The sequence below is a fragment of the Nocardia sp. PLKS1-43 genome (genome assembly GCF_059510335.1).
This window is the reverse complement of sequence record NZ_JCAJZQ010000015.1, coordinates 57268-114938: the sequence shown is the minus strand read 5'-3', so window position 1 is coordinate 114938 and position 57671 is coordinate 57268. Positions and strand designations below refer to the sequence as shown.

Genomic DNA, 57671 nt, shown 5'->3' with positions numbered 1-57671 from the left:
GCGTCATCCGGCACTTCCCGGCCAGGCGCTGAGCCGCGCGGCTCAGATCAGTTCGCGGTTCTCCTCGAGGTCGAAACTCTCCCGGTGCAGGGTGTGGATCTCGTAGGGGGCCGCGTCCTCGGCCGCGATGCACAGCATCAGGCGGGTCTCCAGCTGGGCCAGATTGGCCTCGGTGAGCAGTTTCGCGTCGCCGACGAGGCTCAGCGCGATCTCGTAGGTGCGGCGATCGCCGGGGTCGGCGCCCGGATGATCAAGGCGCCATTGGGTTTCCAGCACCGCGTGGGTGGGCTGGTCGGGGTCGACCGGCAGCGTGAACCGCCAGGCGAACAGATCGCGGTCGGCCACGTGTTCGTCGACCACCCGGCGGACGGTGGCCACGACACGATCGAGAGTTTCGGGTGTCACGTAAACATGGAGCGAAACATCCGAAATGCGTTTCGGCATGTCTGAGTCCTGTTCTTGTGTCGAACCTTCGGCGGGCCATTCGCCCGGCAGTGTAGTCGCTCTCCGCCGCAAATGGGGAGGACGCCTCCGTACTGGAGCGTCGGCGCGAATTGCTCAGGCCTGACGGCCGATTCGAGTGATGTCGGTGACCGGCGGCTCGTCCTGCCGCCCACCGGGCAGAACCACCAGACGCGGGCGGCCGCGGTCGTCGGTGGTGCGGGCGGCCGGCATGCACAGCGCCAGCAGCAGCGGCGCGAGGGTTTCGGCGATCTGGTCGCCGACCTCGCAGTACTTCTCCGGGGACAAGCCCACCGGATCGGCGATGTTCTCCCGGCCCACCAGCGCCAGATCGTTGCGGGCGCGATCCATTTCCGGGACGGTGCGCGCCCCGCTGACCTTGGCGATGCGGTACGCCTGCAGCAGGGTGAAGGTGCGCGGCCGCGCGCCGGGGACGTGCGCGACGATGTCGTCGCGGATCTGCTCGGTCATGGCCAGGACCAGATCGGCGCGATCGACCATCTCCGGCTTCAGGCGGCGGGCGCGGAATCCGCTCGCGTTCGCGCCGAGTCCGGTGATCGTCTGTGCCGCAAGCGGTTCCACGCCGAATCCGACCAGTGCCCGGGTGCCGGCGCTCTCGGCGGTCAGCTCGTCGTACAGTCCGTGTTCGTCCGCCAGCGCGCGGGTGAGGCGTTCGGCGATCACCGAGCGGCACACATTGCCGGTGCAGACGAACAGGACATGCATGGCAGGTACGGTATGCGTCCGCGGGCGCGGCGAGAAGATGCCAATGGCGGAAATCCGCCATTGTCGCCAGATGTTCATTTCCGTGTAGCGAGTCGCGCGAGAAACGTTTGCTTGTGAGTCGCTGAACGGCCCCGAACTCGGCCATTTATTTGCCGCTGGAATCTTCGCGATAATAAGTCTTTTCACCGACCACGGGCGCGGTCTTCGGATCCGCGTCCTCGACCCGCCCGCGCGTGGAGAACAGCCGTCCGCGCGTCGGCACCGTGGGCGCGACCCGGGCGAGCCCGGCCGGGGTGGTCATATCGTCGTACATGGTGTCGATGCCGCCGCGCCGGAAGTACGCCTCGTGCCAGAACCCGGTACCCCCGGAATCCCGCAGAAAGCGCTGCCACCAGTCGCGATGCGGTGACGATCGGGTCCACCGCTCCAGACTGTCCAGGTCGCGCCAGTACTGCCGCGCACCCCAGTGCGGCGGGAACAGCGACCAGATCAGATCTTCGTGCAGCAGCAGTCCGTCGGGCCGATCGCGGTGCGAGCGATAGAGTTTCGGCCCCAATCCGAGCAGTCGCAGCATGCCTCGCGGCCGGCGCACGCGCATACCCAGATAAACGACGACGAGATCCGGATATTCGGACAGATCCGCGGTGAGTCGATTCACGCGCATTCGCGACCTCCCATCGAGCCGGGGTGCGGATTGCCCCTGTCCCGTTTGCACGTAATACGCCGGTGATCGGTTCGATCGGTGCGGTCACCGAGGGCTCGGGAGTCGATTCCGGTCCGATAACATTCCCGGCGATCGATCGTCCGTCGATGTGCGGATCGGCGAAAGCGCCGACCGGGGCCGAAGTGGCCGCGAAGCTGGTGCCGAGTGTGGGACTCGAACCCACACGTCCTTTCGGACAACGGTTTTTGAGACCGTCGCGTCTGCCTGTTCCGCCAACTCGGCGCACCGGGTGCAAATCATAGCCGGTGACCCTCCCGAGAACCGAATCGGTGTGATACTGCCCCGGTTCCTGCTGGGTAGGTGGGTTCTCGGCGGCGTCGAACGGTACGCTTTAGGGCACTCGGATGCGTAGCGGTCCGTCGAGGGCGGCGTCGGACTGTATCGGAGCATCGGGTATCGGCATCGGAACACGAGGGGTCTTTCTATGGGAACGTCAACAGGGGGCGCGAAGAAGGATGGGGCGACCGCCGCCAAGCGTGTGGTCGTGGCCGAGGACGAGGCACTCATCCGGATGGACCTGGTGGAGATGCTCACCGAGGAGGGGTACCAGGTCGTCGGCGAGGCGGGCGACGGCCAGCAGGCGGTCGATCTGGCCGCCGAGCTACGACCCGATCTGGTCATCATGGATGTGAAGATGCCACGCCGCGACGGCATCGATGCCGCGGCGGAGATCGCGACCAATCGTGTTGCTCCCGTTGTGATTCTGACCGCATTCAGCCAGCGCGATCTGGTCGAGCGGGCCCGGGACGCGGGTGCGATGGCCTATCTGGTCAAACCGTTCACCAAATCCGATCTGGTACCGGCGATCGAGCTGGCAGCCAGCCGTTTCCACGAGATCACCGCGCTCGAGAGCGAGGTCGCGAGCCTGTCCGAGCGGCTCGAGACGCGCAAGCTGGTCGAGCGCGCCAAGGGTGTGCTGATGCAGACGCAGGGGTTGTCGGAGCCGCAGGCGTTCAAGTGGATACAGCGGACCGCGATGGACCGCCGCACGACGATGAAGGCGGTGGCCGAGGTCGTGTTGGAGAACCTCGCCCCCAAGTCGTAGTAGCGACCTATTTGCCGTCGATTTACACGGCGGCAACATGATCTTGACGAATATTCGGGATCCAAGTAGCACTTATGGCTCGAATGTGATGCGGACCTAACGTCACAACGCTATGTTCTGAGCTTGGCCGACATGGTCGGCCCTCTCGGCAACCCCGGGGGATCGGTGAACATAGAGGTGAATCGTGCTTGGTTCAATAACGCGGAGCACCACGCGCACTCGCGTGGTTCGCGGAGCGTTGGTGATCGGAGCGGCGGCCGTTCTGGCCGTGGCCGGTTGCAGTAGCAAATCGACGTCGAACAGCGCCGGTGGCGGCAGTGGAACCGGTCTGTCGATCAAGTCGCTGGTGCAGATCGATAGCCAGGGCAAGGCGGTGACCCAGTCGGGTACGGCCCAGGCCGCCGATCCCGCGGGCGACGGCAAGGCCAAGTGCGCGCCCACCACGGCGATCGCGATGGCCGGCGCGCTCACGGGGGCGAACTCCGCGCTCGGCATCAACATCGTCGACGGCGTGAAACTCGCTGTCCAGCAGCACAACAAGGCGAACCCGGGTTGCCAGGTAGTGGTGAAGCCCTTCGATACCGAGGGTGATCCGCAGAAGGCCAGCCAGGTCGTCCCGACGGTCATCAGCGATCAGTCGGTGACCGCGCTGATCGGTCCCGCGTTCTCGGGCGAGACGAAGGCCACCGGCCAGATCATCAGTGACGCCGGACTTCCCGCGCTGACCTCCTCGGCCACCAACGCCTCGCTGACCAAGAACGGGTGGAAGACCTTCTTCCGCGGTCTGGCCAACGACGATCTGCAGGGTCCCTCGGTCGCGCACTACCTGACCGGCTCGGGCGGTTTCAAGAAGATCTGTGTGGTGCAGGACGACTCCGATTACGGTGTGGGCCTTGCCAAGTCGGTCATCGCGGCGCTCGGCTCCGCCTCCGACGAATCCTGCGCGGCTCAGGTGAAGACCGGTGACAAGGACTTCTCCGCGACGGTCTCCAAGCTCTCGGCCGCGAAGCCGGACGCGATCTTCTACGCCGGCTACTACGCCGAGGCGGCCCCGCTGGTGGAGCAGCTGCATTCGGCCGGTGTGACCGCGACCTTCGTCTCCGACGACGGCACCAACGACCCGCAGTTCGTCAAGCAGGCCGGTGATTCCTCCAAGGGCGCCCTGCTGTCCTGCCCCTGCGGCCCCGCGCCGGACTCCTTCGCCGCCGCCTACAAGGATCTGAACAAGCAGGATCCGGGCGTGTACTCGGTCGAGGCGTACGACCTGACCACGATCGTGCTGAAGGCAATCGACTCGGGCAAGGTCACCCGTCCCGACGTGCTCGATTTCGTGCGCAACTACGACGGCCAGGGCCTGGCCCGGCACTACAAGTGGGATGGCACGGGCGAACTGTCGAACGCCCTGATCTGGATGTACCAGGTCAAGTAGGGACCAACCCCGTATCGGCAACAGCGTGCACCGGTAGGCGAACCCATCGTCCCGGTGCACGCCCCTTCCATCACCTCGGCGGGGGCACCCGTGATTTCCGCTCCGGCGGCGCGCATCGGGACTCGGGCACGCTGTTGCCCACGATGACGAGAGTGTCGAATGTCTGTAACCGTATTGGCGGATCCCGCGCTGTATGCCGGGACCATTGATTTCAACATTTCCGGGGTGGCCGACCAGTTCTGGCAGCTCACCGTCGACGGGTTGAGCTACGGCGCGATCTACGCGTTGGTCGCCGTCGGCTACACCCTGGTCTACGGCGTATTGAGGCTCATCAACTTCGCCCATTCGGAAGTCTTCATGTTCGGCATGTTCGGACAGTATGTCGGATTGGAGCTGCTGGGGTTCTCCGCCAGTGGGAACACCTATTCCGAGGGCCTGCTGATGACGATCGTCTACCTGCTGGTGGCGATGCTGATCGGCATGGCGGTGTCCGGTGCGACCGCCGTCGGCCTGGAACGGGTGGCCTACCGGCCGTTGCGCAAGCGCGGCGCCAAACCGCTGATCTTCCTGATCACCGCGATCGGCATGTCCTTCGTGCTGCAGGAGTTCGTGCACTACGTGCTGCCGAAGATCGTGCCCGGGCTGGGCGGCACCAATCCGCAGCAGCCGATCAAACTCGTCGAGCCCAAACAGGAGTTCTCCCTGTTCGGTGCCTCGGTGACGAATGTGGCGATCGTGATCGTCCTGGCCGCCGTCGCGCTGGCCGCGCTCACCGAGATCCTGATCAACCAGACCAAATTCGGCCGCGCCATCCGCGCGGTCGCCCAGGACCCGGACACCGCGACGCTGATGGGCGTATCGCGCGAACGGGTCATCATGCTGACCTTCCTGATCGGCGGTCTGCTGGCCGGCGCCGCCGCGACGCTCTACACCTTGAAGGTGCCGCAGGGCATCGTCTTCAACGGCGGATTCATCCTCGGCGTCAAGGCGTTCAGCGCCGCGGTGCTCGGCGGCATCGGCAACCTGCGCGGCGCACTGCTGGGCGGTCTGCTGCTGGGCCTGGCCGAGGACTACGGCCAGATCCTGTTCGGCACCCAGTGGCGTGACGTGGTCGCGTTCGTGGTGCTGGTGGCGGTGCTGATGTTCCGCCCGACCGGCATCCTGGGAGAGAGTCTCGGAAAGGCCCGGGTATGAGCGTCAGGCCCGGAGGAGGCAGCTTGCGTAACCACGGAGGGCCCGTGAATGCCCGGAATGGACACAGAGTATGAGCGAGGCGACGAAGGTGCCGGTGACTCCCACCGCGCCGCAGCAGCCGCGCGGTGTCGGTGATGCGATCCGCGGCTGGTGGGGCGGGTTGTCCCGGCCGGCGCAATGGGCGTTCGGCGTGCCCGCGGTCATCGTGCTCGGGCTGATCGCCCTGTTCCCGCCACCGCTGATCAACACCCCGGGCACCAGTTTCGGCGGGGTGATGGCGCAGTTCGCGATGTACGCGCTCATCGCCATCGGCCTGAACGTCGTGGTCGGGCAGACCGGTCTGCTGGATCTGGGGTATGTCGGCTTCTACGCGGTCGGTGCCTACACGGTCGGAATCCTGACCAGCCCGAACAGCCCGTTCCACTCGAATTCCGGTGTCTTCGACTCGAAATGGGCGTGGCTGCTGTGCGTACCGCTGGCGATCCTGGCGACCGCCGCATCGGGCCTGATCCTGGGTACCCCGACGCTGCGGTTGCGCGGTGACTATCTGGCGATCGTGACCCTCGGATTCGGTGAGATCGTGCGACTGCTCGCCGACAACCTGGGCGGGGTCACCAACGGCAGCCTCGGGCTGTCGGCCATCGCCTATCCGCACCTGGGCGAGTCGAAAACCCATACCGGCGGCTACTTCTCGGCCGGAAACCTGGGTGACCGCCACTCCGGGAACCTGCTGGACCGGGCGAATTCCGGGGTCTGGTGGTTCTGGCTCGGCATGCTGCTGGTGATCGTCGTGCTGATCCTGGTCGGCAATCTGGAGCGCAGCCGGGTCGGCCGCGCCTGGGTCGCGATCCGCGAGGACGAGGACGCCGCGGAGATCATGGGCGTGCCCACCTTCAAATTCAAGTTGTGGGCGTTCACGATCGGCGCGGCGGTGGGCGGACTGTCCGGCGCGCTGTACGCCGGTCAGGTGCAGTTCATCAACCCCACCGGGTTCAACGTCATCAACTCGATGCTGTTCCTGTGCGCGGTGGTGCTGGGCGGTCAGGGCAACAAGCTCGGCGTGATCGTCGGCGCGTTCCTGATCGTGTACCTGCCGAACCGGTTCATGTCGGTGAACGTGGCGGGTCAGTCGCTGGGTGACTTCAAATATCTGTTCTTCGGTCTCACGCTGGTGGTGGTGATGATCTTCCGTCCGCAGGGGCTGTTCCCGGCGCGGCAGAAATTGCTCGCCTACTCCAGGCAGGTGTACCGAGCGGTACGGCGGCCGGCACCGGCCGCCGAGGCGACGGGAGTGGGCGCATGACGGGGCCGGGCGCGGGTGGCGCGTTGTTCGACAACGAGGACATGTCGGCGGGATACGTCAGTGAACCGGAGGCGGGCACGGCCGGCGTCGTCGATGTCGGCGCCGTCGTGCCGGAACTGGCCGATACCCAGGTCGTCGCGGAAGTCGTTGCGCCACACCGGGAAATCGAGACCGCGGTCGGCGAGCCGCTGCTGCGCACCGAGGGGCTGACGATGCGGTTCGGCGGCCTCACGGCGCTGGATTCGGTGAGTTTCGAGATCCGCCGCGGCGAGATCCTCGGGCTCATCGGGCCCAACGGCGCGGGCAAGACGACCTGCTTCAACGCCATCACCGGTGTGTACCGGCCGTCGGCGGGCACGGTGTACTTCGACGGCAAACCGCTCACCAAGACCAAGCGCAACCAGATCACCCGGTTGGGCATCGCCCGGACCTTCCAGAACATCCGGTTGTTCGGGGAGATGACGGCGCTGGAGAACGTGGTCGTGGGCACCGACGCCCGGCACCACACCTCGGTGCCCGGCGCGGTGTTGCGTTCCTCCCGGCACCGGCGCGAGGAACGTGACGCCATCGAACGAGGTATGGCGCTGCTGGAGTTCGTCGGCATCGCGCCGCGGGCGGTGGAGAAGGCGCGCAATCTGTCCTACGGCGATCAGCGCCGGTTGGAGATCGCCCGCGCGCTGGCGACCGAGCCGAAGTTGCTCTGCCTGGACGAACCCGCCGCCGGCTTCAATCCGAGCGAGAAGTCCGCGCTGATGGATCTGATCCGCAAGATCCGCGACGACGGGTTCACGGTGCTGTTGATCGAGCACGATATGCGGCTGGTCATGGGCGTCACCGACCGGATCGTGGTGCTGGAGTTCGGGCGCAAGATCGCCGATGCGCTGCCCGAGCAGATCCGGGACGATCCGGCGGTCATCGCGGCCTATCTGGGTGTGCCGGACGAGGAGGCCGCGGCGGCCGCGCAGGAGCCTGATTCTTCCGGCGAAGCGCCGGGCGAGGTCGCTGCCGAGGTCCCCGCGCCCGATCGGTCCGGCACCCCCGACGTCGCGTTCATCCGGCCCGAACCGGTGGCGCAGTCGCCCAGTGCGCTCACCACCGGCGGTCCGGGGCAGGGCGGCGCCGAACCGCTGCTCGTGGTCGAGGACATGGTCGTCGGCTACGGCAGAATCCAAGCGCTGCATGGCATTTCGCTGCAGGTCGCGGAGGGTGAGCTGGTCACGCTGCTGGGCGCGAACGGCGCGGGCAAGACGACTACCATGCGCGCGCTGTCCGGGCTGTTGCCGCTCGGACGCGGGCGAATCACGTTCGCGGGCAAGGACGTCAGCCGGATGCGGGCGCACGAGCGGGTGGTGGAGGGGCTGATCCAGGCCCCGGAGGGACGCGGGGTGTTCCCGGGGATGACCGTGCAGGAGAACCTCGACATGGGTTGTCACGCACGGCCGTTCAAGCAGAAGGCCGAGTACGCGCAGACGCTCGAGCGGGTCTTCGAGCTGTTCCCGCGGCTGGCCGAACGCCGTAAACAGGTGGGCGGCACCATGTCCGGCGGCGAGCAGCAGATGCTGGCGATCGGCCGCGCGCTGATGGCCCGGCCCAGGCTGCTGCTGCTGGACGAGCCCTCGATGGGCCTGGCGCCCATGGTGATCCAGCAGATCTTCCGGATCATCAGCGAGATCAACGCCAACGGCACCACCGTGCTGCTGGTCGAGCAGAACGCACAGCAGGCGCTGACCCGCAGTCACCGCGCCTACATCCTGGAGACCGGTGAGATCACCAAGACCGGCGGCGGCCGTGCGCTGCTGACCGATCCGGCGGTCAAATCGGCGTATCTGGGCGTCGCGTAGCTGCGTTTTCGGCCCCGCTTCGCTCCGGCGTGTCCGCGGCCCCCGAAGTCTCGTCGTTCGGCCCCGCGTCCGAACGACGAGACGGGCCGCGAACGGTGTTGTCGGCTCTCGCTCCGCTCGGGCTGTTCGAATCATCGGTGCGAAGCCGAGGCAGAAGATGCAGTGCAGCACTTGTCGGTGCCGGTCCTTAGACTCTGTGCCGTGACTTCAGCCACCAGCGATCAGCGCCCGAGCACCGTGCCCGCAGCCACCGACGGCGAGCGGCCGACCCTGTTGTTGCTGGACGGGCACTCGCTGGCCTATCGCGCGTTCTTCGCGCTGCCCGCGGACAATTTCAAGACGGTCACCGGGCAGACCACCAACGCGGTGTACGGGTTCACCGCCATGCTCATCAACCTGTTGCGCGACGAGAAGCCCACCCACATCGCCGCCGCGTTCGATGTCAGCCGCAAGACCTTCCGCACCGAGGCGTATCCGGAGTACAAGGCCAATCGCTCCCAGACGCCCGACGAGTTCCGCGGGCAGGTGGAGATCACCCAGGAGGTGCTGGGCGCGCTGGGCATTCCGGTGCTGGCGATCGATGGTTACGAGGCCGACGATGTGATCGCCACCCTGACTACCCAGGCCGTCCCGCAGGGTTTCCGGGTGCTGATCGTCACCGGTGACCGGGATTCGCTGCAGCTGGTGAACGACGATGTCACGGTCCTGTACCCGAAGAAGGGCGTCTCCGAACTCACCCGGTTCACCCCCGAGGCGGTGCAGGAGAAATACGGTCTGACCCCGGCCCAGTATCCGGACTTCGCGGCGCTGCGCGGCGACCCGAGCGACAATCTGCCCGGTATCCCGGGCGTGGGCGAGAAGACCGCCGCCAAGTGGGTGCGCGAGTACGGCGATCTGGCCACCCTGGTCGACCGCGTCGACCAGGTGAAGGGCAAGGTGGGTGACGCGTTGCGCGCCAACCTTTCCAATGTCGTGCTCAACCGTCAGCTCACCGAGATGGTCAAGGACGTCGCGCTGCCGTACACCCCCGACCAGCTGGCTCAGCAGCCGTGGGACCGGGACAGGATCCACCGGCTCTTCGACGATCTGGAATTCCGGGTGCTGCGCGATCGGCTGTTCGACACCCTGGCCGCGCCCGAGCCCGAGGCAGAGGGCGGATTCGAGATCAGCGGCGGGGCCATCGAGCCGGGCGGCGCCGCGGACTGGTTGGCCGAGCATGCCAAAGCCGGTGTGCGTCATGGCATTTCGGTTGTCGGCAGCGGAACCCCGGTGAACGGTGAGGTCACCGCGATCGCGATCTGGGCGGCTGACGGTGAGGGCGCGTATTTCGATGCGGTGGCGCTGACCCCCGAGGACGAGGCCGCGCTGGGTGCGTGGCTGGCCGATCCGAAGATTCCCAAGGCCGTGCACGAGGCCAAGGCGGCGTTGCACGCGTTGCGCGGGCGGGGTTGGCGTCTGGCCGGCCTTGCCAGCGATACGGCGCTGGCCGCCTATCTGGTTCGGCCCGGTCAGCGCACGTTCAATCTGGACGACCTGTCCCTGCGCTACCTCTCGCGTGAGTTGCGGGTCGAAACGGATGCGCAGCCGCAGCTGTCCCTGCTGGACGAGGAGGGCTCGGTCGACGCCGAGCTGGCACAGAGCGAGATGCTGCGCGCCCGCGCGGTGGCCGATCTGGCCGATGCCCTGGAGATCGAGCTCGAGCGCATCGAGTCCACCAGTCTGCTCACCGATATGGAGTTGCCGCTGCTCGAGGTGCTGGCCGAGTTGGAGGATGCGGGTATCGCCGTCGACATGGCCGAGCTCGAACAGCTGCAATCCGAATTCGCCGATCGCGTCGCCGACGCCGCGAGCGCGGCCTACGGGGTGATCGGCAAGCAGATCAATCTCGGCTCGCCCAAGCAGTTGCAGGTGGTGCTGTTCGACGAACTCGAGATGCCCAAGACCAAGCGCACCAAGACCGGATACACGACCGATGCCGACGCGCTCGAGTCGCTGTTCGAGAAGACCCAGCACCCGTTCCTGGAGCATCTGCTCGCGCACCGCGACGCGACCCGGCTGAAGGTGACGGTCGACGGCCTGCTCAAATCGGTCGCCGACGACGGCCGCATCCACACCACGTTCAACCAGACCATCGCGGCGACCGGCCGGTTGTCCTCGACCGAGCCCAATCTGCAGAACATCCCGATCCGGACCGACACCGGCCGGCGCATCCGCGACACATTCGTCGTCGGACCCGGTTGCGAATCGCTCATGACCGCGGACTACAGCCAGATCGAGATGCGGATCATGGCGCACCTGTCCAAGGACGAGGGCTTGATCGAGGCGTTCAACTCGGGGGAGGACCTGCACAGTTTCGTCGCCTCCAAGGCATTCGACATCCCGATCACCGAGGTGAACCCGGAGCTGCGCCGCCGGATCAAGGCGATGTCCTACGGCCTTGCGTACGGCTTGTCCGCCTACGGGTTGTCCCAGCAGCTCAAGATCAGCGCGGAGGAGGCCAAGGCCCAGATGGAGGTCTACTTCTCCCGGTTCGGCGCGATTCGCGACTATCTGCACGAGGCGGTGGAGCAGGCCCGCAAGGTCGGATACACCGAGACGCTGTTCGGCCGGCGTCGCTATCTGCCCGATCTGGACTCGAGCAATCGCCAGCGTCGCGAGGCCGCCGAGCGGATGGCCCTCAACGCGCCCATCCAGGGCACCGCGGCCGACATCATCAAGGTGGCCATGATCAACGTGCAGCACGCGGTGCAGGAGGCCGGGCTCGCCTCACGGACCCTGCTGCAAATCCACGACGAACTGCTCTTCGAGGTCGCCCCGGGCGAGCGCGAACAGCTGGAAGCCCTTGCGCGCGAACATATGTCGAATGCCATCGTACTGTCGGTGCCGCTCGAGGTATCGGTGGGAGTCGGCCACAGCTGGGATGCCGCCGCGCATTAGCAGCCGGAAAGAAAAACCGTGGCCGCCGGTCGGATGAGGGGGACGCCCGGCGGCCACGGAGTCTGTCGGCCCGGCGGAGCGCCGAATCCGGTCGGGCCGCCGGCCCGGCCCGGTTGGCCGGTATGCGATCAATCGTGCGCTGCCCGCCTTACGGCCGGATGATAGCGACCTTCGAGAAGGCTGAGAACGCCGTCCGGCGGCGTCGCAGAGCTGTGCCGCACGGCCGGACCGGGGGGCTGAAAACCCGGCCGAAAGGGATATTCCGCCGCGATTGCCTGATGATTGCCATTGTGCCGCACCGGCGGCTTTATCACTGGTTGCCGTATACCGGGCGGGTTGCTGGAGGTGTCGTCGGCCGTTGGTGCGCCGTTTACGGACGATTGTGACGAAGTTACCCATCGGTTCCGCGCCTAGGTGGTTGCTATCGGCGGTGACAGTCCATATTCTCTAACCGTGCCGAATCCCGCCGCTAGCCACAGCGCCGTTCGCAATGTCGCCGACCGCGACCGTGCGGCGCTAATGCCGCTGACCGCGGTGGCTACTGGGCGACTTCTCGTAGTTCTCCGCCGTAGCGGGGTCTGATTCGGACCGGCCCCTCGCTGCGGCCGTAGAACCTTCACTGCGCTGGTCCCCTCTGTCAATCGGACACGACAAGCCTCGGGAAGACCTAGTCACATGACACTGACCATCGATACTGCCTTCATCACCGCCGCCCCGCGCGCCCTGCGGGCCGAGAGCGACGGTCTGACCCCCGCCGAGTTCCACCAGCGGTACTGCGATCTCGCGGGCCCGGTCAAGCTCGGCGACTGGACACCCGCCGGGCAGCGACATGCCTCGGCAACCTACACCGCCACACTCGAATTCAACGGACATCTGCGGACCGTCGTGTCCGCGGGCAACCCAGTGGCCGCGATCACCTCGGCCCTCTACGACGAGGGCTATCCGGTCGAGATCCTGCAGTTCCACCAGCGCCAAACCGCTTCCGGCATAGCGACTTTCGTCCGGTGCGAGTGCAACGGCCGCCGCGGCTGGGGTGCCGCCGTCGCCGGCGACGGCGCGGAATCCTCTGTGCGAGCGATACTTTCGGGTATCAACTCGTTCGCCAACTGATACCGGCACGACTCGCCCCCGCCGCGAACGACGCGGCGGGGGCGAGTCGTGCGGCAGGGTCGAGTCTCACTCGCCCTGTTCCGCGGACTGCTCGGCGATCTGCTTGCGGACGTCGTCCATATCGAGTGCCTTCACCTGGGTGACCAGGTCCTCGAGGGCGTCCGGCGGCAATGCGCCGGGCTGGGCGAATACCAGCACACCCTCACGGAAAGCCATGATCGTCGGGATCGAGCGGATGTTGGCCGCGGCGGCCAGGCTCTGCTCGGCCTCGGTGTCGACCTTGCCGTGGATCACATCGGGGTGCTTGTCCGAGGACTTGTCGTAGGTCGGCGCGAACTGCTTACACGGTCCGCACCAGTCGGCCCAGAAATCGACGAGCACGACGTCGTTTCCGGTGACGACCTCATCGAAATTCTGAGCGGTCAAGGTCTGGGTGGCCATGGGGTCCTCTCCTGTTGGTAACGCTGTGTACAACACGGGACACTGCGCTGATCTTCCGCACTCCCCGCCGCCCCGCGGCGGCAGCGTGTCGTCGGGCGCCTCGGGCCGGCAGTCGGGTTGTGGACGTTCCCGGAAACTACTCCTTGCGCCTCTCCGGGATTTCTACGTGGCGTGGGTCTCGGCCGGGCGTTCCCGGGAAAATACCCATGTGCTTGCGAGATCAATCATCGCGGTGCGGCGGGCACCGCTGGTACACGCTAGCGCGGGTGGGCCCGGTTGGTGCGGGCCGACCAGCGGGGTGGGGGCTTGCGGACCGTCGCTTGCCGGGGCTGTCCGGCCGAAGTCAGGACCGACCCGGATGCGCGTGGGCCGGGGCGCGCGTCGAGGATGGGGTGATGACTTCGGAGACGATTCGGCTGGGGTTGATCGACGGGGACGGCATCGGGCCGGAGGTGGTGAGCGCCGCTCGGGAGGTGGCCGACGAGGCGTTGCGGGCGGCGGGCGCGCCGGCGGCGGAATGGGTGCGGCTGCCGATGGGCCTGCGTGCGATCGATGAGTTCAACGATCCACTGCCGTTGGTGACGCTCAACGCGCTGGCCGAATTGGACGGGTGGATTCTCGGTCCGCACGACAACGCTTCCTACCCACCGGAATTCCGCACACTCGCACCTCCCGGCGGAGCGATCCGCAAGCGGTTCGACCTGTTCGCGAACATCCGCCCCGCGCGGGCGTTCCGCGGTGTGCGCGCGATCGCGCCGGAGACCGATCTGGTCATAGTGCGGGAGAACAGCGAGGGTTTCTACGCTGATCGCAATATGTTCGCCGGTTCGGGTGAGTTCCGGCCGACGCCCGATGTGGCGATGTCGGTCGGGGTGGTCACCCGTGACGCCTGTGTGCGGATCGCGCACGAGGCCTGTGCGCTGGCGTCGGCCCGGCGCAAGCATCTGACCATCGTGCACAAGGCCAATGTGCTGCCGATGACGATGGGCCTGTTCCGTGACGTCTGTTACGAGGTGGCCGCGGGCTATCCGGGCCTGCGGGTGGACGACGAGCACGTCGATGCGGCGGCCGCTCACCTGGTGCGCGCGCCGGGGGATTACGACGTGCTGGTCACCGAGAATCTGTTCGGCGACATCCTGTCCGATCTGGCCGCCGAACTCGGCGCATCGCTCGGAACCGCCGCCGCGCTGAACTGCTCACGCAGCCAGGCGATGGCTCAGGCCGTCCACGGTGCGGCGCCGGTGCTCGCCGGGCACAACCGCGCGAATCCGGCCGCACTGCAACTGTCCACGGCAATGCTGTTGCGCTGGTTGGGATCTCATCGCGCGGAGCCGACGCTGACACAGGCGGGCGAACGTATCGAACGCGCCGTGGCCGCGGCCTTCGAGGCCGGTATCGCCACGGCCGATCTGGGTGGGCTCGCCTCGACCAGCGAGTTCACCGAGCAGGTCCGCGCGCGTGTGCATCGCTGGTGATAGGGTTCCGGACTCGGCGTGTATGGGCGCTCGCCGCACCCGGCGAGCATTAACCTTCGGTAACCGACCGGCACAGTCGGTCCGAATCGCATACATTTCGAACGGCGGGCGACAGCGTCGAAATTGTCGCTCACCCAAACATGGAGGGCTGCTGTGTCTGTTCGATTCGGAGCTCGCGGGTACGTTCTGCGAGCCGCATGTGTTGTCGCCGGTGGCGCGTTGCTGCTGACGGGCTGTACCAAGAACACCGAGAGCACCACCCCGGCGGTGGCGAAGGTGCAGGTCAGCAAGGTGGATGCGCTGGCGGCGCAGGTGCCGGAGAAGGTCAAACAGGCAGGCAAGCTCGTGGTCGGGGTCAATATCCCGTACTCGCCCAACGAGTTCCGTGATCCGTCCTCGGGCAAGATCGTCGGTTTCGACGTGGACCTGATGGACGCGGTGGCCACCACTCTGGGCCTGACGGCGGATTATCAGCAGGCGGATTTCGAGAAGATCATCCCCAGCATTCAGGCGGGCACATACGACCTGGGCATGTCTTCGTTCACCGACAACACCGACCGCGAGAAGTCGGTCGATTTCGTCGACTACTTCTCCGCGGGCAGCCAGTGGGCCAAGCAGAAGGGCGCGTCCATCGACCCGAACAACGCCTGCGGTAAGAAGGTCGCGGTCGAGCGCACGACCGTGCAGCAGACCGACGAACTCCCGGCCAAGAGTAAGGCGTGCACCGACGCGGGTAAGCCGAAGATCGATATCGTGGCCTTCGACGATCAGGCCGCCGCGGCGAATGCGCTGGTGCTGGGCCAGGTCGATGCCTTCTCGGCGGATTCGCCGGTGACCGCCTACGCGGTCAAGCAGAACAAGGACAAGCTCGAGACCGACGGTCCGATCTTCTCTTCCGCCCCGTACGGCTGGCCGGTGGCCAAGGGATCGCCGCTGGGCCCGGTCCTGCAGGCCGCGGTGCAGCATCTGATGGATTCCGGCGACTATCACAAGATCTCCCAGAACTGGGGCGTCGAGCAGGGTGCGATCACCAAGTCGGTAATCAACGGGGCCAAGGGCTGATTCGATGAGTTCACCGGCCCCCGACAACGCGGGCGCCACCGGTGCACCCGCCGAGCCCGCACCGATCAAGGCGGTACCGCTGCGCCGGCCGGGCCGGTGGGTGGCCGCGATCGTCATCGGGATCCTGCTGGCGCTGTTCGTCTACGGTGCGGCAACCAACGACGGCTACCAGTGGAGCACCTACCGCGACTACCTTTTCGACGTGCGGATCGCCGAGGGCGCGCTGGTCACGCTCGAACTGACCGTGCTCGCGATGGTGATCGGCGTCGTGCTTGGCGTCACCCTGGCGGTGATGCGGTTGTCGCCGAATCCCGTGCTGCGCTCGGTGTCGTGGGGGTACCTGTGGGTCTTCCGCGGGACCCCGGTCTACGTGCAATTGCTCTTCTGGGGTCTGTTCCCGTCGCTGTACAAGGTGATCGAGCTCGGAATCCCGTTCGGCGGACCGCATTTCACGCACTGGAACGTGCAGCAGTGGCAGGCTCCCTTCCTGTTCGCGATGATCGGCCTCGGCCTCAACGAGTCGGCGTATATGGCCGAAATCGTCCGCGCCGGAATCAATTCCGTCGACGAGGGGCAACGGGAGGCCTCCTACGCGCTGGGTATGTCGTGGTCGCGGACGATGTGGCGCACCGTGCTGCCGCAGGCGATGCGAGTGATCATTCCCCCGACGGGCAACGAGCTGATCAGCATGCTCAAGACCACGTCGCTGGTGACGGCCATTCCGCTGACCACCGATCTGTACGGCCGCGCGCACGACATCTCGAGCGTGAACTTCCGGCCGGTGCCGCTGCTACTGGTGGCCGCGACCTGGTATCTGGCGATCACCAGTATGCTGATGATCGGCCAGTACTACCTCGAGCGGTACTACTCGCGCGGTGTGACCCGGCGGCTGACCGCGCGTCAGTTGCGCGCCATGGCCGAGTCGACCGCTCTGACGGAGGTGGGCAAATGACCCTCGCCGCAACCGATTCCGCACCGAGCGCGGCGATGATCAGCGCCCAGCAGGTGTGCAAGAACTTCGGCACCCTGCGGGTACTCAAGGGCATCTCGCTGGAGGTGGCGCGCGGTGAGGTGGCATGCCTGATCGGTCCGTCCGGATCGGGCAAGTCGACCTTCCTGCGCTGTATCAACCACCTCGAACAGGTCAATGCCGGCCGGCTCTACGTCGACGGCGATCTGGTCGGGTACCGGGAGAAGGGCGGGCGGCTCTACGAGCTGCATCCGCGCGAGGCCGCGCGCCAGCGCCGCGATATCGGCATGGTGTTCCAGCACTTCAACCTGTTCCCGCACCGTACGGCGCTGGAGAACGTCATCGAGGCGCCCACCCAGGTGAAGAGGATCCGCAAGGCCGAGGCGGTCAGCCGCGCGAAGGAGTTGCTGGACCGGGTCGGATTGGCGGACAAGGCCGATAGTTATCCGGCCCAGCTGTCCGGCGGTCAGCAGCAACGGGTCGCGATCGCGCGGGCGTTGGCGATGGACCCCAAGCTGATGCTGTTCGACGAGCCGACCTCGGCGCTGGATCCCGAACTGGTCGGCGAGGTGCTCGGCGTGATGCGCGAGCTGGCCGCGTCGGGGATGACCATGGTGGTGGTCACCCATGAGATGGGGTTCGCCCGCGAGGTCGCCGATCAGCTGGTTTTCATGGACGGCGGCGTCGTCGTGGAGTCGGGCGAGCCGCGCAAGGTGCTCTCCGATCCGCAGCATGAGCGCACGAAGACGTTCCTGTCCCGAATTCTCTAGCGCGGCACGATATCCGGCTGCTCCCTGCCGAGAAGTCGCCGAAATATATGGAGCACAGCAACTTTCGTGCATCCGCCCGAGGCGGGCGGCGGCGCGAGCGCGGATTCAGCGGGCGTGTGGCACAGGGGTCGCGAGTGCGATACGAAGCTGCCCGAGAAGCACTTTCGCGGCGGGTGCGGCAGGGCGGTCGGCCCGCCAGGTGAGGGCGAGGCGGCCGCGTAGTTCGGGTTCGATCTCGACCATGCGGACGCCCTGCGCCGCCGCCTGCGCCGGGGACAGGTCCGGCACGACGGCCACGCCGAGGCCACCGGCGGCGAGGCGGATCAGCAACGGTGGTGCGGCCGCCTCGAATTCGACACGCGGTTCGAAACCCGCTTCGGCGCAGGCGTGTTCGAGCAGGCCGCGGATTCCGGTGCCGCGCGAGAGGCAGATCAGCGGGTGGTCGCGCAGGTCCGCCAGTGTTGTCCGAGCGCCGAACTCCCGGTCGTCGGCCGCGACGGCGGCGTTGACGCGGGTGTCGAGCACGATGTCCACACCCAGGCCGGGATCCGGTTCCGCCCCGGTCAACGCGACCAGCGCGATATCGAGATCGCCGCGCACCACGGCGGCGAGCATCCGGTCGGAGGTGTCCTCGGTCAGGGTGATCCCGACCCGCGGATGATCGCGGTGGAAGGTCGTGAGCACCGCGGCGATATCCACCTCGCCGAGCGCGGCGCCGGAGATGAGGCCGATCCGGACATGGCCGCGCAGCAGACCGGTGAATTCGTCCACGGTGTGCGAAATCTGCTGTGCCGCTTGTAATGCCGCGCGGGCGTGCGGCAGCACGGCGGCGCCGGTCGCGGTCGGGGTGACCGATCGGCCGGAGCGGTCCAAAAGCGGCTGGCCCACCTCCTTCTCCAGCTGCCGGATCTGGGCGGACAGGCCGGGCTGGGTCAGATGCAGGCGGGCCGCGGCGCGGGTGAAATTGGCCTCCTCGACCACGGTCACGAAGTAGCGCAGCTGCCGCAGTTCCATAAGCAGAAATTATAGCGGCAAGAAAATCTATCTGTTGTACTTCTGGTTCGCGAACCGGCAGATTCGAAATATGACCACTACGCGCTCGCTTTCCGAACTTCCCGAAGTCACCGGCCCGCTGTTCCAGCCGGGCGCACCCGGATACGACCAGGAGGTCGCGGGGTTCCAGACCGCCTACACCCACCGGCCCGCGCTGGTCGTCGGCGCACTGCATGCCGAGGATGTCCGCAGCGCGGTGGAATACGCTGCGCGGCACCGGCTTCCGGTCGCGGTACAGGCGACCGGGCACGGACTGTCGGTGGCCGCCGACGGCGGCGTGCTGATCAGTACCCGGCGAATGCGGGAGATCACCGTCGACCCGGACGCCCGCACCGCCCGGGTGGGCGCGGGGGTGCGGGCCGAGGCGCTGATCGAGGCGGCCGTGCCGCACGGACTCGCGCCGTTGAACGGCTCGTCACCGAGTGTCGGGGTGGTGGGCTATCATCTCGGCGGCGGTCTCGGCATCCTGGCCCGGACCTTCGGCTACGCCGCCGACCATGTCCGCGCGATCGAGCTGGTGACCGCAGACGGGCGATTGCGCCGTCTCACCCCCGGTGACGACCTGTTCGGCGCGGTGCTGGGCACCGGCGGCAATTTCGGTGTGGTGACCGCACTCGAGATCGAACTCCTTCCGATCGAGGCCGTCTACGGTGGCCGGCTGATCTTCGACACCGGACTCGTGGAACCGGCCCTCGAGGCGTGGCGGCAGTGGACCTGGGACGTGCCCGAGGAGATGACCTCGGCGATCACGATGATGACCATGCCGGACCTGCCGATGATCCCGGAACCGTTGCGCGGCAGGTACATCGCCACGGTCAGCATCGCGTACACCGGTTCGGGACGCGATGGCGAACGGCTCGTCGCGCCGCTGCGCGCGATCGGGCCCCGCCTGACCGACGACCTGCGGGTGATGCCCTATGCGGACACCCACACGATCTACAGCGACCCGCCCTTCCCGCACGCCTACACCGCGACCAACGCCTTGTTGCCCGAGTTGACCGCCGATGCGGCACAGGCGTTCCTGGACGTCACCGGCCCGGACGGTCCGGAGCCGGTGGTCGCCAATATCCGCCATCTCGGCGGTGCGCTGCGTCGTCCGGGCCCGGCGAACGTCGCGGTCGATCACCGCGACGCGGAGTACCTCGCCCGGTTCATCACCGGGCCGGAAGGAGCCGGTACAGCGGTCGGCGACCACCACGACCTGATCGCGAAAGCGTTGTCCCCCTGGACGATCGGCAATATCCCCACCTTCCTCTACGGTGCCGGCGAGCGGGCCGGTGAAGCCCAGACCCGCACCGGTTATTCCCCGGCCACCTATTCGCGGCTTGCCGCTCTCAAATCCGATCTCGACCCGGCGAACCTGTTCCGCTTCAACCGCAATATCCGCCCGGCCCGTTCGTGATCCGGCCGGGCTCGCTCGCGATCCGTCCGGGTGTGGGACGTCGCGCGGAATCCGCGCCGCCGCACGCACCCGGCGGCCTCGTCCGGCGGTTCGCGATCGGCCGTGGCCGACCGACCGCGCTCGCGGTGCGCGGGTGCGTTCGGTGCCGAGTGCGCCGATGGGGATGAAACCTGCGGGGCGTGGTCGCGCTCCGCGGCGGCCGCGGTGGCGTCCGGCCCGCGGTGGCGCCCCGGTGATTCGGGGCATGCGGCCACTGGACACCCGAGACATCAGAAAGCTATTGTCGTGATATCACTTCAATATTGGGAGGATGTCATGGAGTTGCGGCGGGCCTTTCGGGTCAACGGGTTCTTGATGCTCGTATTGCTGCTGGTCATCGGCGCGGCCGGGCTGATCGGCGGAATCGCGGCATCGGGGTCGGCGGCGAACGGGCACGGGGCCGGTGCGGGTGCCGGAGCGGTGGTCGGGTACGTGGTGCTGGGGGTGGCGGTGCTCGCGCTGACCGGGCTGACCACCGTCGGGCCGAACGAGGCCAAGGTGCTGCAGTTCTTCGGCAAGTACATCGGCTCGGTCAGCGACGCCGGCTTCTTCTGGGTGGTCCCGCTGACGACCAAACGGCGAATCTCGTTGCGGGTGCGCAACTTCGAGACCCAGAAGCTGAAGGTCAACGATTCGGACGGCAATCCGGTCGAGATCGCGGCCGTGGTGGTCTACCGCGTGGTGGACAGCTTCAAGGCGGCCTTCTCGGTCGACGACTACGAGGAGTACGTGCGCACCCAGTCCGAGACCGCGGTCCGGCATCTGGCCACCACGCACCCGTACGATGCCGCGCCCGACGCGGTGGCCGCGGCGGTCACCCAGGCGACCGACGCCGTGGCTTCCGCTGATCAGTCGCGCACCAGCCTGCGTAACGGCACCGAGGTGGCCGAGGAGATGACCGTCGAGCTGCGCGAGCGCACCGAGATGGCCGGCATCGAGATCCTCGAGGCCCGGATCACCCACCTGGCCTACGCGCCGGAGATCGCCCAGGCGATGCTGGTGCGTCAGCAGGCCAGCCAGGTGGTCGCGGCCCGCAGCCGGATTGTCGACGGCGCGGTGGGCATGGTCGGCATGGCGCTGCAACGGCTGTCGGACGAGGGCATGGTCGAACTCGACGAGGAGCGCAAGGCCTCGATGGTGTCCAACCTGCTGGTGGTGTTGTGCGGGGATCGTGCCGCACAACCCGTGGTCAACACCGGGACCCTGTACTCCTGATGGTCGCGCGCGAGCCCAAGAAGGTGTTGCTGCGCCTGGATCCGGCCGTCCACGAGGCGATCGCCAAATGGGCGGCCGATGATCTGCGCAGCGTGAACGCCCAGATCGAGTACGCGCTGCGCAGGGCCCTCGAGCAGGCGGGCCGGTCGCCCAAACCGCGCGCCGCGCCGGGCTCGGATTGATCGGGTGCCGCCGCGAGAAAAGTGCCGGGCCGTGGTTCGCGAACCACGGCCCGGCGGCATGTGAGGGCACCTGCCCGGGGTCGAAACAAACTAAACGTCGGTTTTGTCCAGGATTGGTTACCAACACGTCACGTATTGAGCACAAAACGCCCCAGGACATGCGTGGACATCACGGATAGGTAGCGTGGTCGCGTGCCAATCTCGTTCGAAACCGGGGGACTGCAACAGCTCGACCAGAACACCTGGGGGGATCCGAAGACTCGCGACATCATCACGCTGACGTACATCGACGCGGTGCCCGATCTGCCCGCACCGCTCGAGGACGAGGACACGCTGCGCCGTCGGCTCACCGAGCTGCAAGCCGAATTCGGCTGCCTGCTCGAGGCGCATTCCATCACGGTGAACGGTCAGCCTGCGCTGTTGCGGCTGGAGAAGTTCCCGTTGCCGGACCGCGAGTCGGGTCTCGGATTCACCGCGGGCATCGTGGTGCCCAAGGCCACCTGCAGCGCGATCCTGAAGATCATGTGTCCGGAGAATGGACGGCCCGGCGCCCGCGAAGCTGCGGTCGTGCCCAAGGTCGGCTTCCCGAACATGTTCCCGCCGCACCCGTACGCGCCGGACGTCCGGGGCAAACTGCCCTACAACGCCGCCGACGACATGCGCTGGGACTCGATGTTCCCCGGTCATGCCCTCTCCCGCGCCCGCGCCTGGATCGTGCACGCCAGCCGCACCGCCAAGATCGACCCGCGCTACGCCGCCCTGCCGCCGTTCACCGGCCCGGCCCCGGCCGGCGCGAAGGCGAGTGCCGGCGGGACGGGCAGCGGCGCGAGTTCGAGCGCGAGCAACTCGTCGAGCGAGAGCGCCGCCACCGAGGCGATGCCGATCGCGTCGGCTCCGGCCTCCCCGGAGACCATGCCGATCCCCAAGGCATAAGGGCCCGCGCTCAGCCCCGGGGACGTGAGGTGCGCGTGCGGCCCGGCTTCTCGGTGACGAAAATCGCTGTGCCGGGGAATATTTCGCCGCGCAGCGGACTCCACTGTCCCCATTCGCGGTCGAGCCACTCCGGCCAGTCCGGCTCGATCAGATCGACCAGGACGAGCCCGGCCGCCACGATCTCGCGCACCCGATCGCCCACGGTGCGGTGATGTTCGACGTAGGTCGGGTTGTCCTCGTCATCGACCTCGACATACGGGGTGCGGTCGAAATACGGCATGGTCGCGCGCAATCCGTCCGGCCCGGGATCGTCGGGAAAGATCCAGCGCATCGGATGATTCACCGAGAACACCCAGCGCCCGCCGGGCCGCAACACTCGGGCCACCTCGCGCATGACGCGAGCGCTGTCGGCGACGAAGGGCACCGCGCCGAAGGCCGAACACGCCAGATCGAACGATTCGCCGGCGAACGGCAACTCCTCCGCCCCGGCCTGCACCAGCGGCACCCGCGGACCGCCGCGCGCCATCGCGGCGAGACCGCGTTCGAGCATCCCGCGCGAGAGATCCAGTCCGACCGGATACGCGCCGTGCGCTGCCAGCCACCGCGAGCACGGGGCCGATCCGCAGCCGACCTCCAGGATCCGCCTGCCGGCGATATCGCCGAGCAGATGCCAGTCGCCCTCGTGCAATCCCTCGGGGCACCAGACGAATTCGCCCTCGGGGGAGTCGACGCCGAGGAACTCGGCATGTTCGTCGTGATACTGCGCCGCGTCGGCGTCCCACCAGGCCCGGCTGGCGCGGGCGCTGGCGCCGGAATCGACACGGGTGCGGCTCACTCCGGTGGTGCCGAGCGTGGCGGTGGCCTGCGCGTGGCGGGCTTCGGACGAGAAATCGGGACGGTCTCGAGGCATGATGGAAGGGTATCGACATACCGGGGGACCCTTGTTTGCTTGGTACAACGCACGTCGCGTACGCTGTTTCCCGCGAGTGTCTTCAGTACTCGCGTACCCGGTACGTGATTGCTGATGTCACTCGTGAGCTGTGAGTCCAGGTAATGAGTACAGCGTTGTGCTGTGTCGCGGCGATGTGCTGTGCAGGTCCAACGTAGTTCCCGTGGCTGTGAGTTAGCAGCGAAACCGAAAGTTCCAATGTCCACTACCGACCACAATCCGTCCGGAGCAACCCAACATATGCCCACCACCGTCACCTCGCCGCAGGTAGCCGTCAACGACATCGGCTCCGCCGAGGACTTCCTGGCCGCAATCGACAAGACGATCAAGTACTTCAACGATGGCGATATCGTCGAAGGCACCATCGTCAAGGTCGATCGCGACGAGGTTCTGCTCGACATCGGTTACAAGACCGAAGGCGTCATCCCTTCCCGCGAACTGTCCATCAAACACGATGTCGACCCGAACGAGGTCGTTTCCGTGGGCGATGAGGTCGAGGCCCTCGTTCTCACCAAGGAGGACAAGGAAGGCCGCCTGATCCTGTCGAAGAAGCGCGCGCAGTACGAGCGGGCGTGGGGGACGATCGAGGAGCTCAAGGAGAAGGACGAGGCCGTCAAGGGCACCGTCATCGAGGTCGTGAAGGGCGGTCTGATCCTGGACATCGGCCTGCGCGGCTTCCTGCCCGCCTCGCTGGTCGAGATGCGCCGGGTCCGCGATCTGCAGCCGTACGTCGGCAAGGAGATCGAGGCCAAGATCATCGAGCTGGACAAGAACCGCAACAATGTGGTGCTGTCGCGCCGCGCCTGGCTGGAGCAGACCCAGTCCGAGGTCCGCAGCGAGTTCCTGCACCAGCTGCAGAAGGGTCAGGTCCGCAAGGGCGTCGTGTCCTCGATCGTCAACTTCGGCGCGTTCGTCGATCTCGGCGGCGTCGACGGTCTGGTGCACGTCTCCGAGCTGTCCTGGAAGCACATCGACCACCCGTCCGAGGTCGTCGAGGTCGGCATGGAGGTCACCGTCGAGGTTCTCGACGTCGACCTGGACCGCGAGCGGGTTTCGTTGTCGCTCAAGGCGACTCAGGAAGACCCGTGGCGTCAGTTCGCCCGCACCCACGCAATCGGCCAGATCGTGCCCGGCAAGGTCACCAAGCTGGTTCCGTTCGGTGCGTTCGTGCGCGTCGAAGAGGGCATCGAGGGCCTGGTGCACATCTCCGAGCTGGCCGAGCGCCACGTCGAGGTGCCGGATCAGGTTGTCGCCGTGGGCGACGACGCGATGGTCAAGGTCATCGACATCGACCTGGAGCGTCGCCGGATCTCGCTGTCGCTGAAGCAGGCGAACGAGGACTACCACGCCGAGTTCGACCCGTCGAAGTACGGCATGGCCGACAGCTACGACGAGCAGGGCAACTACATCTTCCCCGAGGGCTTCGACCCCGAGACCAACGAATGGCTCGAGGGCTTCGAGAAGCAGCGCGAGGAGTGGGAGGGCCGCTACGCCGAGGCGGAGCGTCGCCACAAGATGCACACCGCGCAGATGGAGAAGATGGCCGCCGACGCCGCCGCCGAGGCCGCGAACGGTGGTTCGTCGAACTACTCCTCCGAGAGCGGTGCGCAGGCCAACGCTTCGTCGTCCTCCTCCGCCACGGAGTCGGCCGGCGGTTCGCTGGCCAGCGACGCGCAGCTCGCCGCGCTGCGCGAGAAGCTGTCCGGCAACGCGTAATTCGCACGTCCGACGAAGGCCCCGGTCGACCGACCGGGGCCTTCGCCCTTTCCTGGGACGTCCCGGCGCCCTCGGCGATGACACCTCCGAGTCCACCGCGGAATCCGCAATCGGTCGCGGCGCGGAACCCCGCCCCTTCCCGGTGGACCCTGAAAGTCGCGCCGCGACCGGATAGGTTGTGCGGTAGCGTCATCGGCGCTATTGAAATTCGATCGTTTCACAGTTCTGGAAGGGTTCGGGGCGGCATGGGTCTGTTCGACGGCATCAATCGGCGCGATTTCCTGGCCAAGGCGATGGCGGCGGGCGGGGCCGCGGCGCTGGCCTCGCTGGCGAACCCGATCATCGAACGCGCGTACGCGGCCGATCCGGCCGGTATGGGCGGGCTCGGCGATATCGAACATTTCGTGCTGCTGATGCAGGAGAACCGTTCGTTCGACCACTACTTCGGGACGATGTCCGGAGTCCGGGGCTTCGGCGACAAATCGGCGGCCTGGCGGCAGTACGGGTACGCCCCGGGCGTCGGGCCGAGCGCGGAGGGGTACATTCTGCCGTTCCGGCTCGACACCAACCGTGGTGCGAGCCTGGACGGGGAGTGCATCAACGATCCGGACCACAGCTGGTCCGGAATGCATCAATCCTGGAACGGCGGGCGCAACGACCGGTGGATGCCGATGTCGATCGCGAGCGTCGGCGCCGGAAACGGCCCTGCCGCAATGGGTTACTACACCCGCGAGGACATCCCGATCCACCACGAGCTGGCCGATGCTTTCACGATCTGCGACCACTACCACTGCTCGGTTCTGGGCCCGACCGATCCGAATCGGCTGTACTGGATGTCCGCGCACATCGATCCCGAGGGCGTTGCGGGCGGCCCGCTGGTGGAGACGCCGACGCTCCTGCCGCAGAACGCCTACAGCTGGCGCACCATGCCCGAGAATCTGTCCGCGGCGGGGGTCAGCTGGAAGATGTACAACAACCGCGACGTCGGCCCGATCTCCTCGGTCTTCCTGGACGGCATGCTGAGTTGCTTCAAACAGGCCGCCGACCCGAATTCCGAACTGGCGCGGCGCGGTAAGGCCCCGGTGTATCCGAACGATTTCGCCGCCGACGTGGCCGCCGACAAACTGCCGTCGGTCTCCTGGGTGATCCCGGCGCTGATGAACTGCGAACACCCTGCGCTGCCGCCCGCGTTCGGCGCGGTCGGCATCATGCAGGTCCTGGACATCCTCACCTCGAATCCGAAGGTGTGGGAGAAGACCGCCCTGATCGTCAGCTACGACGAGAACGGCGGATTCTTCGATCACGTGACTCCGCCGACGGCTCCGCACGGCACGCCGGGAGAGTATCTGACCGCCGATCTGAAGCGGGTACCCGCGGCCAAGGGGATCGCGGGCCCGATCGGATTGGGTTACCGCGTACCGTGTCTGGTCATCTCGCCGTACTCGCGCGGCGGGTTGGTCGCCTCCGAAACCTTCGACCACACCTCCCAATTGCGTTTGCTGGAGCGGCGTTTCGGCGTCGACGTGCCGAATCTGACGGCCTGGCGACGACGGGTCACCGGGGATATGACCTCCGCCTTCGATTTCGGTTCCGCGCCGGACAAGGTCCCACCACGAATTTCCGATCCGAATTCCCGTACCGCCGCGGCCCTGGCCCAGTGCGGCCCGAATATCGGACTCGGTACGCAGGACAAGGGAATTCCCTATCCGGTGCCGCCCAATGCGATGCCGGCCCAGCGGCACGGCAGCCGAAGGCGGCCGAGCGGACTGGTGTGATTGGCGGGCGTCAGCCGATGGCGGTCGCGGGGACCCAGGGCACCGCGGCCAGCGCCGTGCGGCGGCGCATGGCGGCCCAGCTGTGCCGGGCCGGATTGACCAGGGCGACGAGCCAGGTGCGGCGGTACGCCGCCAATGCGGCCGCGACGGCAGGGATTTCGAGGCAGTGCACCCCGCCTGGCGCGCCAAGTCGGTGGCGACCCGTCTGGATGTTTCGGATGCCCAATGCTGTTCCTTCGCTTGCTCGTCTGTGGCCTGGATCGCCTGCGGCGAAAGATTAGCGGAACGAAAGTGGGTGATCGGCGATTTTGATCGACTTGTGTCCTTGCGTGTCGGAAATTCTCGGACCACAGGTCGGTATCGGCTGGAAAAAGTTGCGAATTGATATCGCTGCCGTCACGGAATGGGAAATGTATCCATCAACCGCGTGAAAGATATTGCGGGTGTGGGTATTCCGGACTTTTGCGCCGGCTCGCCCGCCGGCTGCGGCCGGGTCGGGCGGGCCGGCTCCTCGTCCGGATGCGAGACTGGTCCGATGTTGCGTATCGGTCTCACCGGAGGCATGGGAGCGGGTAAGTCGACGGTGGCGCGGCTGTTGGTGGAACGCGGTGCGGTTCTGGTCGACAGTGACGCGATCGCCCGCGAAGTGGTGGCGCCGGGTACCCCGGGACTGGCCGCGCTGGTCGAGGCGTTCGGCGCCGACATCCTTTCCGCGGACGGCAGTCTCGATCGTCCCGCGTTGGCGGCCAGGGCATTCGCCAGTGACGAGGCCAGGGGCACGCTGAACTCGATCACTCATCCGCTGGTCGGCGCCCGCACCGCCGAGATCATCGCCGCCGCACCGGCGGATGGCATTGTCGTGCAGGATGTTCCGCTACTGGTCGAGAACGGCCTGGGGGCGATGACCAATCTGGTCGTCGTGGTCGAGGCGGAGCTGGAGACGCGGGTGCACCGGCTCGAGGCGTTCCGCGGTATCTCCCGCCGCGACGCGCTGGCCCGGATCTCGGCCCAGGCGACCGACGAACAGCGGCGAGCGGTCGCCGATGTGCTGCTGGACAATTCGGGTGCTCCGGAGGATCTGGAGCCGCAGGTGCGTGCGCTGTGGGACGAGCGCCTGGTGCCGTTCGAACACAACCTGCGCACCCGGACCCTGCCCGAGCGCGGCCCGGTGCGGTTGACCGACGCGGACCCGTCCTGGCCCGCGCAGGCCCAGCGGATCATCGCCCGGCTCGCCCTGGCCTGCGGAGCCGCCGCGCTGCGCATCGATCACATCGGCTCGACGGCCGTGCCCGCACTGCCCGCCGAGGACGTCATCGACGTCCAGATCACCGTGGCCGATCTGGAGACCGCGGACGTACTTCGAGATGCGTTGCAGGACGCTGGTTTCCCGCGTGGCCCGTACCTCACCGACGATCCGAAGCTCGGAACCGATCCAGCGCTGTGGGCCAAACGGATTCACGGCAATGCCGACCCGGCCCGGCCGGCCAACGTGCACATCCGGGTGGACGGCCGGCCCGGGCAGCGCTTCGCACTCGCGTTCCGGGATTGGTTGCGCGCCGAACCCGCCGCGCGCGAGGAGTACCTGGCGGTCAAGCGTAAGGCCGAGGCGAGTGCGGCGGGGTTGACCGGCGAGGCGGCGATCGCGGCATACATCGACGTGAAGACCCCGTGGTTCGAGGAGATTTATCCCCGCGTGCTGAGCTGGGCCGAACAGGCCGGCTGACCGGCTACAGCCAGGTCAGCGTGACACCCAGGGACGCCTCGATCCAGCGGCCGAAGTCGTGCCCGTGCCGCGCGATGCCGTCGATCGCGGCGGTGGCGACCTCGATCGCCCCCTGAGCCTGCGGCAGATCGAGATATCCGGCGGCGTGCGCGGCGAGCAGCTCGTCCACATCGAGCAGCCGCGCATCGCGGCCGGTGCGCACGACCAGATCCAGATAATGGTCGATCGAACGCCACCGGCCCGGTTCGATCTCGCCGAACTCACCGATATCGATGTAGTAGTCCTGATCCCGGCGGTGCGCGGGCGTGAAGTGAAAGACGGTGGCGCGCAACGACTTCGCGGGCAACAACCAGGACTCGAGGTAGTGGAATTCGGGATGGTCGGCCGTGCGGGCCATATACAGCCCCCACGGCTCGACGCGATACCGCTCCACGGTCCGCACGAACCCCTTGGGGTCGGTGTTGGTGAGCTCACCGATGTCGAAGTACTCGACCTTGGGTCGATGCAGATGAACCGCTGGCACCTGGGACATGTTTCGTGAATCTACCGGGCATCGCCCGGCGATTCACCGATTGCCACTACAACCAGGTGAGGGTGATGCCCTCGGACCCGAGCCAGCGCTCGACGTGCCGGTCGTGCGCGACGATGCCGGCGACCACCGAATTGGCGCGTTCGATGATGCGCTGCGCCTGGGCGGCGTCGACGTAGCCCGCGTCGTGTGCGGCGAACAGATCCTCCAGGCCGTGCAGCTCGGGGGTGTGGCCGTTGCGGCAGACGATATCGAGGTAGTGGTCGATCGCGCGCCAGCGCTTGGGCTCCAGGCGGGTGTACTCACCGACGTGTACGTGGTAGATCGGGTCGCGATCGTGGGCGTTGTTCGCGTGGCTCATGGTGACCCGCACCGCCGGATCGGGTAGCAGCCAGGCTTCGGTGAAGCGATCGGGGGGTGTGTCGGCCGCGCGCACGAGGTACAGACCCCACGGCTCGGCGTGATAGCTCTCCACCGAGTGGACGAAGCCGCGGGCGTCGGTCTTGGTGCAGTCGGCGATGTCGAAGTACTCGATCGACGGTTTGCGCGGCGTGCGGGCCGGTGCGGCCGCGGGGGCCGGATGCTGCGACGGGCCGTGCGTGTGCACGGTGGAGAGCAGGTTGCGTGCCGCGTTGCGCAATGGGTTGAGACTCGTCATTGCACTGCCCCTATCTGGAACTTCCTGGGAAACCGGATCGACAGTACACCTGGATTGCCTGCTGCGCCGGGCCGTAAACGCACTTCTCGCGCGTCGTGACGAATTCGGCACCGATCGCGAACTCCGTTGCGTCACCGGACATTTCGGACATCGGATGATCATTCCCAGGTGATCGGCGACCGCCGCCGGGGCGAGCGGCGCGTCCGGGGGCGCTGACGGTGCGGGCATCGAGCGGTGAATGTTGTCGGTGGGTCGTCCTACGCTGTGAACCATGGCTTTCGCATCCGAGCTGCCCGCCGAGGGCAACACACCGCTGGCGCATTCGGAGTTCCGGCCCATCGGCGAGATCGAGCGGGCCGACGGGCGGTTCGAGGTGATCAGCGAGCATCGGCCCGCCGGCGATCAGCCGGCCGCGATCGAGGAGCTGGACCGCCGGTTGAAGGCCGGGGAGCGCGATGTGGTCCTGCTCGGCGCCACCGGTACCGGTAAATCGGCGACGGCGGCCTGGCTGATCGAGCGCACCCAGCGCCCCACCCTGGTCATGGCCCCGAACAAGACGCTGGCCGCCCAGCTGGCCAACGAGTTGCGCGAGATGCTGCCGAACAATTCGGTGGAGTACTTCGTCTCGTACTACGACTACTACCAGCCCGAGGCGTACATCGCGCAGACCGACACCTACATCGAGAAGGACAGCTCGATCAACGACGATGTCGAGCGGCTGCGCCACTCGGCCACCTCGAGCCTGCTTTCCCGCCGGGACGTCGTCGTGGTCGCCTCGGTGTCCTGCATCTACGGCCTGGGTACGCCGCAGTCCTACCTGGACCGGTCCGTGCAGCTCGAGGTCGGTGGCGAGGTCGATCGGGACAGGTTGCTGCGTCTGCTGGTCGACGTGCAGTACACCCGCAACGACATGTCCTTCACCCGCGGCTCGTTCCGGGTGCGCGGCGATACGGTCGAGATCATCCCCTCCTACGAGGAGCTCGCGATCCGGATCGAATTCTTCGGTGACGAGATCGAGGCGCTCTACTACCTGCACCCGCTGACCGGCGATGTGGTGCGCCAGGTGGATATGGTCCGGATCTTCCCGGCGACGCACTACGTGGCCGGTCCGGAGCGGATGGAGCGGGCCGTTGCCGATATCGAGGTCGAACTCGAACAGCGCCTCGCCGAACTCGAGCGGCAGGGAAAGCTGCTCGAGGCCCAGCGTCTGCGCATGCGCACCCAGTACGACCTGGAGATGATCCGGCAGGTCGGGTTCTGCTCGGGCATCGAGAACTACTCCCGGCATATCGACGGCCGTGCGGCCGGCTCGGCCCCGGCCACGCTGATCGACTACTTCCCCGAGGATTTCCTGCTCATCATCGATGAGTCGCACAACACCGTCCCGCAGATCGGCAGCATGTACGAGGGCGACATGTCCCGCAAGCGCAACCTCGTCGAATACGGCTTCCGGCTGCCGTCCGCGGTGGACAACCGGCCGCTGACCTGGGAGGAGTTCGCGGATCGCATCGGCCAGACGGTCTACATGTCGGCCACCCCGGGCCCGTACGAACTCGGGCAGACCTCCGGTGAGTTCGTCGAGCAGGTCATCCGCCCCACCGGTCTGGTGGATCCGCACGTCGTGGTCAAACCGACCAAGGGACAGATCGATGATCTGGTGCACGAGATCCGCGTCCGCGCCGAGAAGGACGAACGGGTCCTGGTCACCACGTTGACCAAGAAGATGGCCGAGGATCTCACCGACTATCTGCTCGGACTCGGCGTGCGGGTGCGGTATCTGCACTCGGAGATCGATACGTTGCGTCGGGTGGAACTGCTGCGGCAGCTCCGCCTGGGCGAATACGACGTACTCGTCGGCATCAACCTGCTGCGTGAGGGCCTGGACCTGCCCGAGGTGTCGCTGGTGGCGATCCTGGACGCGGACAAGGAAGGCTTCCTGCGCAGCACCACCAGCTTGATCCAGACCATCGGCCGCGCCGCTCGCAACGTCTCGGGTGAGGTGCACATGTACGCCGACAAGGTCACCGATTCGATGCGCAACGCCATCGAGGAGACCGAGCGGCGTCGGGCGAAACAGATCGCCTACAACGAGGCCAACGGGATCGACCCGAAACCGTTGCGCAAGAAGATCGCCGACATCCTCGACCAGGTGTATCGCGAGGCCGACGAGACGGAGGTCGAGATCGGCGGTTCGGGCCGCAATGCCAGCCGCGGCCGTCGCGCCCAGGGCGAACCCGGCCGGGCGGTCAGCGCGGGCGTCTACGAGGGTCGCGACATCAAGTCCATGCCGCGCGCCGAACTGGCCGATCTGGTGAAGGAGATGACCGACCAGATGATGAACGCCGCACGTGAGCTGCAGTTCGAGCTCGCCGGCCGGTTGCGCGACGAGATCGCCGATCTGAAGAAAGAACTGCGCGGAATGGACGCGGCAGGGTTGAAATGAGTACCGTTCCACTGGGTTTCGGCTCGGCTCCCGTATCGCCCGGTTTCCCGGTCGAGGCGGGGCGTGCCGCCCTGGCGGAGTCCGGGGCCCAGGCACACGTGCACGCGGTAGTGCGCACAGGGAAGGTGTGCCTGGGTTCCGGTGTCCGCCGGGGCGGTGCGGGCCGTGCCCGGCGGCGCCGATCAGCTCGACTGGCTCGCCATCCACTCGTTCACGCGGCGTTCGCCCTCCTCGCGCGAGATGTCCTCGACTCGCGTCATGACCACCCAGCGGTGCCCGAACGGGTCCATGACCAGGCCGTACCGGTCGCCGGTGACGAAGGTCTGCGGATCCTCGACGCGTTTGGCGCCGTGCTCGCGGGCGAGTTTCGTGACCGCGTCCACATCGGGGCAGTAGTGGACGATGCTGGTGTGCACCCAGTCGGAGGCGGGAGCCCGCACCCCTTCGGCAGGAATCGGCATACCCAGCTGGAAGGTCGAATCGCCCACCTGCAATTCGGCGTGGGCGGCCTGGCCGTCGGGAAGGTCGTTGCGGCTCAGCACCTTCGCGCCGAAAACCGTGCCGTAGAACTCGATGGCCGCGTTGGCATCGGGTACGGCAAGGAAACAGTTGATCGAGTGGTAGCCCTCGGGAATCGGATTCACGGTGTTCGTCATGGGCACGACTCTGCCGGTCGGCGCGTGGCGGATCTTGTAAGAACGCGACAGCTCGACCGGACGTTCGGAGCGCACCGGTGAACGCGTCCGACGCGGACGTGAAAGACGCTGCGCTGGAACGTGTTCCGATACCGCCACCGGAAGTGGTCAAGGGGATTCTGCATCCGCGCGCGCAGGCGCGGCATCGCAGCCTCACCAGGGCTCCCGCGGGCCCGGAACTGTCCCGGTTCGTGGAGTGGTACTGGGAGGTGCGGTGGGATCTGCGGGGGTGTCCGCCGTTCATGGCCGAGGTGCTGCCGTTCCCGAGCGTCAATCTGACCTTCGAACGTACGACCGCCGGCACCGGTGGTTTCGTCAACGGCGTCTGCACCACCAAGTTCACCCGCGAATTGGCCGAGGAGGGCGAGACTTTCGCGGTGAAGTTCCGGCCCGGTGGTTTCGGTGCCTTCACCGGACTCGATGTGGCCTCGTTTCGCGATTCGGCGATCGACCTCGTCGAGGTATTGCCCCGCGCGACCGGGCTGACCGAGCAGGTGCTCGCCGAGCCCACCACCGAGCGGCGTCGCGATGTGGTCGAGAACTTCTTCGCCCAGCAGGCGCGCACGGCCGTCGTGGACGACAACTACCGGCTCCTGCTGCGCATCATCTCGGCCATGGAGTCGGACCGCGACCTGCTCCGCGTCGACCAGGTCGCCGAGCGCTTCGGCGTGCCGATCCGTACCTTGCAACGGCTGTTCCGGCGTTATGTCGGCGCCAATCCGAAGTGGGTGCTGCGCCGCTATCGGCTCCAGGACGGTGCGCAACTGCTCGCCGACGGCCGTACCGCGGATCTGGCGGCCCTGGCGCTGGATCTCGGCTACTTCGATCAGGCCCACTTCTCCCGTGAGTTCGCCCTCGAGGTGGGAATGGCGCCGCTGGAATATGCGCGGTCGGCGGATTGACCTCGCACGCATTTGTCCACTATCTCGGCCGGTATCTCTCGGGACATCTGTCGTCGCGACGAAACTTGGGGTAATTCACGACAATTGGCCGGGATTTCCGGGCGAACTACCAGCGGACCTTCCCGAGCGGGTAAATGCTGTTCACTCGCTGCCCGTGGACGCCGAGGTCCTCGCGGCCCGGCCCGGCGGCGCGACGAACAGCGCTACTGTGACGAAAATCCCAGTGCTGCAAGACCGTTCGCGATTGCGGCGTACGTCGCCACAGCGGCCGGGCCATCGGAGATTCACGCTGGTAGTCCGGGCCCTTGCCGAAGACTCCGGCGAATGTGTGGCACGCGCTACACGGCACCCCGGTGTGATGTGATGCAATTTCGGATTTTTCCGACTCGGTAGCGGTTATGGTCTAGCGCAGTTGCCGCGCGGCGCCCGCAGTCGCGGACGTCATGCGCCGGCATCCGACCACTTGTACGTTTGGAGGAGAGATGACCACCGCCTACCGGTCCATTGTCGTCGGTACCGATGGCTCGGACTCGTCGTACGTCGCTGTCGAGAAGGCCGCCGCCCTGGCCGGGGCCTCCGGCGCGACCCTGTATGTCGCCTGCGCCTACTACCCGACCGACGATCGCGACGTCGCCGCCGCGACCGATGTGCTGAAGGACGAGGCCTACCAGGTCCGTGGCTCGGCGCCCACCAACGAGATTCTGCGAATCGCACGGGACAAGGCCCACGCGGCGGGCGCCACCGATGTGCAGGAGAAGGCGATCGTCGGCGAACCGGTCGACTCGCTGCTGTCCCTGGTGAAGGAAGTCCAGGCCGACCTGCTGGTCGTCGGTAACCGCGGCCTGAACACCCTGGCCGGCCGCCTGCTCGGCTCGGTGCCCTCGGATGTCGCCCGCAAGTCCCGTTCGGACGTCCTGATCGTCCACACAGTGCGGTAGCTGTATCTTTTGTCTCCGCTTCGCTTCGGCGGGTTTTCGGCGCTTTGAGGCTCGTCGTTCAGCCCTCGAGACTCGGCCTTCGGCCATGCGCTTCGAGGGCTGAACGACGAGCCCGCGCCGAAAACCTTCGGGGTTGGTGTTGCTGAGCCTTTCGTTTCGCGGGCGACTTCCAGCGGGACGGAGACGCTTCGCCGCTGGGCGCGTCGGGGAGGGGGAGGGTACGCACGGAGGCATCACGGTCGCGGGGTCGAGAGTTGGTGGGGTCGGCTTTATTTCTCCTTACTTTTCCAGCGTAGGGAGGCGTTTCGCCACCGTATTGGTCGCGGGTGGTGCATACCTGTTGCGTTGGCGGTGCCAAAGCGTATGGGACTGAGGTCAATTCAGTTGGCCGTTCCGGCGACCACAGGTTTCGCTGGGTCGGTCGGGGTGGGTACGTGCGTGTGCCGCGATGGCTGGATGTGCGAAAGCTTTTCGGGCAGCCGGCCGGATCGGTGTGCCGGACGACGGTTTCGCGGTGACGCCCGGGCTGTGTCGCGTCGTTGCTTGTTGGCCTGACTGTTCCGGCGTGCCGAAGCGGTTCTCGGTCGGGTGTGTCGGGGAGTGAGTATGTGCAGCACGACGGTTGGCCGTGTGGAAGGCGTTGATCAGGTGGTCCTTTCGGCAGACGAGGACGCTTCGGAAACAGGCTGCCGAGTGGTTACGGGTGATGTGCCCGCCCGGTCGGGACGCCGCTTCCCGGCGGCAAGAACGAGTCCACGGGTTCGAGCAGAGTAACTGTCGTGGGTGAGTTGGATGCGGCGTGGCGGTCGGTCCGGGATGTGCTCGGCGAGGCCGCCAAAGACGCCGCCGCCGCGTCCGCGGCCGGCCCCGCTCGGCTCGCGCATGCCACCGAGGACGCCATGACCACCCTGGCACATGGCGACGCGGACGGCGTGTCGGCCGTATCCTCCGCCGCGTCGCGGACCGGCGAGACTGCCGACATCACAACGTCTTCCGCCTATGTCGCCGGGCGTGATCTGGTCGACGAGGCGGACTACATCGCACTGCGGCAGCCGGGCACGTCGACTGTTGTGGGCCCCGACCCGACCATGGTGAGAATTCAGGCGTTGCAGGGATTCAACGGTCTTCCGACCCGCGTTACCCCGGAGGCGATCGATGCGGCGATCGCGGCCGGGGAGAAGGAACTCTTCCGAGGCTTCGAGCAGGAAAACCATGTGGAGGACTTTCTCGACAAACCGCCACGGCCCGGCGGCGGCACCACTGGCATCGGGACATATGCCACGCCGGTGAGAGAGGTCGCGCTCCGCTACACCAATCCGGCTCGCAGATTGGACCGGGCCAAGGAAAGTCGGATGCTTCGGATGGCGTTGCGGCCAGGGTCCAGGACGATCAAGCTGCGCGACCTCGAATCCGAGCACACTCGCGCGATGTCACAACTCCGACGTGATCTGGCGGCCGTGCGCGACATTGTGCACCGCACCGGCGTACAGGAGGCCCGGTACACCGCGCTGCAGGAGAAGGAACTGACGATATCCGACGTCGGTCGCTACGCCGCGCTGCGCGGCTACGACGCCATCGATGGTTCCAACCGCTGGAAGAACCGGGAGTGGCTCATCCTCAATCACACCGCTCTGCTGGTCGAACGCTGAGCGTGCCGCGTGGAGACAGGCAGTCCGGGGCCCTCAGTGGTTCAGCGCCCCCAGCACCTGCGGCAGCTCCCCGGCGTGCACCACCGCCAGTCGCTGGGTGGCGCGGGTGAGCGCCACGTACAGATCGTTGAGACCGCGCGGTGATTCGTCCAGGATGTCCTGCGGTTCGACGAGGATCACCGCGTCGAATTCCAGGCCCTTCACCTCGTTGACGGTCAGCACTCGCACCTGCTCGTCCGCCAGCTCGGCGTAGTCGTGCAGCGTGGCGTGCGGCGCCAGCACCGCGGTGGTGCCGGGATGCCGCGACTCCGCGGCGACGAGATCCGACACGGTGGCGACCATCTCACTCGCCGGCACGCGCGTCGCCGTCGGCGCCGAACCGGATTCGCGCACCGAGCGCGGCACGGTCACCGTCGGATCGATCGCCGCGAGCACGTCGGCGGCCACGGCCATGATTTCCGCGGGTGTGCGGTAGTTGACGGTCAGCTCGGTGAGCTTCCAGCGTTGGGCGACATACGGTTCCAGCATCTGCTGCCAGGACGAGGCACCCGCCGGATCACCTGTCTGCGCGACGTCGCCCACGATCGTGACCCAGCGATTCGGGATGCGCCGCATCACCATTCGCCACGCCATCTCCGAAAGTTCCTGTGCCTCATCGACTATCACGTGTCCGTAGGTCCAGGTGCGATCACCGGCAGCGCGTTCGGCGGTGGTCTGGTGGGTGCGCACGTTCTGCCGCTCGGCCAGTTGTGAGGCGTCGATCAGGTCGTAGGCCATCAGGATCTCCGGATCGAGGTCGTCCTCGAGATCCTGTGGGGCCGACCCGGTCAGGATGTCCAGCGCGTCCTGGGCCTCGGCCAGCTGCGCGCGCCAGCGACGCCGGGAACGTTCGCGTTCCTCCGCGTCGTCGACGCCGAGCAGTTCGGCGAGTTCATCCAGCAGCGGTGCGTCGGCGGCGCTGAAGTTGCCGTCGTCGGGGCGGAACAGTTCCTTGCGGTCCTCGGGTGAGAGACCGCCGGCCGCACGGGCCAGGCGCGCCGGATCGGCCCACAGACCGGCCAGCACCTCCTGCGGCGTCAGAATCGGCCACAGTCCGGCGATGGCTCGCTGGATCTCGGTGTCGGCACGCATCTCGTCCCGGATCTCGGTCAGATCCGCCTGGCTCAGCAGATTCTGGCCGCCGGTGAGGTCCTTGCCCATGGTCTGGGCGAGTTGGTCGGTGAGCGCGTCCACCACCGAGGCGGCGAAGACCGGACGGGCCAGATTGTGCGGCCGTCGCGAGGAGCGCGCCCGCCCGCGTGCCTTGGAGACGATCTTGCGGTCCAGGACGATCTCGTATCCGTCGAAGGTCAGCCGAATCGGCTCGGGCGGCGTCTGCTGCCAGTCGCGGACCCCCTTCTTCAGCACCTCGATCATGTCCAGCGAACCCTTCAGCTCGCCCGCGCGCAGCGAATCCTCCAGCGTGGCATGCACTCCCGGATACAGATTGCCGATCGTGGACAGCAACACCCCGGTCTCGCCCAGCGAGGGCAGCACCTGACCGATGTAGTCCAGGAACGTCGAATTCGGGCCGATGATCAGCACACCGGCCTTGTCCAGCTGTTTGCGGTAGGTGTACAGCAGGTATGCCGCGCGGTGCAGTGCGACGGCCGTTTTACCCGTACCCGGCCCGCCCTGCACCACCAGCACGCTCTTGTGCTCGGACCGGATGATGGCGTCCTGCTGGCTCTGAATGGTCTCCACGATGTCGGTCATCTGACCGGTGCGCGCCGCGTTCAACGCGGTCAGCAGTGCGCTCTCGCTGCCCACCCCGGAATCGGCCTCGATCGCACCCTCCGCGCGTGCCAGATCCAGATCCAGGTATTCATCGGTGATCGTGGTGATCCGGCGGTTGCGGGAACGAATGTGCCGCCGCCGGGTGACCCCGTCCGGAGTGGCGGTCGTGGCGAGATAGAACGGCCGAGCCAGCGGTGCGCGCCAGTCCAGCAGCAGCGTGGCGTAATCGTCGTCCTCGTCGAGGATGCCGAGCCGGCCGATATAGCGCTGTTCGGTGTCGCCGTTCTCGGCCAGATCGATGCGGCCGAAGCACAGCCCGTGCTCGGCGGCGTCGTATTTGGTCAGATCCTCGCTGTACAGCTGGGTGAAGGACTCGCGTTCGCTGCGGGCCTGCGGAGTGCCGCCGGTCTCCAACAGCACCGTGCGCAGACGTCGCTGGGCGTATTCGCGCATCGCGTCCAGACGCTCGTACAGCGTCGTCAGCTTGGTCTGCTCGCGTGCCAGTTCGGCGGCGTGGCCGGTCGCCGGGAGATCCTCGGTGAGGCGGTCGGGCAAGACGGAACTCCTTGTCACCACGGTCGGCCGGGCGAGGCCGCATGCGAAGGGAAAACGGAGTTGTCGAGTCTAGTTGCCCTCGGGGTGGCGCGCCGTAACCGCAGGTTAACGGCAGCTCACGAGGCGTGGGTACTGTTCGGGCGGCGCATCGTGCCCGGACCGTCGTGATGTGCGGTGGGTTTGGCCTGGTACATCGCGACGTCCGCGTCGTGTAGCACGGCCTCCGGCGTGCGCGCGTCGCCCGGATGCAGCGGGGTCACCCCGATCGACGCGTCGACGTGGATCCGGTGCCCGCGGGCGATGATCGGCTCGGCCATCGCCTGTCGAAGGCGCGCGACCAGGCCGTCCAGATCCTCCGTCACCGCGCCTCCCGACAGCAGCACCAGGAACTCGTCACCGCCGATGCGGCCGACCACGTCGTCCTGGCGCAGGCTGCGCTGCAGGCGCTGGGCCACGATCTGCAGGACGGTATCGCCGATGGCGTGGCCGAGAGTGTCATTGATGGATTTGAATCCGTCCAGGTCGATGAACAGCACCGTCGAGACCGGCAGATTCTCACTGGTGCCCAGCGCCCCGGCGAGCCGAGACAGCACCAGGGAGCGGTTCGCCAGGCCGGTCAGCGGATCATGGGTGGCCTGATACTCCAATTGCCTTCTGCTGGCACGGAATTCGGTTATGTCGTTGAAGGACGAGACGGCAGAAGATTCCGGATCACCGGGATTGAGCAGCCGGGACGAACCGGACAACCAGCGGCGTTGGCCGTCGGTGCGGTCGACGCCGAAGACGTATCGGGCGATGGTCTCGCCGGTGGCGAGAGTGCGCGCGACCGGATGCCGGGTGGCCGGAAGCGGCTGCCCGTTGGGGTCCAGCAGCGCCAGCGGCAGCGCCGCGATCGCGGTGCCGACCAGGTCCCCGCCCTCGTGACCGAAGATGCGCAGTGCCGCCGGATTGATCGACTCGATGCACCCGTGCCGGTCGATCACCACCACGCCCTCCTCCAGTTGGGAGACCACGGTGGTGAAGTGCTGTTCGGCGCGACGCTGGGCGTCCTCGGCCCGGCGCTGTGCGGTGAGGTCGTGGATGACCACCTGGTGTGCGCGGCGCTCGTGCCAGACGGTCAGGACCGAGACGGTCTCCACGTCGACCGTGCCCCCGTCGAGCCGGATCAGGGTCATCTCGGCGGGTGCGGAGGCATCGCCGGTGGCGTTGAGGCGGGCGATGCGGGTGAGCATCGGCGCGATGTCACGGGGCGCGACGAATTGGGTCACCGGGCGGCCGAGAATATCCCCGACCGTCTGCGCGCCCAGTAACCGAACAATTGCCGGATTCGCGTAGACGAGTTTGCCGCCCTCATGCACGACGACACCGTCGGGACTGTGCTCCACCAGTGACCGGTACCGCTGCGCCAGTTGCTCGGCGTCTACCGCGTCGGCGCCTGCCTCGTCGCCCGTGTCAGCCACGCGTACCCCCTGATCAAAGACTATCTATGTCAATTTCAGCATGGGAACATTCTGCTATCGGCGTCCGGCGGATCGCAGCGCCGACTTCGTCGGATCGGTCACAGTTCGAGCACTTCGTCGAGCATTGATCGGACAGCATTGCGGCAAAGATTTGCTGAGCGATGGCGGACTATTCGCTATTCTGCTCGAACCGGTGAAGGAGCGAGGCGATGCCAGGCTGTACCCCGAGACACCAAGATCATATGACGATTGCCGGAATCGGGGTCGTGTCCGGTTACGGCTGGGGTCGCGAGGTCTTGTGGCGTGGTTTGCTCAGCGGGAAGTCCGCCGCTCAGCAGCATCCAGGGTACGGGGCCGGTCGCGACGAGCACGCATGGGTGGCCCTGATTCCGGAGGGCGGCGATGCCGAGATCGGTTCGAGCCGCTACGCGCGGGCCGTCCACGACGCCGCCCGGGAGGCGATCGAGGATGCCCGCGGCCGCGGCTGGCGCCCCGGACGCACGGTCGGCGTGCTGCATTCGATCGTGCTCGGCGACGTCCGGAACTGGCGCGATTTCTACCTGGTCGACGAGGGGCATCGGCGTTCGCGCGGATTCCTGCCGCTGCTGCCCTCGACGCCGATCGCGCTGCTGGCACGCGAGTTCGGTTTCCACGGCCCGTCGATGGACGTCTCGGCGGCCTGCAGCTCGGCGAATGTCGCGTTGATCACCGCGCAGTTGTGGCTCACTCAGGGGATGGCCGACGACGTGCTCTGCGTGACCACCGATCTGTCGGCGACTCCCGAACTGCTCGAACACATGGTCGGACTGGGCGCGGCGGTGGCCGATGCCGAACCGCTCGATGGCTGCCGCCCGTTCCAGCAGGGCAGCCGCGGTTTCAGCATGGGGGAGGCGTCCACGGCCTTCGTGCTCACCCGCGACGCCCGGCGTCCTTACGCCCGGGTCCTGGGCGGGGCCATGTCCAACGACGGCTATCACGTGGTATCGGTCGAGCCGTCCCACGAACAGATCCTCGACTGTGTCGACCGGGCGCTGGACGTGTCCGGGGTGCGGCCCGGCCAGGTTCGCTACTACAACGCGCACGGACCCGGTACCCGCCAGTGCGACGCAGCCGAAACCGACGTTCTGGCAAAGATTTTCGACGACCGGCCGGCGCTGTACTCGATCAAGCCGCTGACCGGTCACTGCCAGGGCGCGGCGGCCGGGGTCGAGGTCGCGGTGGCCGCGCTGGGGTACGAGCGCGGGATCGTGCCGGCGCCGCCGATCGTCGCGCCCGCGCATCCGCGCCTGCTGGACGGGCCGACCGAGTGCACCGGCGGGATCACCGTCAAGACCTCCCTGGGTATGGGCGGGCACAATTCGGTGCTCGTCCTGGACTCTGTGTGATTGCCTCCGGCCGGTTCGCCGGACTCCCCGCGGGGTCCAGATCACAGTCCGCGTCGGCGTGCGGCAAGTAGGCTGGGTTGGTTCGGTCTCGCCGACTGGCGGTGTTCGCCGCGAATGACCGGAAATCCCCTGGTCCGGGCGCGCACTGCGCGCTGCCCGACGAAACTTGTCGGTGGGTGTGCCTAGCATGGCGGCCGGGGTACTACTGGACGCCGGAATACGAATGGGAAGGGACGACCTGTGGCGGATCGCCTGACGGTGCGCGGAGCGCGGGAGCACAATCTCAAAGGGGTCGATATCGACCTGCCGCGCGACAGTCTCATCGTCTTCACGGGGTTGTCCGGATCGGGCAAGTCCAGTCTCGCGTTCGACACCATCTTCGCGGAGGGGCAGCGGCGCTACGTCGAGTCGCTGTCCGCGTACGCCCGCCAGTTCCTCGGCCAGATGGACAAGCCGGATGTGGACTTCATCGAGGGCCTCTCACCCGCGGTGTCGATCGACCAGAAGTCGACCAACCGCAATCCGCGCTCCACGGTCGGCACCATCACCGAGGTGCACGACTATCTGCGGCTGCTCTACGCGCGCGCGGGCACCCCGCACTGCCCGGTCTGCGGTGAACTGATCGCCAAGCAGACCCCGCAGCAGATCGTCGATCAGGTGCTGGCCATGGAGGAGGGCATCCGGTTCCAGGTGCTGGCCCCGGTGGTGCGCACCCGCAAGGGCGAGTTCGTCGACCTGTTCGATCAGCTGAATTCCCAAGGTTATTCGCGCGTGCGGGTGGACGGGGTGGTGCATCCGCTCACCGATCCGCCCAAGCTGAAGAAGCAGGAGAAGCACGATATCGAGGTGGTCATCGACCGCCTGGCGGTGAAGCCGAGTTCCAAACAGCGCCTTACCGATTCGATCGAGACGGCGCTGCGCCTGGCCGACGGTATCGTGGTACTCGATTTCGTCGATCGTGACGAGCACGCGCACGATCGCGAACGCCGCTTCTCCGAGAAGCTCGCCTGCCCGAACGCGCATCCACTGGATATCGAGGACCTCGAGCCGCGCTCGTTCTCGTTCAACTCGCCGTACGGCGCCTGCCCGGACTGCACCGGTCTGGGCATCCGCAAGGAGGTCGACCCCGATCTGGTCGTGCCCGATCCGGAACTGAGCCTGAACGACGGCGCGATCGCGCCGTGGTCGCGTGGGCAGACCGCCGAATACTTCACCCGCCTGCTGTCCGGCCTGGCCGAGGCCGTCGGCTTCTCCATGGACACTCCGTGGCGGCAGCTGCCGGTGCGGGCGCGCAAGGCGGTGCTGGAGGGCAGTTCGGATCAGGTCCACGTCTCCTACACCAACCGCTACGGCCGCAAGCGTTCGTACTACGCCGATTTCGAAGGCGTGATGCCGTTCCTGCAGCGCCGGCTCGAGAACACCGAGTCCGAGCAGATGAAGGAACACTACGACGGTTATATGCGCGACGTGCCGTGCCCGGTCTGCAACGGCGCCCGGCTGCGGCCCGAAATCCTCGCTGTCACATTGGATTCCGGCGAGGGCCGCCGATCCATCGCCGAGGTGTCCGACCTGTCCATCCGGGACTGCGCGAAATTCCTCAACGGCCTGCGGCTGGGTGAGCGCGAGGCCGCGATCGCCGGACAGGTGCTCAAGGAGATCCAGGCGCGGCTGGGCTTCCTGCTGGACGTCGGCCTGGAATACCTGACGCTCTCGCGCGCCGCGGCGACCCTGTCCGGCGGTGAGGCGCAACGCATCCGGCTGGCCACCCAGATCGGGTCGGGACTGGTCGGGGTGCTGTACGTCCTGGACGAGCCCTCGATCGGCCTGCATCAGCGCGACAACCGCCGCCTGATCGAAACCCTCACGCGGCTGCGGGATCTGGGCAACACGCTGATCGTGGTCGAACACGACGAGGACACCATCCACGCCTCGGACTGGGTGGTCGACATCGGCCCGCTGGCCGGTGAGCACGGCGGTCAGGTGGTGTACAGCGGCCCGTATTCCGGCCTGCTGAGCGACTCGAACTCGCTCACCGGCGCCTATCTGTCCGGCCGGGAGCAGATCGATGTGCCGCTGGTGCGTCGCCCGGTGAACAAGAAGAAGCAGCTCACCGTCGTCGGCGCCACCGAGCACAACCTGCGCGGCATCGATGTGGACTTCCCGCTGGGCGTGCTGACCTCCGTCACGGGCGTCTCCGGATCCGGTAAATCCACCCTGGTGAACGACATCCTGGCGACGGTCCTGGCCAACAAACTCAACGGCGCCCGCCAGGTGCCGGGCAGGCACACCCGGGTCAACGGGCTGGATCATCTGGACAAGCTGGTCCAGGTCGACCAGTCGCCGATCGGCCGCACGCCGCGCTCGAACCCGGCGACCTACACCGGCGTCTTCGACAAGATCCGCACGCTGTTCGCCGCGACCACCGAGGCCAAGGTGCGCGGTTATCAGCCGGGCCGGTTCTCGTTCAACGTCAAGGGCGGGCGCTGCGAGGCATGCTCGGGTGACGGCACTCTGAAGATCGAGATGAACTTCCTGCCCGATGTCTACGTCCCGTGCGAGGTGTGCCACGGCGCGCGCTACAACCGCGAGACGCTCGAGGTGCACTACAAGGGCAAGACCATCGCCGAGGTGCTTGATATGCCGATCGAGGAGGCCGCGGAGTTCTTCGAGCCGGTCACCTCGATCCACCGGTATCTGAAAACGCTGGTCGATGTCGGGCTGGGTTACGTCCGCCTGGGCCAGAGCGCCCCGACGCTGTCCGGTGGCGAGGCACAGCGCGTGAAGCTGTCCGCCGAATTGCAGAAGCGTTCCACCGGCCGCACGGTCTACATCCTGGACGAGCCGACCACGGGTCTGCACTTCGAGGACATCCGCAAACTGTTGAAGGTGATCAACGGCCTGGTCGACAAGGGCAACACCGTCATCGTCATCGAACACAACCTGGATGTCATCAAGACCTCCGACTGGGTGATCGATATGGGCCCCGAGGGCGGTTCGGGCGGCGGCACCGTTGTCGCCGAGGGCACCCCGGAAGAGGTCGCGGCCGTTACCGAGAGCTATACCGGCCAATTCCTGAAGGAGGCGCTCGCGATCCCCGCGGCGACGCCGCCCGCGCGCAAGACCGCATCGAAAAAGCCTGTCGCGGCGAAGAAGTCGTCGGTCGCGGCGAAGAAGCCCGCGGACAAGGATCCGAAGAAGGCGGCCGCGGCCCGGCGCAAGGCCGCCGCGTTGCGCTGAGCCGCTGAGGTCCCCGGGGCGGCCTGATACGAGCCGCCCCGGGCGTGCCTTGCTACCAGGGGTTCCAGGTGTCGCCGGTCCCGGTCCCGGCCGCGCCGAGATGTCGCCGTGCCTGGCGGCGCTTGAAGAAAACCTCCTCCACCGACATGGTCGGCGCTGCCTCGGTGATCGCGGAGAGCCTGGCGTCGAGGTGGTGTTCGTGGATGTGCCACTGGAGTCCGGCCCGGCGTTCGGCCGACAGGGCCGCCCAGGCCGCGCCGAACCGCTGCTGCACGGCCGGATCGGCGACCGCAATGAGTTGCAGCAGCATCGGCCAGCCGTCGGATTCGGTGGCCCGCATCGGCAGATCCACCACGTTCGCATCCGGTAGCTCGGCCAGAAGTCGCGCCGTTCGCTGCTGGATCTCGGTGCTGGTCCGTGCCGCCAGCGCGAAGAAACCGTGCCAGTAGTTCTGCTCGATGCGCCCGCTGAGGGAGGCCACGATCGCCGCCATGATCGCCGGATCGTCGAATACCGGATTCGCGGCCATCTTTCCGAGGGTGTGCCGACTGAGATTGCCAATCAGGGTTAGCAGTTCCGGGACCGCTCCGACGCGAATCGCGGTGCCGACGAGATTGCCGATGGCAGGTGGTGACCCCGCGTTGATCAGGATCTCCCCGATGGCGCGGACGACCTCGGGCTCGCACCGCGTGAAAGCCGACAACCCGGCCAGCTGCAGATTGGGTGATCCCGCCAGAACCGTGCGGGCCATGCGTGGAAATCGCCCGGCCGGACCAGTGAGCAACTGGCGCATGAATGTGCTGAGGTTCTCTGCCGGGTAGACGTAGGCGGCCGAATAGATCAGGCCCTCGTCATCGCTCACGCCCTGCTCGATGGCCCCGAGCAGTGGCGGTGCGGCATTGGCCAGAATCGGCCCGATGGTGACGTAGTCGCGGCGGCGTAGTACCTCGGTGATGATCTGGACGAAGGGATCGTAGGTAGCCTCGGTGAAATGCCTGATGGTGTCGGGGTCCATATACGGTTGGCAGTCGGCCGCGTACTCGGTGCCCAGCAACTCGACGATTTCGGGGATCTTCTTCGGGTGGTCGATTCCGATGACTCCGGCCGCGCGCCCGGTCATCGCTGCGGGCACGACTCGCCGCATGAGCGGTATCCCGATGCTCATGGGAATGAAGGGAACGAGTTTGCTGATGCGCCGGAAGGTCTGGGCATGCCGCTCGAACAGGAGCCGAATCATCCGATCTTGAAGTTCGTGCAGATGCGCGGGACCGAGTCGTTCCAGGTGGGATAGCCGTTCCGGCGGTACATGCAGGGTGCGTGCGAGCAGAACGATCTGAGCGCGGGTGACCAGATTACTCATAGCTCGGTGAGATCTCCGAACATGATCCGCTTGGTGATGGCACGAAACGGACGGGGCAGCACGCCGACCATACCGTCAACGGCCTCCGCGAGTGCTGCCGTCTCGCTATTGCGCGCGGCCCGGAACAGAGCGAGCAGATCGGCCGCCTCTTGATCCGATAGCAACTCCACTGCTTTGACCGGTTCCTTCAGTTCCTGCGCTAGGTCGGCTCTGCCGTTCATACTTCTCCTGATTATCGCGTCGGCGGCGATAATACCCACGCGTCCGCATCCCGAATCATAGGAGCGACAACTACTTTCGTTGCCGGAATCGATGTCCGTCGTCGGTACTGGTAGTCGTCGTGGCCGAAATCGGCTCAGTAGACCGGTCCGGTGTACTTCTCGCCGGGGCCCATACCCGGCTCGTCGGGGTGTGCCGAGGATTCGCGGAACGCGCGCTGCAGCGATTGCAGTCCCTCGCGCAGCGGCCCGGCGTGCGGGCCCAGATATTCCACCGAGGAGGTGATCAGTCCGGCCAGGGCGGTGATCACCCGGCGTGCCTCGTCCAGGTCGCGGCGGGGGCTGGAGTCCGGATCCGGATCGGCCAGGCCGAGCTTCTCGGCGGCCGAGCTCATCAGCATGACCGCGGCCCGGCTGATCACCTCGACGGCGGGGATGTCGGCCAGTTCGCGCACATCCGGATCGATCGGGGTGGCGTCGTTCATGTCCGGTAGCATCGCATTTTCCACGGCGTCGCAGGTCACGGGGACGCCGATTGTGAGTTCGTCATCCGGTGATGCTATGGTTGTCGGCAACGACCGTCCCGACCTGTGTGCTTTCGGCTGATTCGCCGGATCATATCGCGCCGGGGCAGTAAGTGGAGCCCGACTCCCACCGCTTGCCGGCCGACACGCCAGGTGAAGCGGTCCGGTCACTCATCGTGATGGATGAGTTTCCGTGTACTGGTTTTCCCAGTGCGCGGCCGATGTGGTCAGTGTGCCCATCGATGGCCGGTCGACATCGGGCCCCGTAACGGTGAAATACCGGGACGGGGCTTTCGTGTTGGATACGGGGTTGCCATTACAGCGCGGTCGTTGGACGACACCGCTTGACCTAGGAGGCCCCATCAGCACTGAGACCCGCATCAACGATCGCATCCGCGTCCCCGAGGTCCGCCTCATCGGGCCCGGTGGCGAACAGGTTGGGATCGTGCGTGTTGAAGATGCACTGCGCGTCGCCATGGAGGCAGACCTCGACCTGGTCGAGGTCGCGCCGGACGCGCGTCCGCCGGTGTGCAAGATCATGGACTACGGCAAGTTCAAGTACGAGACCGCGCAGAAAGCGCGCGAGTCCCGGAAGAACCAGGTCCAGACAGTGATCAAGGAGCAGAAGCTCCGACCGAAGATCGACGACCACGATTACGCGACCAAGCGCGGCCACGTGATGCGCTTCCTCGAAGCCGGGTCGAAGGTCAAGGTCACCATCATGTTCCGTGGTCGCGAGCAGTCGCGGCCCGAGCTCGGGTTCCGGCTGTTGCAGCGCCTGGCTGCCGACGTCGCCGACCTGGGCTTCGTGGAGACGTCGGCCAAGCAGGACGGCCGGAATATGACGATGGTCCTCGCACCGCACAAGGGTGCGAAGACGCGCGCCAAGGCGCAGCAGACGGTCTCCCAGCAGTCGAACGCTCAGCAGCAGCGGGCGGCAGCGCCGGAGGCCGCGGCGAACGCGCCCGAGGCGCAAGCGGCGAACCCGCAGTAGAACCGATTCAGCTCCGGTGGCAGCGCCAGTGCAGGCTGCCACCGGCACGAGACAGAACTGAGGAATCCATGCCGAAGATGAAGAGCCACAGCGGCGCCTCGAAGCGATTCAAGGTGTCCGGTCGCGGCAAGCTGCTGCGCCAGCAGGCCAACCGGCGCCACCTGCTCGAGCACAAGTCCAGCCGCCGGACTCGTCGTCTGGATGGCACGGAGGCCGTCGCGCCCGCCGACGTCCGTCGCGTCAAGAAGCTGCTCGGTATCTGAGCCGGCCTCGCGATCCGTTTCTCGGACGCCAACAACCGACCACCTCCGGGCGCCGCGAGCGCCCCACGATCTAACAAGGACTGACCAGTGGCACGCGTCAAAAGGGCCGTCAACGCTCAGAAGAAGCGCCGTTCCGTTCTCGAGGCCTCCAAGGGTTACCGCGGGCAGCGTTCGCGGCTGTACCGCAAGGCCAAGGAACAGCAGCTGCACTCGCTCACCTACGCCTACCGCGACCGCCGCGCGCGCAAGGGTGACTTCCGCAAGCTGTGGATCGCGCGCATCAACGCCGCGGCACGGCTGAACGACATCACCTACAACCGCTTCATCCAGGGCCTCAAGGCCGCGGGTGTCGAGGTCGACCGCAAGATCCTGGCCGAGCTGGCCGTCTCCGACGCCGAGGCCTTCGCGGGCCTGGTCGCGGTGGCCAGGGCCGCCCTGCCCGAGGATGTCAACGCTCCGGCCGCCTGATCCGGCATCCGGCACTTGACCCCTCACCATCGAGAACGACCCGTGGACGCGCTCTCCGAGCGCAATCCGCGGGTCGTTTCCGCTGTCAAGCTGCATCGTGGCGCGTCGCGCCGCAAGACCGGGCTGTTCCTCGCCGAGGGTGCGAATTCCGTTGCGGCAGCACTGGACACCGGCCGGATCGAGGAATTGTTCTTCTCGGCCCGGGCTGCGGCCCGGGAGCACGAGCTGGTGGCCGGCGCCGCTGCCACGGGTGTGCGCACCACACTGGTGAGTGAGCGCGCCGCCGAACTGCTCGGCGAGACGGTCACCCCGCCCGGCCTGGTCGCTGTCTGCCGGCAGGTGGATGTACCTCTGGCGCAGGTGCTTTCGCTGCCGGTTCCGCAAGCGCCGGACCGAGCTTCCAGCGGGGGCACGAAGAGAGCCGAGGCCGTACCGCGTGCGGCGGGCGCCGCCGAGCGGGCGGTAGGCGGCCCGGAGGAAGCGGCCGGCGGACGATCCGGCACGAAGCGTCCGCTGATGCTCGCGATCCCGGTGGGCATCTCCGACCCCGGAAATGCCGGTACGCTGATCCGGGTTGCCGATGCGGTCGGCGCGAACGGTGTTGTCCTGGCCGGAGATTCGGTCGATCCGCACAACGGCAAATGCGTGCGTGCCTGCGCGGGAAGCCTTTTCCACGTGCCGGTCGCCCGCGAGCGCGATATCGATGCGGTCCTGGCCGCACTGGCCGCCTCCGGAATCAGGGTGCTGGCGACGACGGCCCGCGGCGAGGTGGATCTGGACGACGCGGATGAGATTCTGTCCGGCCCGGTCGCCTGGCTCTTCGGCAACGAGGCGCACGGTTTGGACCCCGCCGTAGCCGCCCGCGCCGATCACCGCATCCGCATCCCAATCCACGGCCGCGCCGAGAGTCTCAATCTCGCTGCGGCAGCGGCCATCTGCCTCTACGCGGGCGCGCGAGTCCAACACCGGTGATCGATCGCCGGCTGATCGTCAGGTCGATGGGTGTGTGCTCAACGTTCGACCGGGGGAGTGAGCGCCCAGGCGAGTGTGCTGGGATGGATGCGAAACTTATTGTGGCCGAAGAAGATATGACTGTGCTGTCGGTGGCGGGACAGCAGGTTTCGCTGCCGGTCCGGCAGACCGGTCGACGTCCGGGGGGACCCGTGCGGCAGATTACCGAGGGCAAGGTGGTGGTTGGGGCGTCCGGCGGGGTGGATCGATCTCGTGCGCGACAACCGTACGGCCCGAACACGATTGCGCACGGGCCGAACGGTTCGAGTCAGGTGCGGGTCAGTTCTCGAAGTAGTAGGACTGGGCCAGATCCTCGAGCAGGGTGGGCTGGGTCGGCTCCCAGCCGAGCAGCTCGCGGGTGGGGCCGCTGTCGCCGGTGATGCCGGTGCCCCACATGGCGGCCAGCCAGCCGAAGTGGTCGGCGGCGTTCTCGCGGGGGATCGAGACCGCCGGGACGTCGAGTTTGCGGGCGATGGCCTCGGCGATGTCGCGGGTCGCGATGCCCGGTTCGGCGAGTGCGTGTACGACCGTTCCGGCCGGAGCCTTCTCCACGGCGAGGCGGGCCAGATGTGCGGCGTCGAGACGATGGGTCGCGGGCCAGGTGTGCGCACCGTCGTCGATGTAGCCGGAAACGCCCTTCTCCCTGGCGGTTTCGACGAGACGGCGGACGAAGCCGTGGTCGCCCTCCCCGTGCACGGTCGTGGGCAGGCCGAGTACCACCGAGCGCACGCCGCGGTCGGCCAGTTGGATCGCCGCGGCGGCGGTGGCCTGGCGGATCATCGGACCGTTGCTGGAGCCGGGTTTGCCGGTGTCCAGCGGAACCAGCCCCGATGCGATGACCAGCGGCCGGTCCGAGCCCTCGAGGACCTCGCCGAACAGATCCACCACGCCGCGATCGATGCGCTGGTTCTCCTCGAATCGCGAGAAATCGTGGATGAATGCCAGATGGATGACGCCGTCGGCGTCGGCCGCGCCCGCGCGCAGGCTGTCCTGGTCGTGCAGGTCGCCGCGCCGCACCTGGACGCCCGCGGCGGTGAGGGCGGCGGCCGAGGCATCCGAACGTGCCAGTCCGATGACCTCGTGACCTGCGCTGATGAGTTCGGGAACCACGGCGGATCCGACAAATCCCGAGCCGCCGGTGACGAAGAGACGCATGAGATGACCACCTCTGTTGCGACCGTCCGGGCATCCGTAGCGCCCTTCGGGTACTGATGTCAGTTGATGACATCAGGCTAGCAGCAATGTCAGTAGCTGTCATCGTATGATGTCAGTAAGTGGCATCACTTATCATGGGCGCATGGCTCGATGGGAACCGGACGCACGCGGCCGCCTGGCGCAGGCGGCGCTGGAGCTGTATCTGGAGCGTGGCTTCGATCAGGTGACGGTGGCGGAGATCGCCGAACGTGCCGGACTCACCGAGCGCACCTTCTTCCGGCACTACGGCGACAAACGCGAGGTACTGTTCGGCGGGCAGGAGGTGCTGCACGAGATTATTTCGAAAGTCATTGCCACACAGCCAGATTCGGCTGCGCCGATGGCTGCGATGGCCGCCGCGTTGGCGGCGTTCGCCGAACTGCTCGCGCAGCGCCGGGACTTCGCCCGGCAGCGTCAGATCGTGATCGACGCCAATGCCTCACTTCAGGAGCGTGAGCTGATCAAACTCACCTCACTCGCCGCGACCGCTGCGCGGGCGCTGCGCGAACGCGGCGTCACCGAGCCCGCCGCCAGCCTGGCGGCCGAGGCCGGGGTCGCGGCATTCCGGATCGCATTCGCCCGCTGGATCCAGGCCGATGACCGAGAGCTGACCGAATGCGTCACCGAGGCCTTGCGCGTACTCGAAACGGTAACGGCCGGAAGATGATCGAGCCGCCGTGCCGCGGCGAGGCGCCAGGCGGTCCGAGTGCGACTCCATCGATGCGATACCGAGTGATTCCGGGCGCGGTGAATTCGCCCGTGCTGATCCATGTTCCGCACGGTTCGCGGGTGATTCCGGCGCGGGTGCGCACGCATATCACGCTGGACGATATCGAACTGGCGGCCGAACTGTCCCGGATGACCGACGCGCACACCGCGATGCTCGCGGAACGATCGGCCGCCCGAGCCGGGACGCGGCCGTGGCTGTTGGTCAACGAACTGTCGCGCCTGGTGGTGGACCCCGAACGGTTCCCGGATGAACGGGAGGAGATGCGCGCGGTCGGCATGGGGGCGGTGTATACCCGGACGGCCCACGGAACTCGGCTCCGCCGGGATGACGCGGGACACGAAAAGGAGTTACTGGCAAGGTATTACGAGCCCTACGCGCAGACGATGACCCGGACCGTCGAGAGCCGGGTGTCGGCCACCGGCCGGGCGATCATCCTGGACCTGCATTCCTATCCGAGCGTGGCGCTGCCGTACGAGCTGCACGGTGCGGGGCCGCGCCCGCAGATCTGCCTGGGTACGGACCCCTTCCACACTCCGGCCCGGCTGCTCGCGGCCGCGCGGAACGCGTTCGCCGACTTCGAGATCGGAGAGAACTCGCCGTTCTCGGGAACCTATGTTCCGCTGCGGCATTACCGCCGGAGTCCGGAGGTGACCGCGCTGATGGTGGAGATCAGACGTGACGTCTACCTGATCGAACCGGGCGGCGAACCGCATTCGGGCGTAACCGCCCTGGTGTCCGCGTTGACCGCATTGATCGATGAGATCGGCTGTGTAGCAGCGTAGTTCGAGGCCTCGAGGATGGTGCGCGACGGTGCGATCGAGCCGTGTGCGGTTCAGGCGCGGCCCGCATTGCGTGCGGTGCCGCGATGCGCGGTGACGGTGCCGGGATCCTCGGGCCAGGAATGCTTGGGGTAGCGCCCGCGCAGGTCGGCGCGGACCTGGGGCCAGCCGGTCCGCCAGAACGAGGCCAGATCGGCGGTGACCGCGACCGGGCGTTGGGCCGGTGAGAGCAGGTGCAGCAGGACCGGTACCCGGCCGTCGGCGAGGCGGGGCGTGTCGGTCCAGCCGAAGACCTCCTGCACCTTCACCGCCAGGACCGGCGGATCTGCCGTGTAGTCCAGGCGCGGTGTGCTGCCGGAGGGCACCATGATGCGGTCGGGTGCGAGTTCGTCCAGCCGGGTCGCTTCGGGCCAGGGCAACAGGCGGCGCAGGGCCTGTCCGGCGTCGATGCGTTCGAGATCGGCGCGCCGGCGGGCGGTGGCCAGTTCGGGACCCAGCCACGCGTCGAGGTCGGCGAGCAGCGCATCGTCGTCGACATCGGGCCACGGAGCGCCCAGGGTCCGGTGCAGGAAGCCCAGCCGGTTCCGCAGGCCGACCGCCTCCGAATTCCAGTGCAGCAGAGCAAGTCCGGTCGATCGGAGCCCGGAACGTACTGCCGCGGACCGCATCCTTGTGCCGGGGTCGCGAAGTGGTCTCTCGGACAGCGTGATCGCGCCGAGTCGCTCGACCCGGCGGGCGACGACATCGCCGTCGAGCCAGTCCACCTCGTCCTCGATGGTGCACAGATTCGGTGCGGCCTCGCGGGCGAGTTGCTCGTCGGCGACGGCGGCCGCGCGGATCCGTCCCTCGGCTCGGCCCGGATCCCGGGTCGCCGCCGCGACCGCGAGCCATTCCGCGTCGCCGAGCCCGGAACCGGGCGGCAACGTCACCGCGGTGCCGCCGGCCATCAGGTAGCTGGACGACCCCGCGCCGCGTCGCCGGGCGAGACGTTCCGGGAAGGCGAGCGCAACGACGAGTGCCGCGGCGTCGGTCCCGCCCGGGCCGGTCGCATCCCGCTGCGACCTGTCTTCGGTCCGGTTCGGCTGCTCGGTCTCGCCGGAGCGGCGGGCGCCGGTGCCGCCGACTCCGGCGGCCCGGCTCGCGCCCTGATTGCGCCGCTGCCCGCTGCGCGGCGCCCCATCGTCGGCATCCGGCACGGCGCCCGCCGGCCGGACCCGCGAGTTCGGCACGGCGGGTGCGGCGCTCCGGGACGGCGAACCGCGTTCGGCGGGCACTGCGATCTCGGTCGCGAGCCGGGTCAGCCGCTCGACTTCACGCCGCCAGCGGTCCGGGCGCTGCCGCCGCACATCGCGTAGTCCTGCGGCGAGATCTGTTGTGGCCGCGAGTGTTTCGTCGTCCAGTAGCGAGACCACTTCCGCTGCCGTCCGCGCGCCGACCTCCGCCGCGCCGTCCAGCAGCGCGCGAGCCAGTCGCGGATGCAGGCCTGCCCGGGCCAGCCGGCGACCGCGGTCGGTCACCGTGCCGCTCGCGTCCACCGCGCCCAGCGTGCGCAATACCTCTCGGCCCGCGGCCAGCCCGCCGGGCGGCGGATCGTCCCACCAGGCCAGACCGCGCCCGTCCGGCGTGCCCCAGCAGGCCAGTTCGAGCGCCAGACGGGTCAGATCCGCCGTGCGGATCTCCGGTTCGGGATAGGCGGACAGGGTGGAATGCTCGTTCTCGGGCCAGCATCGCCAGGCCCGGCCCGGCCCCTGCCGACCGGCGCGCCCGGCCCGCTGTTCGGCGACCGCCGCCGAAACCCGAACCGTCGCAAGGCCGGACAGTCCGCGACCGCGATCGATCCGCGGCACCCGGGCAAGGCCGGAATCAACCACCGCACGCACGCCCGGCACCGTCAGGCTGGATTCGGCGACCGCCGTGGCCAGTACGACCCGGCGGCGCGGCCCGGGACGCAGCGCGGCGTCCTGTCCCGCGGTCGAGAGCCTGCCGTGCAGGGCGAGCACGTCGACGTCGCGCAGATCGGACAGCAGCTGGGTGGTCCGGCGTATCTCGGCCGCACCGGGAAGGAAGACCAGAACGTCACCGGACGTCTCGTCGAGCGCGGTGCGGGTGGCGCGGGCCACCTGGGCTTCGGTTCGCTCGCGCGGCAGAGCCGGGAGATACGCGACATCCACCGGATAGGCCCGCACCCGCACCTCGAGGATCGGTGCGGGTGCGGGGCCGCCGAGCAGGTCCGCGAGCCGGTCCGCGGCAACCGTGGCCGAGGTGGCCAGCACCCGCAGATCCGGTAGCAGCCCGGCCCGCGCGTCGAGCAGCAGGGCCAGCAGCAGATCCGCGTCCAGATGACGTTCGTGACATTCGTCCAGGACGACCACGTCCACGCCGGCGAGTTCGGGATCGCTCTGCAACCGCCGCACCAGCAACCCGGAGGTGACCACCTCGATCCGGGTTCGCGCACTCACCCGCCGGTCGCCGCGCACCGAATAACCGACCGTCCGGCCGACCGGTTCGCCCAGCAGCGCGGCCATCCGCGCGGCCGCTGCCCGTGCGGCCAGGCGCCGCGGTTCGGCCACCAGCACCCGGCCGGTCGTCCCGGCGGCCAACGCGAGCGGTACCAGCGTGGTCTTTCCGGTACCCGGCGGGGCGACCAGGACGGCGGTCTCGCGCTGCGCCAGCGTCTCGACGATGCGGCCGAGGGCCTCGCGGACGGGCAGATCGGGAAGTTCGGGCAATTCCATCGCCGACCAGTGTGCCGGGCCGGGGACATCGCACGCCAACGAGCCGGATGCGCACTCTCCGCGAGGCCGGGAAAAGGCCGTGAACCGGGCCGATCGAATCGCTTACGATTCGACCAGCAACAATGTCAGTGCAGACCCATGTGAGTACAGACCCGAACCAAGGGGAGAGACGAACCATCGTGGCCGAGGACAACGCACGAGCCGACCAGGATCCGGCATCGCAGGCGGGACTGAGCGAGGAATCGCTGAGCGCCGCGGCAGAAGCGGCGGAGAAGGCTTTCGCCGCGGCCGCGGATCTGGACTCGCTCGCGGCCGCGAAGACCGAGCACATGAGCGGCAAGTCGCCGATCTCGCTGGCCCAGCGATCACTGGGCAGCCTGCCCAAACAGGACAAGGCCGACGCGGGTAAGCGCGTCAACGTCGCGCGCACGCGAGTGAGCGAGGCGTTCGAGGCGCGCCGGGCCGAACTGCTCGCCGAGCGCGATGCGGCGGTGCTGGTCGCCGAGGCGATCGACGTGACGCTTCCGGCCCGGCGTGCCCCGGTCGGCGCGCGCCATCCGATCACCGTCATCTCCGAACAGGTCGCCGATGTCTTCGTGGGCATGGGCTGGGAGGTGGCCGAGGGGCCCGAGGTCGAGACCGAGCACTTCAACTTCGATGCGCTGAACTTCCTGCCCGATCACCCCGCACGCACCATGCAGGACACCTTCCACCTCGCGCGGTTCACTTCCGGCGAGGGGGCCTCCGACGCCTCGGACGCCGAGGGCTCGCGCCAGGTCCTGCGCACGCACACCTCGCCGGTACAGGTGCGCTCGCTGCTCTCGCGTGAACTGCCTATCTACGTGGTGTGCCCGGGCCGCACCTTCCGCACCGACGAACTCGACGCCACGCACACCCCGGTGTTCTCCCAGGTCGAGGGTCTCGCCGTGGACAAGGGCCTGACCATGGCCCACCTGCGCGGCACGCTGGACGCGTTCGCGCGGGCACTGTTCGGGCCCGAGACGCGAACTCGGATGCGGCCCAACTACTTCCCGTTCACCGAGCCCTCCGCCGAGGTGGACGTGTGGTTCCCGGACAAGAAGGGCGGGGCCGGCTGGGTCGAGTGGGGCGGCTGCGGCATGGTCAATCCGAAGGTATTGATCGCCAGTGGAATCGACCCCGAGGTGTACAGCGGTTTCGCCTTCGGCATGGGCCTCGAGCGAACCTTGCAGTTCCGCAACGGAATTCCTGATATGCGCGACATCGTCGAGGGCGACGTGCGGTTCACCCTGCCCTTCGGCATCCAGTCCTGACCCGGTAGGTCGCACCACCCCGCACACCATACGAACCCGCGAGAGACGGGCACACGAGAAAGCGAAAAGACCAGTGCGAGTAGCGCAGTCCTGGCTGACGGAAATCCTGCAGCGCACCACCCCCGAATGGTCGGTGACGCCGGAGGAGCTCGATGCGGGCTTCGTCCGGGTCGGTCTGGAGGTCGAGGAGCTCGACGAGCTCGAGCCGGTCACCGGTGACCTGGAACATCCGCTGGTGGTCGGCCGGGTCGCCGAGATCACCGAGCTGACCGAGTTCAAGAAGCCGATCCGGTTCTGCAAGGTCGACGTGGGCAGGCCGGAACTGCAGGAGATCGTCTGCGGTGCAAGGAATTTCGCGGTCGGCGACTTGGTCGTGGTGGTGCTTCCCGGCGGTGTGCTGCCCGGCGGGTTCCAGATCAGCTCGCGCAAGACCTACGGGCACGTCTCCAACGGCATGATCTGCTCGGTCGCCGAACTCGGTATCGGCAAGGATCATTCGGGCATCCTGGTGCTCGAGCCGGGGACCGCCGAGCCGGGCGCCGACGCGAACGAGCTGCTGGGCCTGGACGATACGGTGATCGAACTCAACATCACCCCCGACCGCGGCTACTGCTTCTCGGTGCGCGGCCTGGCCCGCGAACTCGCCTGCGGGTTCGATCTGGAGTACGCCGACCCGGCGGTGCGCACCCTGCCCGACGATGCGGCCGAGGCGTGGTCGGTGCGGGTCGAACCCGAGTCCGGCTGTACTCGTTTCGCGGCGCGGCGGGTCACCGGCATCGATCCGTCCGCGGTCAGCCCGTGGTGGTTGCAGCGACGGCTGCTGCTGGCCGGAGTGCGGCCCATCTCGCCTGCGGTCGATGTCACCAACTATGTGATGCTCGAGCTCGGTCAGCCGCTGCACGCCTTCGACGCGGCGAAAGTCACCGGGCCACTGGTGATCCGGCGCGCCAACAAGGGCGAGACGCTGCGCACCCTGGACGAGGCCGAGCGGGTCCTGGACAGCGCGGACACCGTCATCGCCGACGATTCGGGGGTCGTATCGCTGGCCGGGATCATGGGCGGCGCGTCGACCGAGGTGAGTTCGGCTTCGACCGACATCCTGCTCGAGGCGGCCACCTGGAACCCGCTCGCGGTCTACCGCACCGCGCGCCGGCACAAGCTGGTGTCCGAGGCGGGGCGCCGCTACGAGCGGGTGGTGGACCCCGAGGTGAATGTCGCCGCACTCGATCGCGCGGCCTCGTTGCTCGCCGAGATCGCCGGTGGCACAGTCGAATCCGCGCTGACCGACGTGCGCCTGCCGGTGCCGGAGGTGACACCGATCCGGATGGATCTGGACCTGCCCGACCGCACCGCGGGGGTGAGCTACCCGACCGGAACGGCCGCGCGGCGACTGGCGCAGA

General features: G+C 67.4%; 50 protein-coding genes, 1 tRNA gene and 1 pseudogene (2 of these 52 only partly in view). 34 read left to right on the top strand and 18 right to left on the bottom strand.

From position 1 onward, the window contains the following. Positions 1–32, top strand: the final stretch of a protein-coding gene (locus tag AC5WS7_RS35145; protein WP_495958944.1) for an acyl-CoA thioesterase. The gene continues 865 nt to the left of window position 1, outside the view; 32 of the gene's 897 nt are visible here — the last part of the coding sequence; the start codon falls outside the window, past its left edge; its stop codon occupies positions 30–32. Positions 33–42: 10 nt separating this feature from the next. Here AC5WS7_RS35145 and AC5WS7_RS35140 read toward each other — a convergent pair whose 3' ends face one another. From AC5WS7_RS35140 to AC5WS7_RS35125, 4 genes are all read right to left on the bottom strand, one after another. After that, positions 43–405: a hypothetical protein gene (locus AC5WS7_RS35140; protein WP_495958943.1), complete on the bottom strand. Its 363-nt coding sequence runs from the start codon at positions 403–405 to the stop codon at positions 43–45. Between the two features lie 153 nt (positions 406–558). Next, positions 559–1188: an arsenate reductase/protein-tyrosine-phosphatase family protein gene (locus AC5WS7_RS35135; protein WP_495958942.1), complete on the bottom strand. Its 630-nt coding sequence runs from the start codon at positions 1186–1188 to the stop codon at positions 559–561. Positions 1189–1333: 145 nt separating this feature from the next. Then, positions 1334–1852, bottom strand: coding sequence for a phenylacetaldoxime dehydratase family protein (locus tag AC5WS7_RS35130; RefSeq protein WP_495958941.1), 519 nt, complete (start codon positions 1850–1852; stop codon positions 1334–1336). A 195-nt stretch (positions 1853–2047) separates the two neighbouring features. Next, positions 2048–2134 (bottom strand) — tRNA-Leu (locus AC5WS7_RS35125). A gap of 202 nt (positions 2135–2336) precedes the next feature. Here AC5WS7_RS35125 and AC5WS7_RS35120 point away from each other — a divergent pair. The 8 genes and pseudogenes from AC5WS7_RS35120 (at position 2337) to AC5WS7_RS35085 (ending at position 12771) form a co-directional block, all read left to right on the top strand. Continuing rightward, positions 2337–2957 (top strand): ANTAR domain-containing response regulator, encoded by a 621-nt coding sequence (locus tag AC5WS7_RS35120; protein ID WP_495958940.1) that lies wholly within the window; start codon positions 2337–2339, stop codon positions 2955–2957. 238 nt (positions 2958–3195) lie between these two features. Continuing rightward, positions 3196–4386, top strand: coding sequence for a branched-chain amino acid ABC transporter substrate-binding protein (locus AC5WS7_RS35115; protein WP_495958939.1), 1191 nt, complete (start codon positions 3196–3198; stop codon positions 4384–4386). A gap of 159 nt (positions 4387–4545) precedes the next feature. Next, complete coding sequence (locus AC5WS7_RS35110) at positions 4546–5580, top strand: branched-chain amino acid ABC transporter permease (protein WP_495958938.1); 1035 nt, start codon at positions 4546–4548, stop codon at positions 5578–5580. 70 nt (positions 5581–5650) lie between these two features. Next, positions 5651–6883 (top strand): branched-chain amino acid ABC transporter permease, encoded by a 1233-nt coding sequence (locus AC5WS7_RS35105; RefSeq protein ID WP_495958937.1) that lies wholly within the window; start codon positions 5651–5653, stop codon positions 6881–6883. 41 nt (positions 6884–6924) lie between these two features. Further along, positions 6925–7836 (top strand): annotated as a pseudogene (locus AC5WS7_RS35100) (ABC transporter ATP-binding protein); the annotation flags it as partial. Between the two features lie 192 nt (positions 7837–8028). Then, positions 8029–8724 (top strand): ABC transporter ATP-binding protein, encoded by a 696-nt coding sequence (locus AC5WS7_RS35095; RefSeq protein WP_495959027.1) that lies wholly within the window; start codon positions 8029–8031, stop codon positions 8722–8724. Between the two features lie 201 nt (positions 8725–8925). Then, on the top strand, positions 8926–11661 hold the full coding sequence (gene polA / locus AC5WS7_RS35090; RefSeq protein ID WP_495958936.1) for a DNA polymerase I: 2736 nt from the start codon (positions 8926–8928) through the stop codon (positions 11659–11661). 675 nt (positions 11662–12336) lie between these two features. After that, complete coding sequence (locus AC5WS7_RS35085; protein ID WP_495958935.1) at positions 12337–12771, top strand: alpha-isopropylmalate synthase regulatory domain-containing protein; 435 nt, start codon at positions 12337–12339, stop codon at positions 12769–12771. Positions 12772–12837: 66 nt separating this feature from the next. On the opposite strand, the gene trxA is transcribed toward AC5WS7_RS35085, so the two are convergent. Beyond that, positions 12838–13212: a thioredoxin gene (trxA, locus tag AC5WS7_RS35080; RefSeq protein WP_067892466.1), complete on the bottom strand. Its 375-nt coding sequence runs from the start codon at positions 13210–13212 to the stop codon at positions 12838–12840. Between the two features lie 395 nt (positions 13213–13607). Here trxA and AC5WS7_RS35075 point away from each other — a divergent pair, with 395 nt between their 5' ends. The 4 genes from AC5WS7_RS35075 (at position 13608) to AC5WS7_RS35060 (ending at position 17489) form a co-directional block, all read left to right on the top strand. Further along, complete coding sequence (locus tag AC5WS7_RS35075; protein WP_495958934.1) at positions 13608–14687, top strand: isocitrate/isopropylmalate dehydrogenase family protein; 1080 nt, start codon at positions 13608–13610, stop codon at positions 14685–14687. Between the two features lie 153 nt (positions 14688–14840). Then, positions 14841–15749: an ABC transporter substrate-binding protein gene (locus AC5WS7_RS35070; RefSeq protein ID WP_495958933.1), complete on the top strand. Its 909-nt coding sequence runs from the start codon at positions 14841–14843 to the stop codon at positions 15747–15749. A gap of 4 nt (positions 15750–15753) precedes the next feature. Beyond that, positions 15754–16701, top strand: a complete 948-nt coding sequence (locus AC5WS7_RS35065) for an amino acid ABC transporter permease (RefSeq protein WP_495958932.1) — start codon at positions 15754–15756, stop codon at positions 16699–16701. Positions 16702–16736: 35 nt separating this feature from the next. Then, positions 16737–17489 (top strand): amino acid ABC transporter ATP-binding protein, encoded by a 753-nt coding sequence (locus AC5WS7_RS35060; RefSeq protein ID WP_495959026.1) that lies wholly within the window; start codon positions 16737–16739, stop codon positions 17487–17489. A gap of 105 nt (positions 17490–17594) precedes the next feature. On the opposite strand, the gene AC5WS7_RS35055 is transcribed toward AC5WS7_RS35060, so the two are convergent. Next, on the bottom strand, positions 17595–18503 hold the full coding sequence (locus AC5WS7_RS35055) for a LysR family transcriptional regulator (RefSeq protein WP_495958931.1): 909 nt from the start codon (positions 18501–18503) through the stop codon (positions 17595–17597). A gap of 70 nt (positions 18504–18573) precedes the next feature. On the opposite strand from AC5WS7_RS35055, the gene AC5WS7_RS35050 reads away from it, so the two are divergent. The 4 genes from AC5WS7_RS35050 (at position 18574) to AC5WS7_RS35035 (ending at position 22313) form a co-directional block, all read left to right on the top strand. Continuing rightward, a complete protein-coding gene (locus AC5WS7_RS35050) occupies positions 18574–19944 on the top strand; it encodes an FAD-binding oxidoreductase (RefSeq protein ID WP_495958930.1) in 1371 nt (456 codons plus the stop codon). A gap of 315 nt (positions 19945–20259) precedes the next feature. Continuing rightward, positions 20260–21198 (top strand): SPFH domain-containing protein, encoded by a 939-nt coding sequence (locus tag AC5WS7_RS35045; protein ID WP_495959025.1) that lies wholly within the window; start codon positions 20260–20262, stop codon positions 21196–21198. Continuing rightward, the gene (locus AC5WS7_RS35040; RefSeq protein ID WP_067892479.1) at positions 21198–21380 is read left to right on the top strand and encodes a type II toxin-antitoxin system antitoxin; all 183 of its coding nucleotides are present in this window, start codon (positions 21198–21200) and stop codon (positions 21378–21380) included. The genes AC5WS7_RS35045 and AC5WS7_RS35040 overlap by 1 nt, the downstream gene beginning before the upstream one ends. Positions 21381–21572: 192 nt before the next feature. Then, a complete protein-coding gene (locus AC5WS7_RS35035; RefSeq protein WP_495958929.1) occupies positions 21573–22313 on the top strand; it encodes a hypothetical protein in 741 nt (246 codons plus the stop codon). 10 nt (positions 22314–22323) lie between these two features. Here the strand turns inward: AC5WS7_RS35035 and AC5WS7_RS35030 are convergent, their stop codons facing one another. After that, the gene (locus AC5WS7_RS35030) at positions 22324–23223 is read right to left on the bottom strand and encodes a class I SAM-dependent methyltransferase (protein WP_495958928.1); all 900 of its coding nucleotides are present in this window, start codon (positions 23221–23223) and stop codon (positions 22324–22326) included. A gap of 279 nt (positions 23224–23502) precedes the next feature. Here AC5WS7_RS35030 and rpsA point away from each other — a divergent pair, with 279 nt between their 5' ends. Then, positions 23503–24978 carry a 30S ribosomal protein S1 gene (gene rpsA / locus AC5WS7_RS35025; RefSeq protein ID WP_495958927.1) on the top strand — a complete coding sequence of 492 codons (1476 nt, stop codon included), beginning with the start codon at positions 23503–23505 and terminating at the stop codon, positions 24976–24978. Positions 24979–25223: 245 nt separating this feature from the next. Continuing rightward, positions 25224–26753, top strand: coding sequence for a phospholipase C (locus AC5WS7_RS35020; protein WP_495958926.1), 1530 nt, complete (start codon positions 25224–25226; stop codon positions 26751–26753). A gap of 10 nt (positions 26754–26763) precedes the next feature. On the opposite strand, the gene AC5WS7_RS35015 is transcribed toward AC5WS7_RS35020, so the two are convergent. Beyond that, a complete protein-coding gene (locus tag AC5WS7_RS35015; protein ID WP_495958925.1) occupies positions 26764–26979 on the bottom strand; it encodes a hypothetical protein in 216 nt (71 codons plus the stop codon). Positions 26980–27288: 309 nt separating this feature from the next. On the opposite strand from AC5WS7_RS35015, the gene coaE reads away from it, so the two are divergent. Beyond that, positions 27289–28476, top strand: coding sequence for a dephospho-CoA kinase (coaE, locus tag AC5WS7_RS35010; RefSeq protein ID WP_495958924.1), 1188 nt, complete (start codon positions 27289–27291; stop codon positions 28474–28476). Between the two features lie 4 nt (positions 28477–28480). On the opposite strand, the gene AC5WS7_RS35005 is transcribed toward coaE, so the two are convergent. Together AC5WS7_RS35005 and AC5WS7_RS35000 are read right to left on the bottom strand one after the other, a co-directional pair. Further along, a complete protein-coding gene (locus AC5WS7_RS35005; RefSeq protein ID WP_495958923.1) occupies positions 28481–29008 on the bottom strand; it encodes a ribonuclease FAU-1 family protein in 528 nt (175 codons plus the stop codon). A gap of 46 nt (positions 29009–29054) precedes the next feature. Then, the gene (locus AC5WS7_RS35000) at positions 29055–29663 is read right to left on the bottom strand and encodes a DUF402 domain-containing protein (RefSeq protein ID WP_495958922.1); all 609 of its coding nucleotides are present in this window, start codon (positions 29661–29663) and stop codon (positions 29055–29057) included. A 271-nt stretch (positions 29664–29934) separates the two neighbouring features. On the opposite strand from AC5WS7_RS35000, the gene uvrB reads away from it, so the two are divergent. Next, positions 29935–32106, top strand: coding sequence for an excinuclease ABC subunit UvrB (gene uvrB, locus AC5WS7_RS34995; protein ID WP_495958921.1), 2172 nt, complete (start codon positions 29935–29937; stop codon positions 32104–32106). A gap of 182 nt (positions 32107–32288) precedes the next feature. Here the strand turns inward: uvrB and AC5WS7_RS34990 are convergent, their stop codons facing one another. Next, positions 32289–32762, bottom strand: a complete 474-nt coding sequence (locus tag AC5WS7_RS34990; protein WP_495958920.1) for a VOC family protein — start codon at positions 32760–32762, stop codon at positions 32289–32291. A 77-nt stretch (positions 32763–32839) separates the two neighbouring features. Here AC5WS7_RS34990 and AC5WS7_RS34985 point away from each other — a divergent pair, with 77 nt between their 5' ends. From AC5WS7_RS34985 to AC5WS7_RS34975, 3 genes are all read left to right on the top strand, one after another. Then, positions 32840–33703, top strand: coding sequence for an AraC family transcriptional regulator (locus tag AC5WS7_RS34985; protein ID WP_495958919.1), 864 nt, complete (start codon positions 32840–32842; stop codon positions 33701–33703). 482 nt (positions 33704–34185) lie between these two features. Next, positions 34186–34641, top strand: coding sequence for a universal stress protein (locus AC5WS7_RS34980; protein WP_495958918.1), 456 nt, complete (start codon positions 34186–34188; stop codon positions 34639–34641). 779 nt (positions 34642–35420) lie between these two features. Beyond that, positions 35421–36290 carry a hypothetical protein gene (locus AC5WS7_RS34975; RefSeq protein WP_495958917.1) on the top strand — a complete coding sequence of 290 codons (870 nt, stop codon included), beginning with the start codon at positions 35421–35423 and terminating at the stop codon, positions 36288–36290. Between the two features lie 33 nt (positions 36291–36323). Here AC5WS7_RS34975 and AC5WS7_RS34970 read toward each other — a convergent pair whose 3' ends face one another. Both AC5WS7_RS34970 and AC5WS7_RS34965 read right to left on the bottom strand, forming a co-directional pair. Continuing rightward, positions 36324–38621: a HelD family protein gene (locus AC5WS7_RS34970; RefSeq protein ID WP_495958916.1), complete on the bottom strand. Its 2298-nt coding sequence runs from the start codon at positions 38619–38621 to the stop codon at positions 36324–36326. A gap of 116 nt (positions 38622–38737) precedes the next feature. After that, positions 38738–40081 (bottom strand): diguanylate cyclase domain-containing protein, encoded by a 1344-nt coding sequence (locus AC5WS7_RS34965; protein ID WP_495958915.1) that lies wholly within the window; start codon positions 40079–40081, stop codon positions 38738–38740. Between the two features lie 242 nt (positions 40082–40323). Here AC5WS7_RS34965 and AC5WS7_RS34960 point away from each other — a divergent pair, with 242 nt between their 5' ends. Together AC5WS7_RS34960 and uvrA are read left to right on the top strand one after the other, a co-directional pair. Beyond that, the gene (locus AC5WS7_RS34960) at positions 40324–41466 is read left to right on the top strand and encodes a beta-ketoacyl synthase N-terminal-like domain-containing protein (protein ID WP_495958914.1); all 1143 of its coding nucleotides are present in this window, start codon (positions 40324–40326) and stop codon (positions 41464–41466) included. Between the two features lie 240 nt (positions 41467–41706). Then, positions 41707–44703 (top strand): excinuclease ABC subunit UvrA, encoded by a 2997-nt coding sequence (gene uvrA / locus AC5WS7_RS34955; protein ID WP_495958913.1) that lies wholly within the window; start codon positions 41707–41709, stop codon positions 44701–44703. 52 nt (positions 44704–44755) lie between these two features. Here uvrA and AC5WS7_RS34950 read toward each other — a convergent pair whose 3' ends face one another. The 3 genes from AC5WS7_RS34950 to AC5WS7_RS34940 all read right to left on the bottom strand — a co-directional run bounded on the left by AC5WS7_RS34950 (position 44756) and on the right by AC5WS7_RS34940 (position 46766). Beyond that, complete coding sequence (locus tag AC5WS7_RS34950) at positions 44756–46063, bottom strand: hypothetical protein (protein WP_495958912.1); 1308 nt, start codon at positions 46061–46063, stop codon at positions 44756–44758. Beyond that, complete coding sequence (locus AC5WS7_RS34945; protein ID WP_495958911.1) at positions 46060–46284, bottom strand: hypothetical protein; 225 nt, start codon at positions 46282–46284, stop codon at positions 46060–46062. Before AC5WS7_RS34945 ends, AC5WS7_RS34950 begins: the two co-directional genes overlap by 4 nt. A 134-nt stretch (positions 46285–46418) precedes the next feature. Next, positions 46419–46766: a DUF1844 domain-containing protein gene (locus AC5WS7_RS34940; RefSeq protein ID WP_495958910.1), complete on the bottom strand. Its 348-nt coding sequence runs from the start codon at positions 46764–46766 to the stop codon at positions 46419–46421. A gap of 349 nt (positions 46767–47115) precedes the next feature. On the opposite strand from AC5WS7_RS34940, the gene infC reads away from it, so the two are divergent. The 4 genes from infC to AC5WS7_RS34920 all read left to right on the top strand — a co-directional run bounded on the left by infC (position 47116) and on the right by AC5WS7_RS34920 (position 49502). Beyond that, the gene (gene infC, locus AC5WS7_RS34935; protein WP_495959024.1) at positions 47116–47799 is read left to right on the top strand and encodes a translation initiation factor IF-3; all 684 of its coding nucleotides are present in this window, start codon (positions 47116–47118) and stop codon (positions 47797–47799) included. Positions 47800–47867: 68 nt separating this feature from the next. Next, positions 47868–48062 carry a 50S ribosomal protein L35 gene (gene rpmI / locus AC5WS7_RS34930; RefSeq protein ID WP_040821367.1) on the top strand — a complete coding sequence of 65 codons (195 nt, stop codon included), beginning with the start codon at positions 47868–47870 and terminating at the stop codon, positions 48060–48062. Positions 48063–48149: 87 nt separating this feature from the next. Continuing rightward, a complete protein-coding gene (gene rplT / locus AC5WS7_RS34925) occupies positions 48150–48530 on the top strand; it encodes a 50S ribosomal protein L20 (RefSeq protein ID WP_495958909.1) in 381 nt (126 codons plus the stop codon). A gap of 42 nt (positions 48531–48572) precedes the next feature. After that, a complete protein-coding gene (locus tag AC5WS7_RS34920) occupies positions 48573–49502 on the top strand; it encodes a TrmH family RNA methyltransferase (protein WP_495958908.1) in 930 nt (309 codons plus the stop codon). Positions 49503–49820: 318 nt separating this feature from the next. Here AC5WS7_RS34920 and AC5WS7_RS34915 read toward each other — a convergent pair whose 3' ends face one another. Next, positions 49821–50696, bottom strand: coding sequence for an SDR family oxidoreductase (locus tag AC5WS7_RS34915; RefSeq protein ID WP_495958907.1), 876 nt, complete (start codon positions 50694–50696; stop codon positions 49821–49823). A gap of 142 nt (positions 50697–50838) precedes the next feature. Here AC5WS7_RS34915 and AC5WS7_RS34910 point away from each other — a divergent pair, with 142 nt between their 5' ends. Continuing rightward, positions 50839–51402, top strand: coding sequence for a TetR family transcriptional regulator (locus AC5WS7_RS34910; protein WP_495958906.1), 564 nt, complete (start codon positions 50839–50841; stop codon positions 51400–51402). Positions 51403–51455: 53 nt separating this feature from the next. Then, a complete protein-coding gene (locus tag AC5WS7_RS34905) occupies positions 51456–52247 on the top strand; it encodes an N-formylglutamate amidohydrolase (RefSeq protein ID WP_495958905.1) in 792 nt (263 codons plus the stop codon). 50 nt (positions 52248–52297) lie between these two features. Here the strand turns inward: AC5WS7_RS34905 and AC5WS7_RS34900 are convergent, their stop codons facing one another. After that, complete coding sequence (locus AC5WS7_RS34900) at positions 52298–54979, bottom strand: ATP-dependent RNA helicase (RefSeq protein WP_495958904.1); 2682 nt, start codon at positions 54977–54979, stop codon at positions 52298–52300. Positions 54980–55101: 122 nt separating this feature from the next. On the opposite strand from AC5WS7_RS34900, the gene pheS reads away from it, so the two are divergent. Both pheS and pheT read left to right on the top strand, forming a co-directional pair. Beyond that, positions 55102–56271, top strand: coding sequence for a phenylalanine--tRNA ligase subunit alpha (gene pheS / locus AC5WS7_RS34895; protein ID WP_495958903.1), 1170 nt, complete (start codon positions 55102–55104; stop codon positions 56269–56271). A gap of 73 nt (positions 56272–56344) precedes the next feature. After that, a protein-coding gene (gene pheT, locus AC5WS7_RS34890) for a phenylalanine--tRNA ligase subunit beta (RefSeq protein WP_495958902.1) crosses the window boundary here: on the top strand, positions 56345–57671 show its 5' portion. 1175 nt of this gene lie beyond the right edge of the window; 1327 of the gene's 2502 nt are visible here — the first part of the coding sequence; it begins with the start codon at positions 56345–56347; the stop codon falls past the right edge of the window.

Bases quoted from the DNA above. Each gene is read 5' to 3' on its own strand.
- AC5WS7_RS35135 (WP_495958942.1), bottom strand. From the start codon at position 1,188: ATGCATGTCCTGTTCGTCTGCACCGGCAATGTGTGCCGCTCGGTGATC.
- AC5WS7_RS35130 (WP_495958941.1), bottom strand. From the start codon at position 1,852: ATGCGCGTGAATCGACTCACCGCGGATCTGTCCGAATATCCGGATCTC.
- AC5WS7_RS35120 (WP_495958940.1), top strand. From the start codon at position 2,337: ATGGGAACGTCAACAGGGGGCGCGAAGAAGGATGGGGCGACCGCCGCC.
- AC5WS7_RS35110 (WP_495958938.1), top strand. From the start codon at position 4,546: ATGTCTGTAACCGTATTGGCGGATCCCGCGCTGTATGCCGGGACCATT.
- AC5WS7_RS35105 (WP_495958937.1), top strand. From the start codon at position 5,651: ATGAGCGAGGCGACGAAGGTGCCGGTGACTCCCACCGCGCCGCAGCAG.
- AC5WS7_RS35095 (WP_495959027.1), top strand. From the start codon at position 8,029: ATGGTCGTCGGCTACGGCAGAATCCAAGCGCTGCATGGCATTTCGCTG.
- AC5WS7_RS35085 (WP_495958935.1), top strand. From the start codon at position 12,337: ATGACACTGACCATCGATACTGCCTTCATCACCGCCGCCCCGCGCGCC.
- trxA (WP_067892466.1), bottom strand. From the start codon at position 13,212: ATGGCCACCCAGACCTTGACCGCTCAGAATTTCGATGAGGTCGTCACC.
- AC5WS7_RS35075 (WP_495958934.1), top strand. From the start codon at position 13,608: ATGACTTCGGAGACGATTCGGCTGGGGTTGATCGACGGGGACGGCATC.
- AC5WS7_RS35065 (WP_495958932.1), top strand. From the start codon at position 15,754: ATGAGTTCACCGGCCCCCGACAACGCGGGCGCCACCGGTGCACCCGCC.
- AC5WS7_RS35060 (WP_495959026.1), top strand. From the start codon at position 16,737: ATGATCAGCGCCCAGCAGGTGTGCAAGAACTTCGGCACCCTGCGGGTA.
- AC5WS7_RS35055 (WP_495958931.1), bottom strand. From the start codon at position 18,503: ATGGAACTGCGGCAGCTGCGCTACTTCGTGACCGTGGTCGAGGAGGCC.
- AC5WS7_RS35050 (WP_495958930.1), top strand. From the start codon at position 18,574: ATGACCACTACGCGCTCGCTTTCCGAACTTCCCGAAGTCACCGGCCCG.
- AC5WS7_RS35045 (WP_495959025.1), top strand. From the start codon at position 20,260: ATGGAGTTGCGGCGGGCCTTTCGGGTCAACGGGTTCTTGATGCTCGTA.
- AC5WS7_RS35040 (WP_067892479.1), top strand. From the start codon at position 21,198: ATGGTCGCGCGCGAGCCCAAGAAGGTGTTGCTGCGCCTGGATCCGGCC.
- AC5WS7_RS35030 (WP_495958928.1), bottom strand. From the start codon at position 23,223: ATGCCTCGAGACCGTCCCGATTTCTCGTCCGAAGCCCGCCACGCGCAG.
- rpsA (WP_495958927.1), top strand. From the start codon at position 23,503: ATGCCCACCACCGTCACCTCGCCGCAGGTAGCCGTCAACGACATCGGC.
- AC5WS7_RS35020 (WP_495958926.1), top strand. From the start codon at position 25,224: ATGGGTCTGTTCGACGGCATCAATCGGCGCGATTTCCTGGCCAAGGCG.
- coaE (WP_495958924.1), top strand. From the start codon at position 27,289: ATGTTGCGTATCGGTCTCACCGGAGGCATGGGAGCGGGTAAGTCGACG.
- AC5WS7_RS35005 (WP_495958923.1), bottom strand. From the start codon at position 29,008: ATGTCCCAGGTGCCAGCGGTTCATCTGCATCGACCCAAGGTCGAGTAC.
- AC5WS7_RS35000 (WP_495958922.1), bottom strand. From the start codon at position 29,663: ATGACGAGTCTCAACCCATTGCGCAACGCGGCACGCAACCTGCTCTCC.
- uvrB (WP_495958921.1), top strand. From the start codon at position 29,935: ATGGCTTTCGCATCCGAGCTGCCCGCCGAGGGCAACACACCGCTGGCG.
- AC5WS7_RS34990 (WP_495958920.1), bottom strand. From the start codon at position 32,762: ATGACGAACACCGTGAATCCGATTCCCGAGGGCTACCACTCGATCAAC.
- AC5WS7_RS34980 (WP_495958918.1), top strand. From the start codon at position 34,186: ATGACCACCGCCTACCGGTCCATTGTCGTCGGTACCGATGGCTCGGAC.
- AC5WS7_RS34960 (WP_495958914.1), top strand. From the start codon at position 40,324: ATGACGATTGCCGGAATCGGGGTCGTGTCCGGTTACGGCTGGGGTCGC.
- AC5WS7_RS34950 (WP_495958912.1), bottom strand. From the start codon at position 46,063: ATGAGTAATCTGGTCACCCGCGCTCAGATCGTTCTGCTCGCACGCACC.
- AC5WS7_RS34945 (WP_495958911.1), bottom strand. From the start codon at position 46,284: ATGAACGGCAGAGCCGACCTAGCGCAGGAACTGAAGGAACCGGTCAAA.
- AC5WS7_RS34940 (WP_495958910.1), bottom strand. From the start codon at position 46,766: ATGAACGACGCCACCCCGATCGATCCGGATGTGCGCGAACTGGCCGAC.
- rpmI (WP_040821367.1), top strand. From the start codon at position 47,868: ATGCCGAAGATGAAGAGCCACAGCGGCGCCTCGAAGCGATTCAAGGTG.
- AC5WS7_RS34915 (WP_495958907.1), bottom strand. From the start codon at position 50,696: ATGCGTCTCTTCGTCACCGGCGGCTCGGGATTTGTCGGATCCGCCGTG.
- AC5WS7_RS34910 (WP_495958906.1), top strand. From the start codon at position 50,839: ATGGCTCGATGGGAACCGGACGCACGCGGCCGCCTGGCGCAGGCGGCG.
- AC5WS7_RS34905 (WP_495958905.1), top strand. From the start codon at position 51,456: ATGCGATACCGAGTGATTCCGGGCGCGGTGAATTCGCCCGTGCTGATC.
- AC5WS7_RS34900 (WP_495958904.1), bottom strand. From the start codon at position 54,979: ATGGAATTGCCCGAACTTCCCGATCTGCCCGTCCGCGAGGCCCTCGGC.
- pheS (WP_495958903.1), top strand. From the start codon at position 55,102: ATGTCAGTGCAGACCCATGTGAGTACAGACCCGAACCAAGGGGAGAGA.